63 protein-coding genes (1 of these 63 running past the window's edge) are annotated in these 57671 nt (G+C 38.8%); 55 read left to right on the forward strand and 8 right to left on the reverse strand.

Annotation, left to right across the window (positions count from 1 at the left end):
- Together C568_RS0107625 and C568_RS36075 are read left to right on the forward strand one after the other, a co-directional pair.
- Positions 1–432: Cna B-type domain-containing protein (locus C568_RS0107625; RefSeq protein WP_018781163.1), on the forward strand; the 432-nt coding region annotated here is incomplete at its 5' end.
- A 148-nt stretch (positions 433–580) separates the two neighbouring features.
- Positions 581–715 carry a hypothetical protein gene (locus tag C568_RS36075; protein WP_018781164.1) on the forward strand — a complete coding sequence of 45 codons (135 nt, stop codon included), beginning with the start codon at positions 581–583 and terminating at the stop codon, positions 713–715.
- A 139-nt stretch (positions 716–854) separates the two neighbouring features.
- Here C568_RS36075 and C568_RS0107635 read toward each other — a convergent pair whose 3' ends face one another.
- On the reverse strand, positions 855–2255 hold the full coding sequence (locus C568_RS0107635) for a M28 family metallopeptidase (RefSeq protein WP_018781165.1): 1401 nt from the start codon (positions 2253–2255) through the stop codon (positions 855–857).
- A gap of 439 nt (positions 2256–2694) precedes the next feature.
- A complete protein-coding gene (gene map, locus C568_RS0107640) occupies positions 2695–3492 on the reverse strand; it encodes a type I methionyl aminopeptidase (protein ID WP_026008493.1) in 798 nt (265 codons plus the stop codon).
- 171 nt (positions 3493–3663) lie between these two features.
- On the opposite strand from map, the gene C568_RS0107645 reads away from it, so the two are divergent.
- From C568_RS0107645 to C568_RS0107660, 4 genes are read left to right on the forward strand one after another with little or no spacing between them, the layout of a single operon-like run.
- Positions 3664–4566, forward strand: a complete 903-nt coding sequence (locus C568_RS0107645; protein WP_006096684.1) for an ABC transporter ATP-binding protein — start codon at positions 3664–3666, stop codon at positions 4564–4566.
- The gene (locus C568_RS0107650) at positions 4563–5297 is read left to right on the forward strand and encodes an ABC transporter permease (protein ID WP_018764904.1); all 735 of its coding nucleotides are present in this window, start codon (positions 4563–4565) and stop codon (positions 5295–5297) included. The genes C568_RS0107645 and C568_RS0107650 overlap by 4 nt, the downstream gene beginning before the upstream one ends.
- Position 5298: 1 nt before the next feature.
- Positions 5299–6426, forward strand: coding sequence for a sensor histidine kinase (locus C568_RS0107655; protein WP_018781166.1), 1128 nt, complete (start codon positions 5299–5301; stop codon positions 6424–6426).
- Positions 6423–7025 (forward strand): response regulator transcription factor, encoded by a 603-nt coding sequence (locus tag C568_RS0107660; RefSeq protein WP_018781167.1) that lies wholly within the window; start codon positions 6423–6425, stop codon positions 7023–7025. The genes C568_RS0107655 and C568_RS0107660 overlap by 4 nt, the downstream gene beginning before the upstream one ends.
- Positions 7026–7062: 37 nt before the next feature.
- Here the strand turns inward: C568_RS0107660 and C568_RS35245 are convergent, their stop codons facing one another.
- Complete coding sequence (locus C568_RS35245) at positions 7063–7323, reverse strand: hypothetical protein (RefSeq protein ID WP_018781168.1); 261 nt, start codon at positions 7321–7323, stop codon at positions 7063–7065.
- Positions 7324–7736: 413 nt separating this feature from the next.
- Between C568_RS35245 and C568_RS0107670 the strand changes: the two genes are divergently transcribed.
- Positions 7737–8627 (forward strand): helix-turn-helix domain-containing protein, encoded by an 891-nt coding sequence (locus C568_RS0107670; protein ID WP_018781169.1) that lies wholly within the window; start codon positions 7737–7739, stop codon positions 8625–8627.
- Between the two features lie 266 nt (positions 8628–8893).
- Positions 8894–9031, forward strand: a complete 138-nt coding sequence (locus tag C568_RS0107675) for a quorum-sensing peptide PapR (protein ID WP_018781170.1) — start codon at positions 8894–8896, stop codon at positions 9029–9031.
- A 177-nt stretch (positions 9032–9208) separates the two neighbouring features.
- On the opposite strand, the gene uvsE is transcribed toward C568_RS0107675, so the two are convergent.
- A complete protein-coding gene (gene uvsE / locus C568_RS0107680) occupies positions 9209–10162 on the reverse strand; it encodes a UV DNA damage repair endonuclease UvsE (RefSeq protein ID WP_018781171.1) in 954 nt (317 codons plus the stop codon).
- A gap of 45 nt (positions 10163–10207) precedes the next feature.
- Positions 10208–11401: a cardiolipin synthase gene (gene cls / locus C568_RS0107685; protein ID WP_018781172.1), complete on the reverse strand. Its 1194-nt coding sequence runs from the start codon at positions 11399–11401 to the stop codon at positions 10208–10210.
- 204 nt (positions 11402–11605) lie between these two features.
- On the opposite strand from cls, the gene C568_RS0107690 reads away from it, so the two are divergent.
- From C568_RS0107690 to pyrG, 8 genes are all read left to right on the forward strand, one after another.
- Positions 11606–13717 carry a (Fe-S)-binding protein gene (locus tag C568_RS0107690; protein ID WP_018781173.1) on the forward strand — a complete coding sequence of 704 codons (2112 nt, stop codon included), beginning with the start codon at positions 11606–11608 and terminating at the stop codon, positions 13715–13717.
- A 9-nt stretch (positions 13718–13726) separates the two neighbouring features.
- The gene (locus tag C568_RS0107695) at positions 13727–15010 is read left to right on the forward strand and encodes an acetyl-CoA C-acetyltransferase (protein WP_026008494.1); all 1284 of its coding nucleotides are present in this window, start codon (positions 13727–13729) and stop codon (positions 15008–15010) included.
- Positions 15011–15028: 18 nt separating this feature from the next.
- On the forward strand, positions 15029–15880 hold the full coding sequence (locus C568_RS0107700; protein ID WP_006096674.1) for a 3-hydroxybutyryl-CoA dehydrogenase: 852 nt from the start codon (positions 15029–15031) through the stop codon (positions 15878–15880).
- Between the two features lie 89 nt (positions 15881–15969).
- The gene (locus C568_RS0107705) at positions 15970–17100 is read left to right on the forward strand and encodes an acyl-CoA dehydrogenase (RefSeq protein WP_018781174.1); all 1131 of its coding nucleotides are present in this window, start codon (positions 15970–15972) and stop codon (positions 17098–17100) included.
- A 27-nt stretch (positions 17101–17127) separates the two neighbouring features.
- Positions 17128–18267: an acyl-CoA dehydrogenase AcdA gene (gene acdA / locus C568_RS0107710; protein WP_003202333.1), complete on the forward strand. Its 1140-nt coding sequence runs from the start codon at positions 17128–17130 to the stop codon at positions 18265–18267.
- 63 nt (positions 18268–18330) lie between these two features.
- Entirely contained in the window at positions 18331–18960 is a 630-nt protein-coding gene (locus C568_RS0107715) for a TetR/AcrR family transcriptional regulator (protein WP_018764915.1), read from the forward strand.
- A gap of 312 nt (positions 18961–19272) precedes the next feature.
- Positions 19273–19791: a DNA-directed RNA polymerase subunit delta gene (gene rpoE / locus C568_RS0107720; RefSeq protein ID WP_006096672.1), complete on the forward strand. Its 519-nt coding sequence runs from the start codon at positions 19273–19275 to the stop codon at positions 19789–19791.
- A 257-nt stretch (positions 19792–20048) separates the two neighbouring features.
- Complete coding sequence (pyrG, locus tag C568_RS0107725; protein ID WP_003202338.1) at positions 20049–21656, forward strand: CTP synthase; 1608 nt, start codon at positions 20049–20051, stop codon at positions 21654–21656.
- A gap of 35 nt (positions 21657–21691) precedes the next feature.
- Here pyrG and C568_RS0107730 read toward each other — a convergent pair whose 3' ends face one another.
- On the reverse strand, positions 21692–22219 hold the full coding sequence (locus C568_RS0107730) for a DUF2529 domain-containing protein (RefSeq protein ID WP_018764917.1): 528 nt from the start codon (positions 22217–22219) through the stop codon (positions 21692–21694).
- A gap of 205 nt (positions 22220–22424) precedes the next feature.
- Between C568_RS0107730 and spo0F the strand changes: the two genes are divergently transcribed.
- From spo0F to C568_RS0107800, 14 genes are all read left to right on the forward strand, one after another.
- Positions 22425–22793 carry a sporulation initiation phosphotransferase Spo0F gene (gene spo0F, locus C568_RS0107735; protein ID WP_000398590.1) on the forward strand — a complete coding sequence of 123 codons (369 nt, stop codon included), beginning with the start codon at positions 22425–22427 and terminating at the stop codon, positions 22791–22793.
- 210 nt (positions 22794–23003) lie between these two features.
- Positions 23004–23861, forward strand: a complete 858-nt coding sequence (locus tag C568_RS0107740) for a class II fructose-bisphosphate aldolase (RefSeq protein ID WP_018781175.1) — start codon at positions 23004–23006, stop codon at positions 23859–23861.
- Positions 23862–24249: 388 nt separating this feature from the next.
- Complete coding sequence (murA, locus tag C568_RS0107745) at positions 24250–25539, forward strand: UDP-N-acetylglucosamine 1-carboxyvinyltransferase (protein WP_003202346.1); 1290 nt, start codon at positions 24250–24252, stop codon at positions 25537–25539.
- A 189-nt stretch (positions 25540–25728) separates the two neighbouring features.
- A complete protein-coding gene (gene glpX / locus C568_RS0107750) occupies positions 25729–26694 on the forward strand; it encodes a class II fructose-bisphosphatase (RefSeq protein WP_003209232.1) in 966 nt (321 codons plus the stop codon).
- Positions 26695–26911: 217 nt separating this feature from the next.
- Positions 26912–28183 (forward strand): transcription termination factor Rho, encoded by a 1272-nt coding sequence (gene rho / locus C568_RS0107755; RefSeq protein ID WP_003202242.1) that lies wholly within the window; start codon positions 26912–26914, stop codon positions 28181–28183.
- A 377-nt stretch (positions 28184–28560) separates the two neighbouring features.
- Positions 28561–28806, forward strand: coding sequence for a type B 50S ribosomal protein L31 (locus tag C568_RS0107760; RefSeq protein WP_000643436.1), 246 nt, complete (start codon positions 28561–28563; stop codon positions 28804–28806).
- 109 nt (positions 28807–28915) lie between these two features.
- A complete protein-coding gene (locus tag C568_RS0107765; protein WP_003202246.1) occupies positions 28916–29500 on the forward strand; it encodes a thymidine kinase in 585 nt (194 codons plus the stop codon).
- Between the two features lie 397 nt (positions 29501–29897).
- On the forward strand, positions 29898–30965 hold the full coding sequence (gene prfA / locus C568_RS0107770; protein ID WP_026008495.1) for a peptide chain release factor 1: 1068 nt from the start codon (positions 29898–29900) through the stop codon (positions 30963–30965).
- A complete protein-coding gene (gene prmC, locus C568_RS0107775; protein ID WP_018781176.1) occupies positions 30965–31816 on the forward strand; it encodes a peptide chain release factor N(5)-glutamine methyltransferase in 852 nt (283 codons plus the stop codon). The genes prfA and prmC overlap by 1 nt, the downstream gene beginning before the upstream one ends.
- A 258-nt stretch (positions 31817–32074) precedes the next feature.
- Positions 32075–32950, forward strand: a complete 876-nt coding sequence (spoIIR, locus tag C568_RS0107780) for a stage II sporulation protein R (RefSeq protein ID WP_006096666.1) — start codon at positions 32075–32077, stop codon at positions 32948–32950.
- 50 nt (positions 32951–33000) lie between these two features.
- Positions 33001–33459: a mechanosensitive ion channel protein gene (locus C568_RS0107785; protein WP_018764922.1), complete on the forward strand. Its 459-nt coding sequence runs from the start codon at positions 33001–33003 to the stop codon at positions 33457–33459.
- Between the two features lie 107 nt (positions 33460–33566).
- Positions 33567–34610, forward strand: coding sequence for an L-threonylcarbamoyladenylate synthase (locus C568_RS0107790; RefSeq protein WP_018781177.1), 1044 nt, complete (start codon positions 33567–33569; stop codon positions 34608–34610).
- A gap of 542 nt (positions 34611–35152) precedes the next feature.
- Positions 35153–35701, forward strand: a complete 549-nt coding sequence (locus C568_RS0107795) for a manganese efflux pump MntP (RefSeq protein WP_006096663.1) — start codon at positions 35153–35155, stop codon at positions 35699–35701.
- Between the two features lie 229 nt (positions 35702–35930).
- Positions 35931–36206 (forward strand): DUF3935 domain-containing protein, encoded by a 276-nt coding sequence (locus C568_RS0107800; protein ID WP_018781178.1) that lies wholly within the window; start codon positions 35931–35933, stop codon positions 36204–36206.
- 65 nt (positions 36207–36271) lie between these two features.
- Here the strand turns inward: C568_RS0107800 and C568_RS0107805 are convergent, their stop codons facing one another.
- Entirely contained in the window at positions 36272–36883 is a 612-nt protein-coding gene (locus C568_RS0107805; RefSeq protein WP_003202262.1) for a flavin reductase family protein, read from the reverse strand.
- Positions 36884–37249: 366 nt separating this feature from the next.
- On the reverse strand, positions 37250–37636 hold the full coding sequence (locus tag C568_RS0107810) for a DoxX family protein (RefSeq protein WP_018781179.1): 387 nt from the start codon (positions 37634–37636) through the stop codon (positions 37250–37252).
- A 390-nt stretch (positions 37637–38026) separates the two neighbouring features.
- On the opposite strand from C568_RS0107810, the gene C568_RS0107815 reads away from it, so the two are divergent.
- From C568_RS0107815 to nuoI, 25 genes are all read left to right on the forward strand, one after another.
- Positions 38027–38524, forward strand: a complete 498-nt coding sequence (locus tag C568_RS0107815) for a PTS sugar transporter subunit IIA (protein WP_006096660.1) — start codon at positions 38027–38029, stop codon at positions 38522–38524.
- Between the two features lie 264 nt (positions 38525–38788).
- Positions 38789–39229 carry a low molecular weight protein arginine phosphatase gene (locus C568_RS0107820; RefSeq protein WP_018781180.1) on the forward strand — a complete coding sequence of 147 codons (441 nt, stop codon included), beginning with the start codon at positions 38789–38791 and terminating at the stop codon, positions 39227–39229.
- A gap of 138 nt (positions 39230–39367) precedes the next feature.
- Entirely contained in the window at positions 39368–39811 is a 444-nt protein-coding gene (gene rpiB / locus C568_RS0107825) for a ribose 5-phosphate isomerase B (protein ID WP_003202270.1), read from the forward strand.
- 57 nt (positions 39812–39868) lie between these two features.
- Complete coding sequence (locus C568_RS0107830; protein WP_018764926.1) at positions 39869–40441, forward strand: TIGR01440 family protein; 573 nt, start codon at positions 39869–39871, stop codon at positions 40439–40441.
- A 251-nt stretch (positions 40442–40692) separates the two neighbouring features.
- A complete protein-coding gene (gene glyA / locus C568_RS0107835; protein ID WP_018764927.1) occupies positions 40693–41934 on the forward strand; it encodes a serine hydroxymethyltransferase in 1242 nt (413 codons plus the stop codon).
- Between the two features lie 451 nt (positions 41935–42385).
- Positions 42386–43015: a uracil phosphoribosyltransferase gene (gene upp, locus C568_RS0107840; protein ID WP_003202275.1), complete on the forward strand. Its 630-nt coding sequence runs from the start codon at positions 42386–42388 to the stop codon at positions 43013–43015.
- 373 nt (positions 43016–43388) lie between these two features.
- Entirely contained in the window at positions 43389–43502 is a 114-nt protein-coding gene (locus tag C568_RS0107845) for a DUF4024 domain-containing protein (RefSeq protein WP_003202277.1), read from the forward strand.
- 26 nt (positions 43503–43528) lie between these two features.
- Positions 43529–43753 carry an AtpZ/AtpI family protein gene (locus tag C568_RS0107850; RefSeq protein WP_001171217.1) on the forward strand — a complete coding sequence of 75 codons (225 nt, stop codon included), beginning with the start codon at positions 43529–43531 and terminating at the stop codon, positions 43751–43753.
- Positions 43753–44145 carry an ATP synthase subunit I gene (locus C568_RS0107855; RefSeq protein ID WP_006096656.1) on the forward strand — a complete coding sequence of 131 codons (393 nt, stop codon included), beginning with the start codon at positions 43753–43755 and terminating at the stop codon, positions 44143–44145. Before C568_RS0107850 ends, C568_RS0107855 begins: the two co-directional genes overlap by 1 nt.
- 7 nt (positions 44146–44152) lie before the next feature.
- On the forward strand, positions 44153–44872 hold the full coding sequence (gene atpB, locus C568_RS0107860) for a F0F1 ATP synthase subunit A (RefSeq protein WP_006096655.1): 720 nt from the start codon (positions 44153–44155) through the stop codon (positions 44870–44872).
- Positions 44873–44933: 61 nt separating this feature from the next.
- The gene (atpE, locus tag C568_RS0107865) at positions 44934–45152 is read left to right on the forward strand and encodes a F0F1 ATP synthase subunit C (RefSeq protein WP_000052064.1); all 219 of its coding nucleotides are present in this window, start codon (positions 44934–44936) and stop codon (positions 45150–45152) included.
- A 126-nt stretch (positions 45153–45278) separates the two neighbouring features.
- Entirely contained in the window at positions 45279–45785 is a 507-nt protein-coding gene (atpF, locus tag C568_RS0107870) for a F0F1 ATP synthase subunit B (protein ID WP_018781181.1), read from the forward strand.
- Positions 45782–46324 carry a F0F1 ATP synthase subunit delta gene (locus C568_RS0107875; protein ID WP_018764928.1) on the forward strand — a complete coding sequence of 181 codons (543 nt, stop codon included), beginning with the start codon at positions 45782–45784 and terminating at the stop codon, positions 46322–46324. Before atpF ends, C568_RS0107875 begins: the two co-directional genes overlap by 4 nt.
- Positions 46325–46335: 11 nt before the next feature.
- The gene (atpA, locus tag C568_RS0107880) at positions 46336–47844 is read left to right on the forward strand and encodes a F0F1 ATP synthase subunit alpha (RefSeq protein WP_006096654.1); all 1509 of its coding nucleotides are present in this window, start codon (positions 46336–46338) and stop codon (positions 47842–47844) included.
- Between the two features lie 215 nt (positions 47845–48059).
- Entirely contained in the window at positions 48060–48920 is an 861-nt protein-coding gene (gene atpG / locus C568_RS0107885) for a F0F1 ATP synthase subunit gamma (RefSeq protein WP_003202288.1), read from the forward strand.
- 236 nt (positions 48921–49156) lie between these two features.
- Positions 49157–50551 carry a F0F1 ATP synthase subunit beta gene (gene atpD, locus C568_RS0107890; protein ID WP_006096653.1) on the forward strand — a complete coding sequence of 465 codons (1395 nt, stop codon included), beginning with the start codon at positions 49157–49159 and terminating at the stop codon, positions 50549–50551.
- 20 nt (positions 50552–50571) lie between these two features.
- A complete protein-coding gene (gene atpC, locus C568_RS0107895) occupies positions 50572–50973 on the forward strand; it encodes a F0F1 ATP synthase subunit epsilon (protein ID WP_006096652.1) in 402 nt (133 codons plus the stop codon).
- A 191-nt stretch (positions 50974–51164) separates the two neighbouring features.
- Positions 51165–51953, forward strand: coding sequence for a DUF975 family protein (locus C568_RS0107900; RefSeq protein WP_018781182.1), 789 nt, complete (start codon positions 51165–51167; stop codon positions 51951–51953).
- Positions 51954–52039: 86 nt separating this feature from the next.
- The gene (locus C568_RS0107905) at positions 52040–52693 is read left to right on the forward strand and encodes a DUF975 family protein (RefSeq protein WP_018781183.1); all 654 of its coding nucleotides are present in this window, start codon (positions 52040–52042) and stop codon (positions 52691–52693) included.
- Positions 52694–52963: 270 nt separating this feature from the next.
- Positions 52964–53332, forward strand: coding sequence for an NADH-quinone oxidoreductase subunit A (locus C568_RS0107910; protein ID WP_003202297.1), 369 nt, complete (start codon positions 52964–52966; stop codon positions 53330–53332).
- Positions 53323–53841 carry an NADH-quinone oxidoreductase subunit NuoB gene (gene nuoB / locus C568_RS0107915; RefSeq protein ID WP_018764931.1) on the forward strand — a complete coding sequence of 173 codons (519 nt, stop codon included), beginning with the start codon at positions 53323–53325 and terminating at the stop codon, positions 53839–53841. Before C568_RS0107910 ends, nuoB begins: the two co-directional genes overlap by 10 nt.
- Positions 53838–55178, forward strand: coding sequence for an NADH-quinone oxidoreductase subunit C (locus tag C568_RS0107920; RefSeq protein ID WP_018781184.1), 1341 nt, complete (start codon positions 53838–53840; stop codon positions 55176–55178). The genes nuoB and C568_RS0107920 overlap by 4 nt, the downstream gene beginning before the upstream one ends.
- Before the next feature lie 4 nt (positions 55179–55182).
- Complete coding sequence (gene nuoD / locus C568_RS0107925; protein WP_003209223.1) at positions 55183–56283, forward strand: NADH-quinone oxidoreductase subunit NuoD; 1101 nt, start codon at positions 55183–55185, stop codon at positions 56281–56283.
- Positions 56283–57284 carry an NADH-quinone oxidoreductase subunit NuoH gene (nuoH, locus tag C568_RS0107930; protein WP_018781185.1) on the forward strand — a complete coding sequence of 334 codons (1002 nt, stop codon included), beginning with the start codon at positions 56283–56285 and terminating at the stop codon, positions 57282–57284. Before nuoD ends, nuoH begins: the two co-directional genes overlap by 1 nt.
- Before the next feature lie 25 nt (positions 57285–57309).
- Positions 57310–57671: the 5' portion of an NADH-quinone oxidoreductase subunit NuoI gene (nuoI, locus tag C568_RS0107935; protein WP_003202066.1), read on the forward strand. Its footprint extends 58 nt past the window's final position; the window shows 362 of its 420 coding nt (coding positions 1–362); it begins with the start codon at positions 57310–57312; the stop codon falls past the right edge of the window.

The raw sequence follows: 57671 nt of genomic DNA on the forward strand, positions 1-57671 counted from the left end.
CCGGCAATGATCAAAGTAGACCTACTACAAAATGGTAAAGTGATTGCAACGCAAGAAGTAAGCGAAGCAAGCGGTTGGAAATATGCATTTACAGACTTAGCGGCATATGATGCCGAAGGAAAGGCATATAAGTATGAAGTGAAAGAACAACCGGTAGATGGATATCAATCCGAAGTACATGGTTATGACATCACGAATACAAAAATCAAAGACGAAACAGGTGTAGATCCAAAAGATCCAAAAGATCCAAAAGATCCAAAAGATCCAAACACAAATAACGATTCAAAAGTTCCACCTACTGAAGAAAATGATAAGCCGACATCAATGCTTCCTAATACAGGAGGAACATCAGCGGAAATGATTTCAATCGTTGCAGGTATGATATTATTCGTTTTAGGTGGAATTCTATTCACTCGACAACGAATAAAATAATAAAAAAGCTTTAGATTATTGATTACACTGTAATCTGAGTAGCAGACAAATTAAAAAATTACTATTGATATTACTCCCTTTAGGTAGATATTCAAAAAAACTTCACGATAAAGTGAAGGGAAGAATGCAACCTGAAGGGGGTTTTTCTATGGCGAAATTAGAAATAGTATTTTGTAAAGTTTTGTTCTTGAATGATTGCAGCAGTAGCTCCTGTCCAGCAAAAGTTAATACACCTACAAGAATCGTTTTTTTTATAATAGAAATGCCTTCTTATCAAGTATGATAATTATTGTTATATTTGATTATTGTTATATTTAGTATTATACATGATAATATCTTGAAATAAATATGCTTTTATGCATATTTATTTATTTTTTTAACAAAAAAAGCCACCACTTTGGAGTGAGTGGCTTTGGTGATAATTAAGCAGCTTTCTGCCCTGTTTGTACCACCGGTTTTTGCAGAACATCATAAACACCAGTGCCGATGACATCTAAAGCCATTTTCATACGTTCAGGTGAGATGTTTTCTAGAACGTTATCTTGCGGCGTATGGTATACCTTTTCAATATGATAGATGAGTGGATCCCAACTATCTACTCCCATCCAGATGAATAGAGCGGCAGGGATGCCAGCGTAAGCGAATGGTACATGGTCACTAGAACCAAACTTTCCTTGCAGAACAAGATCATTATTTAACTGTTTCCCAGCATTTAATGCTGCGTCTGTTACAAGATTCGTAGAACCATCTGGCGTCATTGCATATAAATTTTTTGCTTTATCATAGTTTGTAGCAACCATATCAGCATTAAAAACGCCTAGAATACGATCGCGTTCTTTTTGAGATAAGTTGTCAACGTAGTGCTCTGAACCAAGCAACCCCATTTCCTCTGAACCGAAAGCAATAAATCGGATTTCTTTGTCAGTTTCTACATTTTGAAATGCGCGAGCTAGTTCTAATACTAACCCTGTTCCAGAAGCATTATCATTTGCTCCTGGTGCCCCAGCAACGCTGTCATAATGTGAACTTACAATAACAGCTTTCTCATTTCCAGTGCTCTTTTTCGGTTTCTTTTTCGCGATAACATTTAGAGATTGTAAGTTTGATTCATGTCGTGCTTTTAAAGAAAGGATTGTACTTCCCTTTTTTGCTAATTCTTCTTTGAAGGCATTACCTTGTGCATAAGCAAGACCAAATACAGGGATGGACTGTTTTTTCGTTAATCTTGGATTGAAAGTTTGGCCATAGTTGCCGCGGCCGCCAATTAGGCTATATAAGAGAACGCCTTTTGCACCTTTTGCAACGGCATTTTCTACTTGTTTGTTGTAGTCTGCTGCTGTTGCACCTCTTTCAAATAAGACAATTTTTCCGTTTACTTCATTTGGAATTTCCTCTAATTTTGTCCCATTCGGCACAAAAATAAGAGGAGCGGTGACAGCCTCAGTAGAAATTAAAGCATTTGGGGCGGCGCCTGCTTGCCAATTTTTTGAACGTGATAAAGGAGAATCAATAAATCCTACATATTGATCAGGTACAGCAAATGGCTGATATTCTACTTCATATCCCATTGACTGTAATTTCATCCCAACATAGCGAGAAGCCCATTTTTCTGATTGTGTTCCACCAGGGCGCGGGCCAATTGTTTCTGATAAAAAACGGACGTGTTCGATTGCACGGTTAGCATTAACTTGCCCTGTAATAGGTGGAGTTTTGATCGTTTCTGGCGGGGAATCAGCTTTTGCTTGTCCAATTGGAGCTAAGCTGACAGCGAGTGTTGCAGCAAGCAAAGAGCTTACTATTTTTTGTTTCAATGTTCTCTTCATATATTCCGCTCCTATTCTTCTATTCTATCTGACTGACAAAAGAAGACGGATAACGACTCTATTCTATCTCTTGTTTTTTGTATTTTCAATCAATTCAAGTTGAGAAATAAAAGTAGAATTATTTCATATGCATATATGCATATTTTTAGAGAGGATGTATGTGCTATTATTTTAGACAAAGGTTCGCTTTCTTGTTTTGAAAGCCCCTAAATTGCATGTCTAGTGTACCCAAGCTTTAGAATATGTAGAGAAAAAGAAATCTATGGTGAGATTTCTTTTTCTCATGCTTGAACCTTTTGAACATGATAATTGTCATGTTTCCACATTTCATGATAATTATCATTAGATGTAAGGCATCCATATGAAAAGAAGAGAAATCAGTGTGATTTCTCTTTTTTTTGTATAGAAAAAGGAATGCCACTTGCATTCCTTTTATCCCTTACAGTTCAGTTAAAATAATCGGCTCACCGCGTGTTACGACGACTGTATGTTCACATTGTGCAACAAGGCTTTTATCTGGTGTTACAAATGTCCAACCGTCATCGCCGCGTTCAATAATATGGTCAGCCTTCATAGAAATGAAAGGTTCTACAGCGATAACAAGACCATCTTTAAGAAGTGCATTATCCATTGGATCGTAGTAGCTTAGAATGTGATTTGGTGCTTCGTGTAAGCTAAGACCGATGCCATGCCCTGTTAAGTTTTGGATAACGGCATAGCCATTTTTATGAGCAAAGTTAGAAACTGCACGACCGATTTGGTTTTGTTTCGAACCAGCTTTTACTTTTTTCATTGCTGCCCAAAATGCATCTACTGCTGCTTGGCAAAGTTTTTCTTTTTCTTCATCTTGCCCAAGAACAAAAGAGATACCTGTATCTGCATAATAACCGTCAAGTGCCGCAGATACATCAACATTTACTAAGTCGCCTTCTTTTAATACTTGATCTTTTGGAATACCGTGTGCAACTTCTTCATTTACACTAATACAAGTTACACCTGGGAAATCATATTCTTTTTCAGGTGCAGAAATAGCACCGTGCTCATCTAATACTTTTTTACCGATCAAATCAAGCTCTTTCGTTGTCATACCTGGCTTTGCTTGTTTTTTCATCTCTTCGCGTGCAAGCGCAACAACGCGGCCGATTTTTCGTAAACCTTCTAAATCCTTCTCATTACGGATGATCATAAAAAAAACCACTGTCCTTCCTCGAATATATATCTTACACGATTGTATCATGTTTATTTTTGTCCTGCTACTGGCGTACGGTTAGTATACTTTTTAAGGAGCCTTGATGGGTTTCATAGGAACTTCATGACAATTGTCATATTCATATCATGACGTATTTTACTGTTTTCCAGCTCTTCCAATTTATACAATGTAAATATAAGGAACAGTGGAGGTGGCAAGATGGAAAAGATTATTGAAGTAAATGGTGTTTCAAAAACATTTAAACATAAAAAGGCTGTAAATAACGTTTCATTTCATGTAGAGAAGGGGCAGATTGTTGCACTTCTTGGGCCAAACGGTGCAGGGAAAACAACAACAATCTCAATGATGCTTGGATTAAAGGATCCATCAGAAGGAAGTGTTTCTATATTTGGAAAGAGTCCCAAGCAGCGAGCAGTTCGTAATCGCCTCGGTGCAATGCTACAAGAGGTGAGTGTTATCGATAGTATATCAGTGGAGGAAGCAATTGATCTATTTCGCAGCTATTATACGAATCCAGTTGCAAAAGAAACATTACTTCAGTTATCAAATTTAGAATCGGAAAAAAGGCAGCGTTGTGAAAAATTATCAGGTGGTCAAAAAAGAAGATTAAACTTTGCACTCGCACTTGCTGGAAACCCAGATTTATTATTTTTAGATGAACCGACTGTAGGAATGGACATTACATCTAGAAAGGCTTTCTGGGAAACGATTCGAAAGCTAGCGAGTGAAGGGAAAACGATTATTTTGACAACGCATTATTTAGAAGAAGCAGATGCGTTAGCAGATCGAATTTTACTATTTGCAAACGGAGAAATCATTGCTGATGGAACTCCAGAGGAAATGAAAGCAACGATTTCTCGAAAAACCATTTCATTTTACACAAAAGAAAAAATTCCAACAGACTTGCTGAAGGGGTTACCGCATGTTACAGCAGTACAGTTTCATGAACCGCGTGTTATTCTCACAACAGATGATACGGATGCTACGTTGCAAGCAATTTATAAAGAGAATTTACCTGTTACAGATATCTCAGTTGAACGAGGAAGTCTTGATGAAGCGTTTGAACAGTTTGTCGCAAATCAGAAGGAGGGAATTGTATGAAAGCCTTATGGATGCAATGTAAAATAGAAATCTTACGTACGTTTCGCAATAAATTATTTATCTTTTTCTCATTATTAATGCCAGTTCTGTTTTATTACATTTTTACAAATGTCATTCAAGTACCGCAGAACGGAGATGCTTGGAAAGCGCACTATTTAATTTCGATGGCTACTTTCAGTATTGTAGGAACAGCACTTTTTAGTTTTGGTGTGAGACTTTCTCAAGAAAAAGGGCAGGGATGGACACATCTTTTGAAAATTACACCACTTCCAGAGGGAGCATATTTAACAGCTAAAATTATTTCTCAAACAGTGGTAAATGCTTTTTCAATACTTGTGATCTTTATTGCAGGTATGCTAATCAATAACGTGGAATTAACGATCGGGCAATGGATTGGTGCTGGATTATGGCTATTAATAGGTGTGACGCCGTTTTTAGCACTTGGAACGATTGTAGGTTCAATTAAGAAAGCAGATGCAGCTTCTGGTCTCGCAAACATCTTAAATATGAGTTTAGCAGTACTAGGCGGTTTATGGATGCCGATTGAAGTGTTTCCGAAAGTGCTAAGAACAATTGGAGAGTGGACACCAACATATCACTTCGGAAGCGGGGCATGGGATATTGTAGCGGGGAAATCTATAGGCTGGGAGAATATCGCGATTTTAGGAGGTTATTTCCTTATATTTGTTGTAATATCAATATATATAAGAAAAAGACAGGAAGCGGTATAACATGATAGAGAAGAAGTTTGAGATTTTTCCGAAACATATGGGATTCTTTCCGTATATATGGCTTGTATATTTAGCGTTTCCAATCTACACATTACTACAAGAAACTGGTTGGAAACTATTGTTAGGAAGCGGTATGCTAGTAATCTTTGTTTTGGCATACCGACAACTTTATTTTGTGCAAAAGACATTTATGATGTGGGCATGTATACAAATGATCATCGCATTTGTGTTAGGTTTTTTTTATAATCCATATCTTATTTATTTAGGCTTTTTTACTGCAAATGCAATAGCATTTGCACCTACAAAGAAATCATTCCGAATACTATTTTCTTTATTAGTACTAACCGTTATCACATTCATATTTGTATACAGAAATGATTTTTCGTTGACATCTTTTTTAGGTGCTGTACCAATGTTTATTATGATGCTTCTGATGCCTTTTGCTATGCGTAGTTTTAATCAAAAAAAGGTGTTAAGGAACCAGTTAAGTGAAGCAAACGAACAAATTAAAGATCTAGTAAAACGTGAAGAACGTCAGCGAATCGCCAGAGACCTTCACGATACTTTAGGACATACGTTATCCCTCATTACTTTAAAAAGCCAGCTTGTTGAGAAGCTGATTGTAAAAAATCCAGAGCGTGCAAGTATAGAAGCGAAGGAGATTACGCAAACATCGCGCACGGCCTTAAAGCAATTGCGTGAATTGATTTCCGATATGCGGATGATTACTGTGGAAGAAGAGCTTGAGCAAATAAAGGCTATCCTGCAAGCTGCTAATATTTCACTAGAGGTAAAGCAGAAAGCAAATTCTGGTGTATTATCACCACTTGAGCAAAATATTGTAGGTATGTGCTTGCGAGAAGCGGTAACGAACGTTGTAAAGCATAGTAAGGCGACGGAATGTATGGTTTCCTTATTTGAAACGCAAGGAGAACTGATTTTGCAGGTGAAAGATAATGGAGTGGGATTACAAGCACAAAGTCATGATGGGAATGGCATTTTAGGTATGAAAGAACGGCTTGCACTTATTGATGGAGCACTTGAACTAGATGAAACGCATCCTGGGACGATGTTAACGGTGAAGGTTCCAATTGTAATTAGAACAGGAAAAGATGAGGTGAGAGCATGATTAGAATCATCATTGCTGAGGATCAACGAATGCTTAGGGGAGCGCTCGGAGCTCTGCTTGATTTAGAAGATGACATTGAAGTGGTAGGGCAGGCGGAGAATGGTGAAGAAGCTTTAAAATTAATTGAAAAGTTGCAGCCAGATATAAGTATTATGGATATTGAAATGCCGATTCAAAGTGGTTTAGATGTTGCAGAGGAATTGCAAAAGAAAAAATTACTATGCAAAGTAATGATTTTAACAACATTCGCACGTCCAGGTTATTTTGAAAGAGCAATGAAAGCAGGAGTTCATGGATATTTATTAAAGGATAGCCCAAGTGAAGATTTAGCAGCCGCAATCCGTAATGTAATGCAAGGGAAACGAGAGATTTCCCCTGAATTAATGTTTGGACTATGGCAAGAGAAAAATCCGTTATCAGATCGTGAGAAAGAAGTACTTTTGTTAGCGAAAGAAGGAAAAACAGCAAATGAAATTGCCAAGAAACTGTATCTTTCATCTGGTACTGTACGGAATTATATTTCAGATGTGTTAACAAAATTAAATGCGAAAAACCGAATTGAAGCAATTGCGATTGCGGAAGAAAAGGGCTGGATATGAAAAAAGATGTTTACCGGTTATAGTGGTAAACATCTTTTTATTCTTTTTTTTGAACCTCTATCACTAAAATGTAAAGTCTATGACATAATATAGATTTTACTTCATTTTTCGACAAAAAATTTGTTATAGTAAGATTAGGTTGCTGTTCTAGATTTTGGACAACTTTACCACTAATTGTCTTAATTACCCCATGTTTATCTACTTGAGCAATGATGTCTTGGTCATATATTTCATCATTTTTATATGATTGGGAAAGACATACTTCGGTTTGATTTTCTTGTAGGTTGAAATTCAACATCTTTTCAGTGGTAACTTGTTTTTGTTACGCGTTAACCTCTTTTGCTTCATCTTTTAAGTATTTTTAGTAATATTTCCTATTGTTACGTTTTGTGGTTCAGTTTATTTACTAATTATCAAGCTAGGTTGAGTAACTTCAATGTTCACTTCATTGTTATTAATTTTTGGGGCACGATAATTGCTGCTACATGATAAGGGATAGAATAGAACAGAAGTAAGGAATATACTAGCAACTTTTATATTATTCATCTCTAACATTTGGAGTCTTGTATGTGTATAAGATGATTTATAAGAAAAGTGTGCTAAATGATATATATTATGCAATATTTCATGTTTAAAAGTGCCGGAAAACTATTATTGTAGTGGTATGACAACTTGAAAAGTTAGATTTCTGTAATGGGATGGTGAGCTATTATGCACGCAGAAAAGCTGGGAGCTGAAATAAAGAAAATTAGAATGTTAAGAGGTTTAACACAAAAGCAGTTGTCTGAGAATATATGTCATCAATCAGAGGTAAGCAGGATTGAGTCAGGAACGGTATATCCAAGTATGGATATACTGCAAGGGATTGCAGCAAAGCTAAGGGTTCCCATTATTCATTTTTATGAGGTTCTTCTTTATTCTGACCTCGAAAGAAAGAAAAAGTTTAAGAATCAAATTCAATTATTGTGTAAGAAGAAGCAGTATGATGAAATTCATAAAATTGTTTCAGAGGAGTTAAAGAAAGAAGAATGTCATCCTGAATTTAAGCAATTTCTTCTATGGTATTATCATTTATCTTCTTATGCTTTAAAGAAAGTCAATTTTGAATACTGCATCTCAGAGCTGAAAAATATAATCCATCGGCAATATGGTGGGGTAGATGTGTTTCAAAATTTATATATCGAAAATTCGATTGCTATTATTTATGCAGAAAATAACCATTTAGAAAAAGCTATTACATTATTTCAAGATATTTTACAACAGCTGGAGTCATTGCAGAGTGATCAAGATTTTGTTGTTAAGGTTCGATATAATTATGCGAAAGCTTTATGTTTAAATAATGAATATGCAAAGTCGCTTCAGCAAGTAGATAAAGCAATTGAAACGTCGCGACTTATTGGGAGTATGCAGCTTCTTGGGCAACTGTATTATCAAAAGGGAGAGTGCTTAGAGAAATTAATTTATCCACCAAGAGAAATTACAGTTGTTTATGAAAAGGCTTTATTCTTTTTTGATTTACTAGATTTACATTCTAACAAAGAGATATTATTAGCAAAAATGGGATTAGCTGATCGTAATGAACAGACAATATTCTCTAGCTAATTAAATTGATTCCGCTATTCGTGGACAGTAATTCCCCCACTTCAAGATTAAAAGAGAAAAGAGGAAGATAGGTGGACGATAACTGCCCGTAAAAGCCCAGTCGGTGAGGGCTAACAATCAGTGCGGAATGAAGAGTACTCCCACTGATGGAAGTTTCATTCTGTATTTTTAAATAATGAAACCATAAGAGAATATGCATAATTGCATTTTTAAAAGAAATTATTTCATGATATATTTAGAGAAAATAGAGCATAGGGTGATGAGTGATGAAAAAAATTCTTGCATGCGGTTTAATGGCAATGGCAATGCTAGCTGGTATTGCATTCGGAGTGAGTCAAGATCACGCATTAACAAATCAACAGGAACAAGTACAATTAGCTTCAGATATACCATTTGAACATTAAGATAAAAAAGAACCCAAGTGAGGGTTCTTTATTTTTGTTAGGGATAAAAGTGTTAGATAATTCAAAGCTCTTGAATGTAGTCAAAGGTTTAGGTATGTAAGAATGATTATTATTCCTTGCTCTTAACACCTTCGGCAATTACACCAAAGAGAAGAGAATCGTGAAACAGCGTTACAATTACCATTGTAACGCTGCACCGCTTATTCGTCTCACTCCTCTTATAGAAGCAAGTTCATCTACGAACTGAAAAAGTGCTAAATCTTTTTGTTTACTCTCAATCATAATATCGAAATCTTGATTTAGTTCTCTCGTGATGTGTAAAAAGGGTTTTATAAATGTAGCATCAATATAATTAGCGTGTGACCTGAATTCCTTCTCTGATTTTGGTGAAGAAATATGAACCTTAGGAATGGTATTTGTATGATCCCACGTTTTGAAAATAGCTGGTAGCAGTGCTTCTAACGGTTCATCACAAAGATTTGCCATGTGATGATGATAATCAAATATAAAAGGGATTCTTTCTAGCTTACAAACGGCTAATGTTTCAGAAGCTGTATATGTTTTATCATCATTTTCAAGTGTCATTTGCTGCTTGATATGAGGGGGGAGCTTTTTTAAGTTTTCATGAAAGCGTAGTAAAGCTTTCTCTTTGTTGCCGTATGCACCTCCAATATGGATATTAATGTAGGAAGAGTCTGCTAATCCCATTGCATCTAATACGTTATAGTGATATGTCATATCTAAAACCGCATTATCTGTAATATGAGGTTTTTCACTTGTAAATAATGTGAATTGATTTGGATGAAAGCTGACTCGTAAGTTATGCTCTCGAATTAATTTCCCCATCTTACGCCAAAAGGGTGTAAATATATCGATATAATCAAAATCAACTTCAGGATGGGTTGCGAGCGGGACGATAGAAGATGATAATCGGTATAATGGAATTTCATGTGCGATATTGTAATGCAGGATACGTAATGTATGCATAAGGTTTTGCATTGTAATATTATATAATTTTTCTTCTCGTTCCTGTTTCCCAAGCTTTTTCCACGTTGTAAACGTCATTGTTTTTGCAGGAGAACAGTCCCACAAAGCGACTGCATGTGAGACATACCCAAAGCGCATAATCATCTGTCCTACCCCCGTTATTTATTATTTAATTATAAAAGTTTCATTTCATAAGAAAAACGCTAGTAACGTCCCAATCCATTCTTTACTTTTATCAACAAGGGAGAGGGAGGAAACCTCTTTCCATGTAAGCAATGTAGATCCCTCTATATCTTTGCTAATGTGCACCTTAATTTCTTGTATAAAAGCCCGATCATATAGGAGACAATTTATTTCATGATTGATGTATATACTTCTCATATCAAAATTAGCTGTTCCGATATCACAAATATGATTATCTACCATAATAATTTTCGCGTGAAAAAATCCTTGTTGAAATTCATAAATATGACACCCTGCTCTCATCAATTTCCGGCAGTATGGTAATTTAGCTTCGCGAACGAGTGGGTGATCTGCTTTTTTAGGAACGAGAATCGTAATGCGAACACCTCGTTTTTTTGCTTGTAATAATGCATTCATTACTATTTTTCCCGGAATGAAATAGGGTGTCCCAATATATAATTCCTCTTTTGCACTTTCAATAAGTGATACAAATGTTTCCTGTAAATAGGCACCGTCTGTTGGGATAAAGCGGTGTAGCATAGGACCTGGAAACTGTTTAGGAAAAAATGATGCTTCTTCTAATAAATCTTCATTTGTATCATCGCGCCAATCGTGCAAAAATTGTTTTTGTAAATCTTGTACGCCTTCGCCGGTCAGGCGTAAATGATAATCACGCCAAAGGCCCAATTCAGGATCATGCCCCAAATATTCTTCTCCGATGTTGAAACCTCCAATATAGCCAATTTCCCCATCGATAATCGTAATTTTTCTATGATTTCTTTGGTTTGCAGAAAAAAAGAGAAAAGGGATCTTGATTTTATGGCAATATGAAAAAGATACACCATGTTGCCTGAGTGAGCGAATGGCTTCATCTGATAAACGATGGCTTCCTATACGATCGAGAAGGAGGCGTACTTCTATACCTTGTTTGGCTTTTTCAGTGAGAAGCTGTAAAAAGGTTTGACTAATTTCATCATTTTTGACAATGAAAAATAAAATATGTATATGATGCTTTGCCCTCTTTATATCCAGAAATAAATCATTGTATAAATTTGTTCCCCATGTATACAATTTAAAGTTGCTACGTCGTAAGGGAAAGGGGCGGGACTTTATTTTTTTTAAATGATGTTTTCTTCCAAGTAAAAAGTCGAGTGAGACCCATATGACTAAGCATATTAGTAATAGAGATAAAAAGACCATTATCAAATTACCTCCTGAGAATTCATTCTTATAGTTTCACCTAAATAAACAGCTTTATGAAAAAATGTTGTGTTGTATAACAAAAAACTGTTGACTGAATGCTCACTCATTATATAATGGGGATAGGGGATATAATTCAGAAAATTATTTATTTTCGAAGATTCTAAAAGAAAGAGGGCTTACAAAGAGAGGGGTATCATAAAAATGAATAGTTTACTGATCATTAATTGGCTGGCTGCCATTGCTGTTATTGCTTATGCTGGATATTTGTTTGTATATTTGATACGAACAAGGATGGCCTACATACAATTAGGAAAAAAAGTAGAATTTGATCGCCGCTTTAAAGAGAGGTGGGATATTCTTAAGGTTAACGTTTTCGGTCAAAAAAAATTGCTGAAAGATAAGAAAAGCGGTATCATGCACGTTATGTTTTTTTACGGATTTATTCTTGTCCAATTTGGAGCAATTGACTTCGTTTGGAAAGGATTAGCACCAGGATCACATCTTCCATTTGGACCACTATACCCTGCATTTACATTCTTCCAGGAAATTATCACACTTATGATTTTAATCGCAGTTTTTTGGGCTTTTCATAGAAGATACGTTGAAAAACTTGTTCGTTTAAAACGTAATTTTAAATCAGGCCTTGTTCTTATTTTTATCGGAGGCTTAATGCTTTCTGTACTACTTGGTAACGGAATGGGCATTATATGGCACGGCGAAGAGCTTTCGTGGAGCGAACCAATCGCTTCTGGAATCGCTTACGTTTTCTCAGGAATAAATGAAACCGCAGCTATTTCTGTGTTCTATTTCTCTTGGTGGGTGCATCTACTTATTTTGTTAACGTTTTTAGTTTATGTACCACAATCAAAACACGCACATTTAATTGCCGGACCTGCTAATGTATTCTTTACTCGCCTTTCTAATCCAGGGAAACTTGAAAAAATTGATTTTGAAGATGAGACACAAGAAACATTCGGCGTTGGGAAAATTGAGGATTTCAAACAGACGCAGCTTATTGATTTATACGCTTGTGTAGAGTGCGGGCGCTGTACAAATATGTGCCCGGCAACAGGAACGGGCAAAATGTTGTCACCAATGGATTTAATTTTAAAACTTCGCGATCACTTAACGGATAAGGGGGCAGCGGTAACATCACGGGCTCCATGGGTTCCGGCGGTTGCGTTTAACAATACACAAGGAAATCAGTTAGCGATGATGGCAGCGGGGCAAGGGCAACAAGAATCGGCTGCTACAGCACTTGCTTATGATCCAAGTTTAATCGGAGACGTCATTACAGAAGAAGAGATTTGGGCATGTACAACGTGCCGTAACTGTGAAGATCAATGCCCAGTTATGAATGAACACGTTGACAAAGTTATTGATTTACGTCGTTATCTCGTTTTAACAGAAGGAAAAATGGATCCAGAAGCGCAGCGTGCGATGACAAATATTGAGCGCCAAGGGAATCCGTGGGGGCTGAACCGTAAAGAGCGTGAAACGTGGCGCCAAGGCGATGATGAAGTAACCGTTCCAACTGTGAAAGAGAAAACAAAGGCTGGCGAAGAGTTCGAATATTTATTCTGGGTAGGATCAATGGGATCTTATGATAACCGCAGTCAGAAAATTGCGATATCATTTGCGAAGCTGATGAATAAAGCGGGCATTTCCTTTGCGATTCTTGGTAATAAAGAAAAGAACTCGGGAGATACGCCGCGCCGCCTTGGAAACGAATTTGTATTCCAAGAGATGGCCACAAAGAACATTGAAGAATTTGAAAAAGCAGGCGTGAAGAAAATCGTTACGATTGATCCGCATGCCTATAACACATTTAAAAATGAGTATCCAGACTTTGGCCTACAAGCAGAAGTCTATCACCATACAGAATTATTAGCACAGTGGGTGAAAGAAGGACGATTAGAGCCGGTTCACCGTATTGAAGAGACGATTACGTATCATGACTCCTGTTATTTAGGAAGATACAACGAAGTATATGAAGCACCGCGCAGTATTTTAAAAGCAATTCCAGGTGTGAAAGTTGTTGAAATGGAGCGTAATCGTGAAACAGGCATGTGCTGCGGTGCAGGCGGCGGACTTATGTGGATGGAAGAAACAACAGGTTCGCGCATTAACGTTGCACGTACAGAACAAGCACTTGCTGTGAAACCGTCAATCATTGGTACGGGATGCCCGTACTGCCTAACGATGATTAGTGACGGTACGAAAGCAAAAGAAGTAGAAGAGCAAGTTCAGACACTTGATGTAACAGAGATTTTAGAACGCTCTGTAATTGGGGCTAAAAAAGAAGTTATGTAATACGTAAGAATCCATACAACTTTAGAAAGAGGTGCAAGATTTGCACCTCTTCTCAGCGTAGGAGTATCGAGCGGGCGCTCAGCGCCGAAAAAAGAAATGGGGGAAATAAACGTGGTAAGAACAGTTATTTTAAGTGCTGCAAGAACGCCGGTTGGAAAGTTTGGGGGATCTTTAAAGGATGTAAAAGCAACGGAACTTGGAGGAATTGCGATTAAAGCTGCGCTTGAGCGAGCGGATGTTGCTGCAAATGATGTTGAAGAAGTTATATTCGGAGCGGTGATTCAAGGAGGACAGGGGCAAATTCCTTCGCGCCAAGCGGCGAGAGAAGCTGGACTTCCCTGGGAAACTCGTACAGAAACAGTGAATAAAGTTTGTGCATCTGGTCTTCGTGCTGTAACAATGGCTGATCAAATTATTCGTACTGGAGATCAAACGCTTATTGTAGCAGGCGGAATGGAATCAATGAGCAATAGTCCTTATATTTTACAAGGTGCACGATGGGGATACCGGATGGGACATAATCAAGTTGCCGATCTAAATGTAGTAGATGGCTTAACGTGTTCATTTTCTGGCGTACATATGGGTGTGTATGGCGGAGAAGTCGCGAAGGAGGACGGAATCTCTCGCGAAGTGCAAGATGAATGGGCATATCGCAGTCATCAGCGTGCAGTTTCTGCGCAGAAGGAAGGTCGATTTGAAGAGGAAATCGTACCAGTATCTGTACCGCAGCGAAAAGGTGAGCCGATTGTTGTTACAAAAGATGAAGCGCCGCGCGAAGATACAACAGTTGAAAAGCTAGCAAAGCTAAAGCCTGTATTTGATAAAACAGCGGCAGTAACGGCTGGAAATGCACCAGGGTTAAATGATGGCGGCGCGGCGCTTGTATTAATGAGCGAGGACAGAGCGCAGCAAGAAGGAAGAAAACCGTTAGCGACGATTTTAGCACATACAGCAATTGCGGTAGAAGCGAAAGATTTCCCAAGAACACCAGGGTATGCGATTAATGAGCTTTTGAAGAAAACAGGTAAGACAGTGGATGAGATTGACTTATTTGAGATTAACGAAGCCTTTGCAGCAGTTGCAATTGCGAGTGCAAATATTGCAGGAATTGATCCGGAAAAAATTAACGTAAACGGTGGCGCGGTTGCGATGGGACATCCAATTGGAGCAAGCGGGGCACGGATTATTGTAACGCTTATTCATGCATTGAAGCAACGCGGCGGCGGCATTGGAATTGCATCGATTTGCAGCGGCGGTGGCCAAGGCGACGCGATTATGATTGAAGTTCATTAATAAAAAGGGGGAGAAAAAATGAGTGTGCAAAAAATTGTTGTAATCGGTGCGGGGCAAATGGGTTCAGGTATTGCACAAGTATGTGCGATGGCAGGATATGACGTATATATGCAGGATTTGAAACAAGAGCAATTAGATCGGGGATTATCCATTATTACAAAAAACTTAGCACGCCAAGTAGAAAAAGGACGCATGGATGAAGAGTCAAAGGAAGCAACTTTAAATCGTCTTACAGCGACGCTTGAATTAAATTGTGTAAAAGAAGCAGATCTTGTTATTGAGGCAGCCGTTGAGAAAATGGATATTAAAAAGAAAATTTTCGCGAATTTAGATGAAATTGCACCAGAACATGCGATTTTGGCGACAAATACATCGTCTTTACCAATTACAGAAATTGCAGCGGTAACGAAAAGACCAGAGAAAGTAATTGGGATGCACTTTATGAATCCAGTTCCGGTTATGAAGCTTGTTGAAATCATTCGGGGTCTTGCAACAGATGATGCAGTATACGAAACAATCGAAGACATTACAAAGAAAATCGGAAAAGTACCAGTTGAAGTAAATGATTTCCCTGGATTTGTTTCCAACCGTATTTTATTACCGATGATTAATGAAGCGATTTATACGCTATATGAAGGCGTCGCAACAAAAGAAGCAATTGATGAAGTGATGAAGCTCGGTATGAATCATCCAATGGGGCCGTTAACATTAGCAGATTTTATTGGTCTAGATACGTGTTTATACATTATGGAGGTTCTGCATGAAGGACTAGGAGATAGTAAGTATCGCCCATGTCCGTTATTACGTAAATATGTAAATGCTGGTTGGTTAGGTCGAAAAACAGGTCGTGGTTTCTACGTATACGAATAGAAAGCAAGGGTAGGTCTCCCTCTTTTTTACAAAGTAGTGGTCTTACCAGGTGGTTGAAAAAAGATATATCGCAAATGGGGGCGGGGCATATGAATTTTCGTTTTACAGAAGAGCAGCAGATGATGAGGAAAATGGTTCGAGATTTTGCACAAAAGGAAATCGCTCCCTTTGTTCCAGAGATGGAACAAGGGGTGTTTCCTAGAGAGATTTTGAAGAAAATGGGTGAACTTGGACTTATGGGGATTCCAGCACCAGCGAAATATGGCGGTGCGGAAATGGATTTCATTTCTTACATTTTAGCTATTGAGGAATTATCAAAGGTGAGCGCGACAATTGGTGTTATTTTGGCGGTACACACATCGGTTGGAACAAACCCAATTTTATATTTTGGAACAGAAGAACAAAAGCAAAAATATGTTTCTAAACTAGCGACGGGTGAATACTTAGGTGCATTTGCTTTAACTGAGCCAAATGCGGGATCAGATGCAGGTAGCTTAAAATCAAGAGCCGTAAAGCAAGGTGATCACTATGTCATTAACGGTTCGAAAGTATTTATTACAAACGGTGGCGAGGCGGATACATATATCGTGTTTGCTTCTACGAATCCAGATGCAGGGAAGAGCGGAATTTCTGCGTTTATTGTAGAGAAAGATACACCAGGCTTAATCGTTGGAAAAGACGAACATAAGATGGGACTGCTTGGTTCTCGTACAGTGCAATTAACATTTGAAGATATGAAAGTACCAGTAGAAAACCTGCTTGGTGAAGAAGGACAAGGTTTTAAAGTAGCGATGGCGAATTTAGATGTTGGTCGCATTGGTATTGGAGCACAGGCACTTGGCATCGCCGAGGCAGCGCTAGCATGTGCAGTGGATTATGCGAAGGAGCGTCAGCAATTTGGAAAGCCAATTGCCGCGCAGCAAGGACTGGGCTTTAAACTGGCGGATATGGCTACGAGCATAGAAGCTGCGAGGTTACTTGTATATAGAGCGGCATCGCTTAGGGCACAGGGACTTCCTTGCGGGAAGGAAGCATCTATCGCAAAGCTGTTTGCTTCGAAAACAGCGGTCGATGTCGCAATTGAAGCGGTACAAGTATTTGGCGGTTACGGCTATACGAAAGATTATCCAGTTGAGCGATTTTTCCGTGATGCAAAAATTTGTGAGATTTATGAAGGAACGAGTGAAATACAGCGGCTTGTTATTAGCCGAGCATTATAAAGAGAAGAGAGAGTGAGGGGAAGGAACATGGATTTTAAATTATCAGAAGAGCATGAAATGATACGAAAAATGGTTCGAGATTTTGCGAGAAATGAAGTGGCGCCGACAGCAGCGGAGCGAGATGAAGAAGAACGATTTGACCGCGCTTTATTTGACCAAATGGCGGACCTTGGTTTAACAGGAATTCCATGGCCTGAAGAATACGGCGGGATTGGAAGCGATTACTTAGCGTATGTGATTGCTGTAGAAGAGTTATCTCGTGTTTGCGCTTCGACAGGTGTCACGTTATCTGCTCATACTTCGCTTGCTGGTTGGCCCATTTTTAAATTTGGAACAGAGGAACAAAAACAAAAGTTTTTACGCCCGATGGCAGAAGGGAAGAAAATTGGTGCATATGGTTTAACAGAGCCAGGTTCTGGTTCAGATGCAGGCGGAATGAGAACGACAGCGAAGCGAGATGGGGATCACTACATTTTAAATGGTTCTAAGATTTTTATTACAAATGGCGGCATTGCTGATATTTATGTTGTCTTTGCATTGACTGATCCAGAATCAAAGCAGCGCGGCACAAGTGCATTCATTGTAGAAAGCGATGCGCTAGGATTTTCAGTTGGTAAGAAAGAGAGCAAGCTTGGGATTCGCTCTTCACCAACAACAGAAATCATGTTTGAAGACTGCCGTATTCCTGCTGAAAATTTACTTGGCGAAGAAGGACAAGGGTTCAAAATTGCAATGCAGACGCTAGACGGTGGTCGTAACGGTATTGCGGCGCAAGCTGTTGGTATTGCGCAAGGAGCTTTAGATGCTTCTGTGGAGTATGCAAGAGAACGGCATCAGTTTGGAAAGCCAATTGCTGCGCAGCAAGGAATTGGTTTTAAATTAGCAGATATGGCGACAAGTGTAGAGGCAGCACGCCTATTAACATACCAAGCTGCTTGGCTAGAATCAGAAGGACTTCCGTACGGAAAAGAATCAGCGATGTCGAAGGTGTTTGCTGGGGATACAGCGATGAAAGTAACGACGGAAGCAGTACAAGTATTTGGTGGTTACGGTTATACGAAAGATTACCCGGTAGAACGGTTCATGCGTGATGCAAAGATTACGCAAATTTATGAGGGAACACAAGAGATTCAAAGGCTTGTAATTTCTCGCATGTTAACGAAATAAGAGAAAAAGCGTAGGTATTTTCCTACGCTTTTTCCTTCCAAATGGTAGAGAGAGGTGAAGAGGATGGTTAAGCACAATGTGCATGCGTCTGTAAAGGATGAGAAATTGGTTGCACTAAGGCGCGAGCAGATGATTAAAGGAGCGGTGCAGCTCTTTAAGCAAAAGGGATTTCCTCGTACAACAACGAGGGAAATTGCAAAAGCGGCCGGGTTTAGTATTGGGACACTTTACGAATATATCCGTACGAAAGATGATGTGTTGTATTTAGTATGTGATAGTATTTATGAACATGTAAAAGAACGATTAGAAGAAGTGGTCTGCACGGAAAAAGGAAGCGTTGAAAGTTTAAGGGTAGCCATTACGAATTATTTTAAAGTAATGGATGAGTTGCAAGAAGAAGTATTAATTATGTATCAAGAAGTTCGTTTTTTACCGAAAGAGTCTCTTCCATATGTACTAGAAAAAGAGTTTCAAATGGTGGGAATGTTTGAAAATATTTTAGAACAGTGTACGAAAAATGGCACATTTACATTAACGAAAAAGGAAATTCAACTGCTGGCTCATAATATTTTCATTCAAGGACAAATGTGGGGATTTAGACGCTGGGCCCTGCAAAAACTTTATACGTTAGAGGAATATACAGAAATGCAGATTAGGTATGTATTACATGGCGCGCATATGCTTCCGAAATAAAACGATATTAGGCGGGAGAGAGCATCTAGCCATGCATAGAAGCGGCCAGTGCCTTTTTTAGCTCCATGCCGAGTGAGACCAGAAGGAGAAAATGAGAGGAAATCCCCACTGATTAAAGTTTCACTTTATATAGTCCCTACAGGTTAATCTTGTAAATACTGGTCTGTAATCACTTTTATCGATTGCTCGTGAAAGTTTCCCGTTTTTTTTGTAGCATATTTGTTGGAGTTTTGTTTATAATGAATAGTATGGATTTTTTTAAACAGGCCGTTATATATAGGATTATATTTTAAGAAAGGAAGTGCCGCATAAGTGGATTTTAAGAAATATTCACCAGAAGAGCTAAAAGAATTATCCATGATTGAAGTTGTACATAGTGTTTTAGAGGATAAAAGACAGGCAACGTCATTCCATGATTTAGTTCAGGAAATCGCTCAAGTGCTGGGACTATCTCAAGAACAAGTTGCTGCGAAGATCGCACAATTCTATACAGATTTAAATATTGATGGACGTTTCATCAATTTAGGAGAAAACCGTTGGGGGATACGCAGTTGGTACCCATACGAGCAAATTGATGAAGAAATTTTACCTCAGCCAAAGCCTAAGAAAAAACGTAAGGTTGAAGAGGAAGAAGATTTTGATGACTACATTGAAGAAGACGAAGACGACTTCGACGGTGATGACGAAGAAGATGATGATGTAGAAGATTTGGACAAGGTTCTTGACGAAGACGATGATCTTGATGATTTAGATGAAGATGATGAAGAGGAAGAATTCGCTGACGAAGAACTTGAGTATGATGAAACAGAAGAAGAAGAGGAAGAAGTGTAGTTCTTGACTTTTTATTATCGTCCATGTAGAATCATTTTTGGGCTCTTTAAAACAGGACGATAATACTTTTAAAGTGTAAATATAAAAGAAAATTGCTCCCTACTTATTACTTTTCGTGATGAGGGGAGCAATTTTCTTTTTTGTTTTTTGTTTAGAAAATAAAAAGAGTCTAACAATAAGATAGATAAGGTGTTATCTACATACGTTGCGCTTTGCAACGGTGATTATATAACAACAAAGTAGAAGGGAGTACTTTTATGACTAAGTATATTTTCGTAACAGGCGGTGTAGTATCTTCTTTAGGGAAAGGGATTACAGCAGCATCTCTTGGAAGACTTTTAAAAAATCGTGGTTTAAACGTAACAATCCAAAAGTTTGACCCATACATTAACGTAGACCCAGGGACAATGAGCCCATACCAACACGGTGAGGTATTCGTAACAGATGATGGCGCAGAAACAGACTTAGACCTTGGTCACTATGAGCGTTTCATTGACATTAACTTAAACAAATACAGCAACGTAACAACAGGTAAAATTTACTCTTCTGTTCTTCAAAAAGAGCGTCGTGGTGAATATTTAGGAGGAACAGTTCAAGTTATTCCTCACATTACAAATGAAATTAAAGAACGTGTATATCGTTCAGGCCGCGAAACAAATGCGGACGTTGTTATTACAGAAATCGGGGGAACTGTTGGTGACATCGAGTCTCTACCATTCCTAGAAGCAATTCGCCAAATTAAGAGTGATATTGGTCGTGACAACGTAATGTATATTCACTGTACATTAATCCCGTACTTAAAAGCAGCGGGTGAAATGAAAACAAAACCAACGCAACATAGCGTTAAAGAACTTCGTAGCTTAGGTATTCAGCCAAATATTATCGTTGTTCGTACAGAATTGCCTGTTTCTCAAGATATGAAAGACAAACTTGCTTTATTCTGTGACATCGATACAAAAGCAGTTATCGAAGCGCGTGATGCAGATACGTTATATGCAGTTCCATTATCGCTTCAAGAGCAAAATATGGACCAAATCGTTTGCGATCACTTAAAACTAGACAATCCAGCTGCAGATATGACAGAGTGGACTGCATTAGTTGAAAAAGTACGTAACCTATCTAAGAAAACAAAAATCGCTCTTGTTGGTAAATATGTAGAACTTCAAGATGCATACATTTCTGTTGTAGAAGCACTTCGCCATGCAGGATATTCATTTGATACAGATGTAGAAGTGAAATGGGTAAATGCTGAGCACGTAACAGCAGAAAACGTAAAAGAATTAGTTGGCGACACAGACGGTATCCTTGTACCAGGTGGCTTCGGCGATCGCGGTGTAGAAGGGAAAGTCGCTGCAATTCAATATGCACGTGAAAATAAAGTTCCATTCTTAGGAATTTGCTTAGGAATGCAACTTGCATCAATCGAATTTGCACGTAACGTATTAGGATTAGAAGGGGCTAACTCTTCTGAAATTAATCCTGACACGCCTTATGCAATTATTGACTTATTACCAGAACAAAAAGATGTAGAAGACTTAGGTGGCACACTTCGTCTTGGTCTATACCCATGTAAGCTTACTCCAGAAACAAATGCTTACAATGCGTATAATGAACCAGTTGTATACGAGCGTCATCGTCATCGTTATGAGTTCAACAACGAATTCCGTAAAGACATGGAAGGCGCTGGATTTATCTTCTCTGGTACAAGCCCAGATGGTCGTTTAGTAGAGATCATTGAATTACAAGATCACCCTTGGTTCGTGGCAGCACAGTTCCACCCAGAACTTGTATCTCGTCCAAACCGTCCACAACCATTGTTCCATGATTTCGTAAAAGCTTCTATTACGAATAAAGAAAGCAAGTAATAAAAAAGGCGTCCAAATTTGGACGCCTTTTTCTTTTACTCATATTCGTTTATCATTTCATCAATTGTAAATTTTAATCCGTGATAAGCAAATAGGGATAAGATTAAACTTGGGAACCCATAACGGTTGCCTTCATCATCCGGGATTAAACCTTTTAGCAATTTTGTATCAATATGTACATCTGTGAATTGTTCTAGTGAGACTTCGCCATTTTGGATGGCTGAAATACCAACAATGGAGTGTCCTTCTTCTTGTAGCTGCTTCGCTAATGAAATAATATTTTCATCTGTTGAAAAACGACTGATAAGAAGTACGCGGTCTGCGGATGTCACTTCTGCTTTTGTACCATTTTCGATTAAGCGCTTTGCATGTTTTAGCGGCTCTGCGCCGTGTAATGCTTCCGAAACAACGCCGTCCATTTCGTTTGTACCGTGTAAATAAACGATGCCATCACCAACTAACGCTTGCGCAAGTAGACGGGCACTATCTTCTATATTCATCTCTTCTTTTTGAGAAATCTTTGTGAAATAGCCGCTTAGCTGAGTAGAAAAAATTTTTAACATTGTATTGCTCCTTTCGATTGTATTAAGGCGGCTTTCATTATAGCTTATTTTTTTAGAAAGGCGAAGTAATAGAGGTAGCATAACAAAATAGTAGGCGGTAAAATAAGAAAGAAATGGGAAGGAATTTGGTAAAGAATAGCGAAAATAAATCGAATAAGATATAAGAAGCTTTTAATCTTGTATTTACACAGAAAGGTTGGGGACTATGGAAGGGAAAATTTTAATCGTTGATGATCAATACGGCATTCGTGTGTTATTGCATGAAGTGTTCCAAAAAGAAGGTTATCAAACGTTCCAAGCAGCAAATGGATTTCAAGCTTTAGATATTGTGAAAAAGGATAATCCAGATTTAGTTATTCTAGATATGAAAATTCCAGGTATGGATGGTATAGAGATTTTAAAACATGTGAAAGAAATTAACGAAGATATTAAAGTTATTTTAATGACTGCTTATGGGGAGTTGGATATGATCCAAGAAGCGAAAGATTTAGGAGCTTTAATGCACTTTGCTAAGCCGTTTGATATTGATGAAATTCGCCAAGCAGTACGAAATGAAATCGCTGTAGAGGCTTAAAAATGAATTTTTTATAAAAAATATGAAAAAAAGCGTTTACATGGACTGATGAGCAGGTGAATACAGTTGAGTTTTTGAGTACAAGTTGTTATCCTATTGAGTGTAGAAAAAAGTCCGGTATGTAGATATACATATTTTACCTTATTCTGGTCATACTACCAGCGATAAGAACTTATCGGATACAAAAAACGTTTTTTAGGAGGATTCATCATGCCTTTAGTTTCCATGAAAGAAATGCTAAACAAAGCACTAGAAGGAAAATACGCAGTTGGTCAATTCAACATGAACAACTTAGAGTGGACTCAAGCTATCTTAGCTGCTGCGGAAGAAGAAAAATCTCCTGTAATCTTAGGTGTATCTGAGGGTGCAGCTCGTCATATGACTGGTTTCAAAACAGTTGTAGCTATGGTTAAAGCTTTAATCGAAGAAATGAACATCACTGTTCCTGTAGCGATTCACCTTGACCATGGTTCAAGCTTCGAAAAATGTAAAGAAGCAATCGATGCAGGTTTCACATCTGTAATGATCGACGCTTCTCACCACCCATTCGAAGAAAACGTTGAAACTACTAAAAAAGTAGTAGAATACGCACACGCTCGTAACGTATCTGTAGAAGCTGAGCTTGGTACAGTTGGCGGACAAGAAGACGATGTAATCGCTGAAGGCGTTATCTATGCTAATCCTGAAGAGTGTAAACACCTTGTTGAAGCAACAGGTATCGATTGCCTAGCTCCAGCTCTAGGTTCTGTACACGGCCCTTACAAAGGTGAGCCTAACTTAGGATTTAAAGAAATGGAACAAGTTCGCGACTTCACTGGTGTACCTTTAGTACTTCACGGTGGTACTGGTATCCCAACTGCTGATATCGTAAAAGCTATTTCTTTAGGTACTTCAAAAATCAACGTAAACACTGAGAACCAAATTGAGTTTACAAAAGCTGTTCGTGAAGTATTAAACAAAGATCAAGAAGTTTACGATCCTCGTAAATTTATCGGACCTGGCCGCGAAGCTATCAAAGCAACTGTTATTGGTAAAATTCGTGAATTCGGTTCTAACGGTAAAGCGTAAGAATAAAATTCCGTTTTGGAAACCGTCTAGTCTTTTAGACGGTTTCCTTTCGTTGTATAATGAAAGCGTGAACAAGTCTTAAGATTAAATGAATTGCCAATTTATTCACATGAACTGTAAGGAAATGTGAAAATGGAAAATGGTGTGAATGATTCTATTAATAAACGTTATCATGTATCTAAGATGAATTGACGAGTATAGCTTGACGGGCAGTTAGTCTTCATCTACTCGCCTAAAGCCTACCTATTTTAAGGTGAGGGCTTACCGCTTGTTAAGTTGAGGAAAGGGAAAAGTCAAAAATGATTGGCTCTTTTGTTTTTCTTGATAGTATGCTGAACAAATGAGATTCTTAAGGAAAATAAATACATTCATAAGAAGGGAGCTCAACATGGAAAAGTTGCTGATTGAAGGTGGAAGACCTTTAAACGGATCAATTCGCGTGAGCGGTGCAAAGAACAGTGCTGTCGCTCTAATTCCAGCGACCATTTTAGCTGATACTCCAGTGACCATCGGTGGTGTACCTAATATTTCAGATGTGAAGATGTTAGGAGACCTATTAGAGGAAATTGGAGGAGTTGTAACGTACAATCAGGAGGAAGAGATGACGGTTGATCCTTCCAAAATGGTTGCTATGCCCTTGCCGAACGGGAAGGTAAAAAAATTACGTGCTTCTTATTACTTGATGGGCGCTATGCTTGGCCGCTTTAACAAAGCTGTAATTGGGCTTCCTGGTGGATGTCACTTAGGGCCAAGACCAATTGATCAGCACATTAAAGGATTTGAAGCATTAGGTGCACATGTGACAAATGAGCAAGGTGCAATCTATTTAAGAGCGGATGAATTACGAGGAGCTCGTATTTATTTAGATGTTGTTAGTGTAGGAGCAACGATTAACATTATGCTAGCAGCTGTGCGTGCAAAAGGTAGAACGGTGATTGAGAACGCTGCGAAAGAACCAGAAATTATTGATGTAGCAACATTACTAACAAGTATGGGGGCACGAATTAAAGGTGCTGGTACAGATGTGATTCGTATTGATGGTGTGAATTCTCTGCACGGTTGTCACCATTCTATTATTCCAGACCGAATTGAAGCGGGTACGTACATGATTTTAGGAGCGGCGTCTGGTGGAGAAATAACAGTTGATAATGTAATCCCGCAACATTTAGAGTCAATCACTGCAAAATTACGAGAAGCTGGTGTACAAGTTGAGACGAACGATGATCAAATTAAGGTAAATGGGGATCGTAAGTTAAAGATTGTTGATATAAAAACACTTGTGTATCCAGGATTTCCGACAGATTTACAACAACCTTTTACAACTCTTTTAACAAAGGCGCATGGAACGGGAGTTGTAACGGATACGATTTACGGTGCTCGTTTTAAACATATTGATGAATTGCGCCGGATGAATGCACAAATTAAGGTAGAAGGCCGTTCTGCTATTGTGACAGGACCTGTTGCTTTGCAAGGAGCAAAGGTAAAAGCGAGCGATTTACGAGCGGGTGCTGCACTTGTAATTGCAGGATTAATGGCTGAAGGGATTACAGAAGTGACAGGGCTTGAACATATTGACCGAGGTTATGAAAATATAGTAGACAAGCTTAAAGGTCTTGGTGCGAACATTTGGCGAGAACAAATGACGCGGCAAGAGATTGAAGAAATGAAAAATGCATAATTTGCAATGATTGTTGGCAATGTATTCTTGATATGGAGTTTTGCTTATTATTGCAAGATGAAGATGAAGTGGTGGTGCTTCCGTTAATGGGGGATGAAGAATTACTGCTGACGGAAGCTACACTTTATAGAAGGAACCGGTTCACAAAATGCGGCATAAATATTAAGACTTAAAAGGAGAGGGATTATTGTGGAAAGAAGTTTATCTATGGAGTTAGTACGTGTAACAGAGGCTGCAGCATTATCATCAGCGCGTTGGATGGGACGCGGAAAAAAAGATGAAGCAGACGGTGCAGCAACATCAGCAATGCGCGATGTGTTCGATACAATTCCGATGAAAGGTACAGTTGTAATTGGTGAAGGGGAAATGGATGAAGCGCCAATGCTATACATCGGGGAAAAATTAGGTACAGGATACGGACCGCGCGTCGATGTTGCAGTTGATCCATTAGAAGGAACGAATATCGTAGCAGCTGGAGGCTGGAATGCACTTGCTGTTATTGCGATTGCGGATCACGGTAATTTGTTACATGCTCCTGACATGTACATGGATAAAATTGCAGTTGGACCAGAAGCAGTTGGTGCAGTTGATATTGACGCACCTATTATTGATAACTTACGCGCTGTTGCAAAAGCGAAAAATAAAGATATTGAAGATGTTGTAGCAACAGTTCTAAACCGCCCGCGTCACCAAGCGATTATTGAAGAAATTCGCAAAGCTGGCGCTCGTATTAAATTGATTAATGATGGCGATGTAGCTGGAGCAATTAATACAGCATTTGATCGTACAGGTGTTGATATTTTATTCGGTTCTGGTGGTGCACCTGAAGGCGTTCTTGCAGCAGTTGCATTAAAATGTTTGGGCGGGGAAATTCACGGGAAGCTTCTTCCTCAAAATGAAGCAGAATTAGCTCGTTGTAAAAAAATGGGTATTGAAGATATAAATCGTATCCTTCGTATGGAAGACTTAGTGAAAGGTGACGACGCAATCTTTGCAGCAACAGGCGTAACAGATGGTGAATTACTACGTGGTGTTCAATTTAAAGGCAGTGTTGGTACAACAGAATCCCTTGTTATGCGTGCAAAATCCGGAACAGTTCGTTTCGTTGACGGACGCCATAGCTTAAATAAAAAACCAAATTTAGTAATTAAATAAAGAGAAAACAGAAGCAATATAAAAAGCGGAGACAAATTTTCTTGTCTTCGCTTCTTGTATTTGTGTTACAACGTATTGATTAAAACTGGATAAAAGGGTTACAATAGTGAATATTACCCTACTTGAACTTATTGCCTTTCATTATTATGTATTTGCCTTCCGTATATTTTCCCTTTACCCATGTGAAAAGAGAATAATGTCAAAGTGTGGTGTCTGAATGAATTTGTCAATTGCAGCATTAGAAAACATGAAATTAAAAGAGTTATACGAGCATGCGAAAGAATTTAAGATTTCGTATTACAGCAAATTAACAAAGAAAGAGTTAATTTTTGCTATATTAAAAGCTCGTGCAGAAAAAGAAGGTTTCTTCTTCATGGAAGGTGTACTCGAAATTATTCAATCAGAAGGATTTGGGTTCCTACGTCCAATCAACTATTCTCCAAGCTCAGAAGATATTTATATTTCAGCTTCGCAAATTCGTCGTTTTGATTTGCGTAATGGAGATAAGGTTTCTGGTAAAGTACGCCCGCCGAAAGAAAACGAACGCTATTTTGGATTGCTGCAAGTCGAAGCAGTAAATGGTGATGATCCAGAATCAGCAAAAGAGCGTGTGCATTTCCCTGCATTAACACCGTTATATCCAAATCGTCAAATGAAATTGGAGACGGAGCCGAAGAAACTATCAACACGCATCATGGATTTAATTGCACCAGTTGGATTTGGACAACGTGGTTTAATTGTCGCGCCTCCAAAGGCTGGTAAAACGATACTATTAAAAGAAATTGCTCATAGTGTCACAACAAATCATCCAGAAGCAGAATTAATCGTACTTTTAATTGACGAACGTCCAGAGGAAGTAACGGATATTGAACGTTCTGTTAAAGGTGATGTTGTAAGTTCTACGTTCGATGAAGTACCGGAAAACCACATTAAGGTGGCTGAGCTTGTATTAGAACGTGCGATGCGTCTTGTAGAACATAAAAAAGACGTTATCATTTTAATGGATAGTATTACCCGTTTAGCACGTGCTTACAACCTTGTTATTCCACCAAGTGGACGTACATTATCGGGTGGTATTGACCCAGCTGCGTTCCATAGACCAAAACGATTTTTCGGGGCAGCTCGTAACATTGAAGAGGGCGGTAGCTTAACGATTTTAGCAACAGCACTTGTTGATACAGGGTCTCGTATGGATGATGTTATTTACGAGGAGTTTAAAGGAACAGGTAATATGGAACTTCATTTGGATCGCTCGTTAGCTGAGCGTCGTATCTTCCCAGCGATTGATATTCGCCGTTCTGGTACGCGTAAAGAAGATCTATTAATTCCGAAAGAACATTTAGACAAGCTATGGGGCATTCGTAAAACAATGCGTGATACACCAGACTTTGTTGAAAGTTTCTTACGCAAGATGCGTCAAATGAAAACAAATGAAGAATTTTTACAAAACATTGTTGCAGATTCCAAAAGATATGTAACAACGAAGTAAAGGGAAACGGTGATGACTCGCTTATTTTTATGCTAAGCGAGTTTTTTCATGTCTTTTTGTGGAGAAGTTTAGCTAGTTAGAGTTAAATGAGCCGTCTCCGCTTTTAGGTATATCCAGTTTCAGCGGCAGGAATGGTCGGTGGCTTCGCGTCTTCCTACGAGGCAAAAGGCGCCTCTACGTCAGAAGCTCCATCCCCCTCTCATTCTGAACGAGCCGCTTTCGCTTTTAATTTATAAAAGACAAAAACAGGTAGTTGCAAAATGAAGTTAGCCTTGTTATAATTTCATCATATGTGTTTCATCATTATAGTTGTATTCGCAGCTAAAGATGAAAAACTCTGTTTCGAAAATGATTCAGGGCGGAAGGAGATGAAAAGAATGAAAGCAGGAATTCATCCGGATTACAAGAAAGTTGTATTCATGGACACAAACACAGGCTTCAAATTCTTAAGCGGATCTACTAAAGGATCTAGCGAAACGGTTGAGTGGGAAGATGGAAACACTTATCCATTACTAAAAGTTGAGATCAGTTCTGATTCTCACCCATTCTACACTGGACGTCAGAAGTTTGCTACTGCAGACGGACGTGTTGACCGCTTCAATAAGAAATACGGTCTTAAGTAATAAAAAACATAAAACAGGCAAGTGTATCTATTCGCTTGTCTGTTTTTTTTGCGAAAATATTAAACCTTTACCCTACTTTGGATAAAAAAGTAGATGAAAGGAGAGCTCCATGTACTTAATAAATCAAAACGGTTGGGTTGAAGTGATTTGCGGAAGTATGTTTTCTGGAAAATCAGAAGAGCTCATCCGCCGCGTGCGCCGTACACAGTTTGCAAAGCAACATGCGATTGTATTTAAACCATGTATTGATAATCGTTATAGTGAAGAAGATGTTGTATCACATAATGGATTAAAGGTAAAAGCAGTTCCTGTTTCAGCTTCAAAAGATATATTTAATCATATAACAGAAGAAATGGACGTTATTGCAATTGATGAGGTGCAATTCTTTGATGGGGACATTGTGGAAGTGGTGCAAATATTGGCAAATCGTGACTATCGTGTCATTGTAGCCGGTTTAGACCAAGATTTCCGTGGTCTACCATTTGGACAAGTTCCTCAGCTGATGGCGATTGCTGAACATGTAACAAAATTGCAAGCAGTTTGTTCTGTATGCGGATCTCCAGCAAGCCGTACACAACGTTTAATTGATGGAGAACCAGCTGCATTCGATGATCCAATTATTTTAGTTGGGGCTTCAGAGTCATATGAGCCGCGTTGTCGTCATTGTCATGCAGTACCTACAAAACAAAAATAAGTAAAACTCGCTACAATAGGGCGGGTTTTTTTCGAAAATAGATGAAGAGTGGGGCGGGCTGCCTGCACCTTTAAAATAATATCTAGTTTCGGTGGCAAGCTCTTCGCGTCTAAGAACCTTCCGCACAAAAGGCAAAGAGCGCCTTGTGTGCGAAAGAACCTTAGCCGGTCAGAGCTGAACGAGCCACCTACGCTTTTAAATAATATCTAGCTCCGGCGGCAAGAATGGTCGGTGGCTTCGCTTCTTCCTGCGAGGCAAAAGGTACCTCTATGTCAGAAGCTCCATCCCCCTCCCATTCTGAGCGAGCCGCCTGCACTTTTAAAATAATAATTTGCGTTTTTTTGATTAAGTACCATATACTATTTGTATTAAAGACTAGGATGTTGAGGTGAATGATGTGTTAGATCGTTTGCAAGCTGTAGAAAATCGTTATGAGAAGTTAAACGAGCTGTTAAGTGATCCAGAGGTTATTAGTGATTCGAATAAACTTCGTGAATATTCAAAGGAACAATCTGATATGCAAGAAACGGTAGAGGTGTACCGTGAGTATAAAGATGTTCGTGCGCAATTACGAGATGCGAAGGCAATGTTAGAAGAAAAGTTAGATGCTGACATGCGTGAAATGGTAAAGGAAGAAGTTTCTGAGTTAGAGGGACAAGAGAAAGAATTATCAGAGCGTCTGAAAATTTTACTTGTTCCAAAGGACCCGAATGATGATAAAAACGTTATTGTGGAGGTTCGTGGTGCTGCTGGTGGCGATGAGGCTGCTTTATTTGCTGGTGATTTATACCGTATGTATAGCCGTTATGCTGAGGTACAAGGTTGGAAAACTGAAATTATCGAAGCGAGTTATACAGAGTTAGGTGGATATAAAGAGATTATCTTTATGATCAACGGTAAAGGCGCTTTCGCAAAGTTGAAGTTTGAAAATGGTGCACACCGTGTGCAACGTGTTCCTGAAACAGAATCTGGAGGACGTATCCATACTTCTACAGCAACTGTAGCTGTATTACCGGAAGCAGAAGAAGTAGAAATCGATATTCATGAAAAAGATGTTCGTGTTGATACATTTGCTTCTAGTGGTCCTGGTGGACAAAGTGTTAATACAACGATGTCAGCGGTACGTTTAACGCATTTACCGACTGGTGTAGTTGTATCTTGTCAGGATGAAAAATCGCAAATTAAGAACAAAGAAAAAGCAATGAAAGTATTACGTGCACGTGTTTATGATAAATTTAGACAAGAAGCGCAAGCTGAGTACGATCAAAACCGTAAACAAGCTGTTGGTACGGGAGACCGTTCAGAGCGTATTCGTACGTATAACTTCCCGCAAAACCGTGTTACAGACCATCGAATCGGTTTAACGATTCAGAAGCTAGATCAAATCTTACAAGGTAAGTTAGATGATTTCATCAATGCCTTAGTGATGGAAGATCAGGCGCAAAAGATGGAGGCAGCTGAGTAATGCGTGTCTATGAAGCCCTGAAATGGGCTTCTTCTTTTTTACAAGAAAATGGGCGAGATGAAAATGCGGGAGAAATTGTCCTTTGTCATGTATTAAAGACGAATCGAACAGGCTTAATGATGAACATGCGTGAAGAAATGTCTGAGGAACAACAGAAGACGTTTACGAACTTTATCCACAAACATGTAGGTGGGATTCCTGTTCAATATATGATGGGATATGAAATGTTTTATGGTCGTTCGTTTTTCGTAAATGAAGAAGTATTAATACCAAGACCAGAAACAGAAGAGCTTATAGTAGGTGTATTAGATAGAATCCAGCGTATGTTTGGTAAGCAGGAACTGCATATAGCTGATATTGGTACGGGAAGTGGAGCAATTTCAATTACGCTCGCTTTAGAAAATCAAAATCTTCGTATGTATACAGTAGATATCGCACAGGAATCTATTGAAGTTGCGAAAGAAAATGCAAAAGCATTAGGTGCAAATGTAACGTTCTATCATGGTGATTTATTATCACCGTTTTATGAAACGGGGCAAAAATTAGATGTTGTTGTTTCAAATCCCCCGTATATTCCAGAAGAAGACTGGAGAGATCTTTCTCCGGTTGTAAAAGAGCATGAACCGAAGCGTGCGCTTGTTGGTGGGGAAGATGGGCTTGATTTTTATCGCCGTTTTATGGAAGAGTTGCCAAACGTCTTGCAAAGAAAAGCAATTGTTGCTTTTGAAGTAGGCATAGGGCAAGGTGAAGATGTTAAAAGGTTATTGCAGCAGACATTTCCGCATGCCCATGTAGAAGTTGTATTTGATATTAACGGAAAAGATCGTATGGTATTTGCGGAAATGGAGTAAGGATAGAACCTTACTCCATTTTTCTATATAATCCATTTTGCCTTTTCAACATATAAGTCGCGGCTATGAAAAATAAAAGGTGACCTGCCCGCATCTGTGCATGGCTAGATGCTCTCTTCCACCCAAAAAGAAAGGTTTTAAATCGTTTTTTTCAATTTGTATTTACTACACTCGAAAGTTTTTATATAGATTTAGAATTTAATAGTTTAGAAAGAGGTAAGAGTGTCTACACTGTTTACAGAAGGGACGGTGTAGGAGATGAAAAAACAAGCGATTGCCTATTTTCTTTTATTATTAATTGGTGCACAGTTACTTGTGCAGTTTGGATATATGAAAGTTGATGCGAAGGGAAAAACTGTTATTCCGAAAGAAGCTGTTCGATTACGTATTTTAGCAAATAGTGATTCGAAGGAAGATCAGGCGCTAAAACGTAAAGTGCGCGATGAAGTAAAGACGCAAATTGATGGTTGGGTAGCAGATTTGAAATCGTTTGAAGACGCACGTCGCGTTATTCAGAGTCACATCCCAGAAATTGAAAAAACGGTTGCTAATACGTTAAAACGCGAAGGAAGTAAAGAATCATTTCAAGTTACATTTAGCAAAAACATTAAATTTCCTACAAAAGTATATGGGAATTTTATTTATCCAGCAGGGGAATATGAAGCAGTACTCATTTCAATTGGAAAAGGCGAAGGGGCAAATTGGTGGTGCGTGTTATTCCCGCCAATGTGTTTTCTAGATTTCTCTAGTGGATCGGCTGTAAAAAAAGAGGAGCATGTTGTAAAAGCAGAATCAATGGATGAGGAAGAACAGCCAGTAAAAATACAGGAAGAAAAAGAAGAGGTATCGGAAAAACAAAATCAAGATGTTCTGTCGAAACAAAAAAAGGGACAAGAAACATCGAAAAAAGAGGTTATTTCAAAAGTACAAACTCCTGTGAAAGAAACAAATGAAAAGATTGCACAAGAAAAAAGCGTAAAACAGGGAGAAAAACAGCCTGTGGAAAAAATAGAAAAACCTCTGGAGAAGAAACAAAAACAAACAATTGAAACAGTAGAAATAGAAGAGCAAGAGGAAAAACCGAAAGTGAAATTATTTATTGTAGAAGCATTCACATCGTTATTTTCTAAATAAGTACTAGTTTGGAATCCTTCCTCATATATAGAAATGAGGAGGGATTTGTTGTGAAAAAGACTTATTTTGCTACAAACGCTGATGTTGAGAGATTACATTCTTTTTTCGGACAAGCTAATAAAAAAGATGATAAAATAAATGAGTTATACGAGCAATTTATGATATTGGAAGATGACGGAGAGATACAAGCTGTAATTGGTTATGAACAAAAAGGAGAAAATGCACTCATTCGTTCTTGTTTGTTCACACCTATTGTGGATAACAAGACTTTCTTATATTTTTTTGAAATGTTTTTGCAGTATATGAAAGAGAAAAGTATGGGGCAAGTATATTTACTCACAAATCATCCACAATCTGTGACGATCTTTCAGTTTTTTAACTTTATAACTGTGGAAAAACATAAAGTTCCAGAGGATATTCAGCAGTTAGAACATTTTTGTGAAAATATAAAACAGCAGAATGTAATAATACTAAATTGTCAGCTATTCACAAAGTTATCCACTGATTAATTGGGTTTATCCACATTTTGTGGATAAACCTTGTTTGTCTTTTGGATAAATCTCATAGTAAACTAAATATAACAAGTATTTCATGGGAAAAAAGGACGTGGGAAAAAATGCATACAAATATGTGGACTGTGGATAATGTTGTGGAAATAAAAAAAGATTATCCACAATTACAAAAAGCAGCAAAATTACTAAGGGAAAATGAAGCGATTGCTTTTCCGACAGAGACGGTATACGGGCTAGGAGCAAATGCGATGAATGATGAAGCAATTGCGAAAATTTTTGAAGCGAAAGGCAGACCGAGTGATAATCCACTGATTGTCCATATTGGTTCTAAATCGCAGTTAAAAGGAATTGTTAGAGGAATACCAGAGGTTGCAGAAGTCTTAATGAAGCACTTTTGGCCGGGACCATTAACAATTATTTTACCGAAAAAAGAGGGGATTTCTGAAAAGGTTACGGCTGGTTTAGATACAGTTGGAGTTAGAATGCCGGATCATCCAGTGGCGCTAGCTCTTATTGAAGAAGCGAATGTACCTGTTGCAGCACCCAGTGCCAATCGTTCTGGGCGTCCGAGTCCAACACTAGCATCTCACGTATATGAAGATTTAAATGGAAAGATTGCTGGTATTGTTGATGGTGGTGCGACTGGCGTTGGGGTTGAATCAACGGTAATTGATTGTACAAGTGAAGTACCGACGATTTTACGTCCAGGTGGAATTACGAAGGAGCAGCTAGAAGAAGTGATCGGAACTGTTTCGTTAGATCCTGCGCTAAAAGATGAGAAAGAAAAACCGAAGGCACCAGGGATGAAATATACACATTATGCACCGAAAGCACCACTTAGTATTGTTGAAGGGTCTCGTGATTTTATTCAACAGCTTGTAGATCAGAAGAAAGACGAAGGGTATACGGTAGGTGTATTAACGACAGAAGAATATCAACATGAATATAAAGCGGATGTTGTATTGTCTTGCGGAGTGCGAAGTGATTTAGCAAGCGTTGCAACTAAATTATACGATGTGCTGAGAACATTCGATGCCAGCAAAGTAGATGTGATTTTTAGTGAGTCATTTCCGAATGAAGGAATTGGAAATGCGATCATGAACCGTTTAACGAAAGCGGCAGGGCATCATATTATTATTGAAGAGTAGGCGAGTTGAAAAATTAAAACCTATTTTTTAGGGTGGAAGAGAGGATCCGCTCATGCATAGAAGCGGTCAGTGCTTTTTTTGGCCCCATGCCGAGTGAAACCAGAAGGAGAGAACGAGCGCGGGTTACCTTTTGTTTTCATAGCCCGTAATGTGAGTGTTGGATAATGAAAATGGGAGTATGCGGTGAAAGTTTTAGTTTGTGTAAATACAAATTGAAAAACGAGGTATTCCATTTTTTAAGTTGGAAGAGAGGATCCGCTCATGCATAGAAGCGGTCAGTACCTTTTTGGCCCCATGCCGAGTGAAACCAGAAGGAGAGAACGAGCGCGGGGTCACCTTTTGTTTTTCATGGCCCTAATGTGAATGTTGAATAATTGAAATGGATGTATCCTGTAAAAGCCCGATTAGTGGGGCTAATAATCAGTGGGGGATGAAGAAAATTCCCACTGATTAAAGTTTCACTTTATACAGAAAAATTTCGTAGATTCTATTTCTCCTCGGATGAGCATATTGTGAAGTAGCAAGTCCGAGGAGGGACATGGATGACGGTTGAACAACTAGTACCTTTGATTATAATGGCATTTGCCTTAGGGATGGATGCATTTTCTGTAAGCCTCGGCATGGGTATGATAACGCTCAGAATGCGACAAATCATTTATATCGGTATGACAATAGGGCTGTTTCATATTGTTATGCCGTTTCTCGGTATGATACTAGGTCGTTTTTTATCAGAGAAATTTGGGCATATTGCGACTGTTGCTGGGGCTATTCTGTTAATTGGATTAGGATTTTATATTGTGTATTCTTCCATTTTAGAAAGTGAAGAAACAAGGTCTGCTCCGGTGGGAATTAGCTTATTGGTATTTGCATTTAGTGTAAGTATAGATAGCTTTTCAGTTGGGCTCAGCCTCGGGATTTACGGAGCGCAAATGGTTGTAACAATATTGATGTTTGGATTGGTCAGTATGATATTAGCATGGGGTGGTTTACTTATTGGAAGACATGCAAAGCATATGCTCGGTACATATGGTGAAGTACTCGGCGGTATTATTCTTGTTGGGTTTGGATTATGTCTTCTTTTTCCAATATAATCTTGCTATCATATAAGAAAATGGTACATTTAGTTTTTGACATTTTTATCAAGATAGTTATGTAGGTTTATTGTTTGCGGGGCTATTTTATAAATAGTAGTACTTTGCTGGATGAAATGAAATTGGGAATGATAACGGAAGCCTCTTTCCTGTACAACCTTACTGTTTCTATTATTGCTTGTCGTACTAAAAATAACTCTAACTCTTATACATAGAAGGGATGGTACAAGTGACAAGAGTAAAACAAATTTTGGGTATTATTATTAGCTTTTTCGTATTTTGGTTTAGTATGCTCGGTGTACAAATGTTTGCTGAGTTTTTAGATATAAGTTCTTTAAAATTTATTGAGGGAAAAACAGAGACGGCTCGTATGTTTTATTCGCCGTATCCATTTTTTATCGTTTTTCTTATTACATTGCTCTCTTTATATTTCTTTGTTGTAAAGCTTGGAAAACCGAAGAAGGAAAATGCGCCTACGCTAGAAGAAAAGCGTGAAGAAATATAAAAAAAATCCCCTGCTTATAATGGCGGGGGATTTTTTGTTGTGGAATGAACGAGCTGTCGCTACTTTTAAATTGGCCTTACAAGCTCAAATTGTTCTCCTAATTTTGCGTAGTTGTGTCCTGCTAGGCGGCTTACTGGTTTTAGTCCTTCTGCATGAATTCGTCCGTTTTCATATAAATGTTCTGCGACGTGGAACCGGACAACGCGGCCGATAAGAAGGTCACATGCTGGGGAGTCTTCTGTTCCACCTAGTGGGATGGCGCGTTCTAATACGCACTCCATTCGAATATTCGCTTCTTTTACGCCTGGTACGGAGATGACATCACTTTCGATCGGGGTTAGTTTCGCTAATTCAATTTCACTTTGATTTGGAGGGAGGTTTGCAGCGGTTTCGTTGATGGCCTCCACATAGGATTCGTCGGAAATATGTACAACAAATTCACCTTTTTCAATGGCGTTTCGAGAAGTATCTTTTCTTTCTCCTCCTTTACGTTGTACGGAAACAGAAATGAGCGGCGGATTAGCAGCAACGATATTAAAATAGCTATATGGAGCCCCGTTTAAAACACCATCTTTTGTTACAGAAGTTACGAATGCTACAGGGCGCGGAATGATACTCCCTGTTAATAATTTGTAATTATCTTTTTCTGTTTGTTCGTTTGGATTAATCGAAAGCATATTTGTAATCTCCCTTCCTCGATATGAATACTTCTTTGTTTGTTTACAAGATAATGGAGGGAAACTCCTGCTAAAAAAATATTTTTTTGACGGTTTTTGTAAATGAGAAAAAAGAATAGGAGTAGATTCCAGCTTGGAATCTACTCCTATCATTAATAAATATATAAATACATTTTGATTTTTCAACATATAAGTCGCGGCTATGAAGAATAAAAGAGGATCTGCACTCATTTTCTCGCTTTGTTTTCACTTGGCATGGGGCTGGAAAAGGATCTGACCGCTTCTATGCATGGCCGGATGCTCTCTCCCACCTAAAAAAAGTTTTTTTCAATTTGCACTTATATATCTTGAAATTGAGATAACTGATTAAAGTAAAACGTAAGCGCCAGGTCCAGTTAACGCAACGCCAACTGCAATAGCGATTAAGATCATGTTATATTCAAACCCGTTTTGTGTTACCCAGTAGCCATTTTTTCCGTGTACAGTAAAGATTGCAACTAGCATTGTACCAACGATAAATAATGAGCCAACCCAAGTGAAGATACCTGCAGCGAATAAGAAACCACCTAATAGCTCAGTTGCGCCAGCCATAAATGCCATGAATACGCCAGGGCGTAAGCCGATTGATTCCATCCAGCCGCCTGTTCCTTTCAGACCGTGACCACCAAACCAGCCAAATAATTTTTGAGTACCGTGACCCATGAATGTAATTCCGATAACAAGACGAATAAGAAGAAGACCGATGTTCATCATTTATAAAACCTCCAAAAAGTTATTTACCTACCTTATGTAAGTTATAATAAATTAGTTACTTACTTTAGTCAAGTGACTTTCTTATGAAATTTGAAGAAAATTTTACAAATCAATAATAAAAAATAAATATGTTGTAAAGACCTCTAGACAAGTGGAGGAGAAAAAGAGAAAATACAAGTAAGAAGTTAATTCTCATCATTGTTATTCAGACAATCTGAATTGACTGGAATTTTGCAAAGCGATACAATAAGGGTCTATTGGTAATAACGTAATTCTTTTCGAAAGCGTTTTTACAATATAATATTTGAAGTATGAAGTCTTACGTGTATCTCAATCTTTACTAGGGATTGCCCTATACATTTTCAACCTAATTATAAGGAGGACTATCCTATGTTTAAAAAATTATTTGGCCTTGGTTCAAAAACAAATGTAGAAACACTCGTAGCTCCATTAACTGGAGAAGTGAAAAATATTGAAGAAGTACCAGATCCAGTATTCGCTGGTCGTATGATGGGCGACGGTGTTGCAATCGTTCCCACTGAAGGTGTAGTTGTAGCACCAGTAGATGGCGAAATCGTACAATTATTCCACACAAAACATGCTGTTGGAATTAAAGCGAAAAACGGTACAGAAATTTTAATCCATGTTGGTTTAGAAACTGTAAAAATGGAAGGCGAAGGTTTCGAAGCCCACGTATCTGAAGGACAAGCTGTGAAAGCTGGCGATAAATTAATTTCTTTCGATTTAGAATTAATTCGCGAAAAAGCAAAAAGCACAATTACTCCAATTGTTATTACAAATACAGATGCAGCTGAATCTATTAATACAACTGTAGGTGTTTCAGCTACAAAAGGTTCAACAGAAGTAATGAAAGTTACAATGAAATAATGATTTTTTGTAAGGAATCCATTTTATATGAAATGGATTCCTTATTTTATTTAGTCATAAGTTTTTTTCGTGGGATGTTTTAGTGATGTATGGTACTATATTGAAGGTACTTGGAACTAGGGTTTCACATATATGTGGATAAGGCGTATTTCTCTTAGAAAAAATAAAAGGGAAATGCGCCTTTTGTATGTTCACATTTCTTTTGTTCCATTGTAATGTACGTTATGATGAATGTAGGACATTCACCATAAGGAGTGGATTTGGATGAAGCGAGTGTTGTTTGTTTGCACTGGAAATACATGTCGTAGCCCAATGGCAGAAGCGTTGCTTCGTCACTATGGGGAAGGGAAATTTGAGGCGAAGTCTGCTGGTGTTTTTGCCAGTTTTGGAAGTGATGCATCTTTACATGCAAAAGATGCATTAGCAGAAAAGGGGATTAAAGTAGCGCATGCTTCGCAGCAAATAACGAATGAATTACTTGAGTGGGCTGATATGGTACTCACGATGACGGAAAGCCATAAACAACTTGCGGTTGAATATCATCCGAGTGCTAGGGAGAAAGTGCATACATTCTATGAATTTGTAGAGGGTACAAGTAAAGATATTTCAGACCCGTTTGGCGGTTCTCTTTCTATTTATCAATCAACATTAGTAGAGATGGAAAAACTTGTACAAACTTTATTGGAAAAATATTCAGAAGGTTAATGTTTCGTGTATAATACGATATTGGAGATGATCTTGCTTGGAATGAGCAAGTGAGTATCAAACTTTTGCAATCATTCATCAGTGGGGATAAGTAATCCTACCTGATAGAAGTTTCACTAAAATTTTGGAGGGGTCAAAATGAAAGTAGTAGTAGCATCTGATCACGGTGGAATGAATATCCGTAAAGAAATCGTAAGTTTATTAGAAGAATTGAATATTGAATATGTTGATTTAGGATGTGAATGTGAAGCAGGTTCTGTTGATTATCCTGATTTTGCATTTCCAGCGGCAGAAATGGTTGCAAATGGTGAAGTAGACCGTGGTATTTTAATTTGTGGAACAGGTATTGGTATGTCAATTGCAGCAAATAAAGTACACGGTATTCGCTGTGCGTTAGTACATGATACATTTAGTGCAAGAGCAACAAGAGAACATAATGATACGAATATGTTAGCGATGGGTGAGCGTGTAATTGGTGCGGGTTTAGCGCGTGATATCGCAAAAATTTGGCTAACAACTGATTATGAAGGCGGACGTCACGAAAATCGCGTAGGGAAAATTAAAACATACGAAGCGAAGTAATCTTCTATTAGGACATACTATAATTTGTTGAACCAATCTGTGGAAGGAAGAGGCGTCATGACGGAAATAGTAAAAATGAAAGAGCAGCTACAAATATCGCTTTCTGATTTTCAAGAGCAAGCTTCTTTACAAAGCGGGCAAATTTTTGTAGTGGGCTGTAGCACGAGCGAGGTGCTCGGAGAGAGAATTGGGACATCAGGAACGATGGAAGTGGCGGAAGCGATTTTTTTTGAGCTAAAACAATTTCAAGAGCAAGCTGGTATAGAGTTGGCATTCCAATGTTGTGAGCATTTAAATCGTGCTTTAGTAGTAGAGAGAGAAGTAGCAATGAAGTATCAATTTGAAATTGTAACTGTTACGCCTGTTAGATCAGCCGGTGGTGCATTAGCAACATATGCCTATCACAATCTAAAGGATCCTGTAGTCGTGGAATTTATAAAAGCAGATGCGGGCATGGATATCGGTGATACATTTATTGGTATGCATCTAAAACATGTTGCGGTTCCAATTCGTACACGTGTAAAAGAGATTGGAAGTGCACACGTAACGATGGCTAAAACACGTGCGAAACTTATTGGTGGGGCACGTGCTGTATATGCGGCAGTAGAAGAAACAGTTACCTGTAGCTAAAAATAAAGAAGAAACAGAAATACTGTATCCTTTATATAACATGTAAAGAGGTATGTAGTCTGACTTCGTAAAGGATAAAAGAAAAGACCGAACTCGGTCTTTTTTTCTTTTATGATATAGAAAGTCATGTTAGAATGTAGTTGAAAACATGAAGGTTCTAAAGAATTACAACTTGAATTTTCGTTTTTTCTCAATAAATAAGAAAAAACTATCGGGAATCAGTGTAATTCGTTCAGAAAAGGGGGATTTTGGTGGATCATTTAAAACGTCAAGATGAAAAGGTATTTGCTGCAATTGAAGCAGAACTAGGAAGACAGCGTTCAAAAATTGAATTAATTGCCTCAGAAAACTTCGTAAGTGAAGCTGTAATGGAAGCACAAGGTTCTGTTTTAACAAACAAGTATGCAGAAGGATATCCTGGTAAACGTTACTATGGCGGTTGTGAGCATGTAGACGTAGTAGAGGATATTGCACGTGATCGCGTAAAAGAAATCTTTGGCGCAGAGCATGTGAACGTTCAACCACACTCTGGTGCACAAGCGAACATGGCTGTATACTTCACGATTTTAGAGCAAGGCGATACAGTACTTGGTATGAATTTATCCCACGGTGGTCACTTAACACACGGAAGCCCTGTTAACTTCAGTGGGGTACAATATAATTTCGTAGAATATGGCGTTGATGCTGAATCACACCGCATCAATTATGATGATGTGTTAGCAAAAGCAAAAGAACATAAGCCAAAATTAATCGTTGCAGGTGCAAGTGCGTACCCTCGTGTTATCGATTTCAAGAGATTCCGTGAAATCGCAGACGAAGTTGGTGCATACTTAATGGTAGATATGGCACATATCGCAGGTTTAGTTGCAGCAGGTTTACATCCAAACCCAGTACCACATGCACATTTCGTTACAACAACAACACATAAAACATTACGTGGCCCACGTGGCGGTATGATTTTATGTGAAGAAAAATTTGCAAAGCAAATTGATAAATCAATCTTCCCTGGTATTCAAGGTGGACCACTAATGCACGTAATTGCTGCGAAAGCTGTTGCATTTGGTGAGACACTTCAAGAAGACTTTAAAACATATGCACAAAATATCATTAATAATGCACAGCGCTTAGCAGAAGGTCTTCAAAAGGAAGGACTTACACTTGTTTCTGGTGGAACGGACAACCATCTTATCTTAATCGATGTTCGTAACCTAGATATTACAGGTAAAGTTGCAGAGCATGTATTAGATGAAGTTGGTATTACTGTAAACAAGAACACAATCCCATTTGAAACAGCAAGCCCATTTGTAACAAGCGGCGTACGTATTGGTACAGCGGCGGTAACATCTCGTGGCTTCGGATTAGAAGAAATGGATGAAATTGCAGCAATTATTGCTCATACGTTAAAAAATCATGAGGATGAAGTTGCATTAGAAGAAGCACGTAAGCGTGTAGAAGCATTAACAGATAAGTTCCCAATGTATACAGATCTATAATAGATTAGATGAAGACTGCTGAAGCATATATTGTTTCAGCAGTCTTTTTTTCATTTGAAACACAAGTTCTTAATAGATAGTTTTTCAGAATACCTTCTATAAGTGATAGTTTCTACCGTAGAAGATATGAAATTGTAGTTTTCTCTGTCTGCGAGTGGCAGGATAAATGGGTTTTAAGATAGTAAAATTTGGATATTTCCACATAGGAGAGCGGGTTAGCTAAGTGAGAACATAGATAACTTCCGAAGTATGTATACAAACAATGAATAATTTTTGGATATATAATGAAGGATACGACTTCCATAATTGGTAAAGATATTAGGTAGGTTCATAATAGATTTGAAACTTTTCCAAATTTGCCCTTGAATATTAGTAGCGTTTTCTTTACAATCGTAAATAGTGTAAAACGGCGTGTACGCACGCATGAATATCATCTGAAGGAGAGATTCACATGGGAAAACTGTATGTATTTGATCACCCGTTAATTCAACATAAGATTACATATATTCGCGATAAAAATACAGGTACAAAAGAATTTCGTGAATTAGTGGATGAAGTAGCAAGCTTAATGGCATTTGAAATTACACGCGATCTTCCACTTGAAGAAATCGAAATTGAAACACCTGTAAGCAAAGCGAAAACAAAAGTGATCGCTGGTAAAAAGCTTGGTCTAATTCCGATTTTACGTGCAGGCTTAGGAATGGTAGACGGAATTCTGAAATTAATCCCAGCAGCAAAAGTAGGACACGTTGGTTTATACCGTGACCCAAAAACATTGCAACCGGTAGAATACTATGTGAAACTTCCAACGGATGTAGAAGAACGTGACTTTATCGTACTTGATCCGATGTTAGCAACAGGTGGTTCTGCAGCTGAAGCAATTAACTCTCTGAAAAAGCGCGGTGCGAAGCAAATTAAATTAATGTGTATCGTAGCTGCACCAGAAGGAGTAAAAGTAGTACAAGAAGAACATCCTGATGTTGATATTTATGTGGCGGCATTAGATGAAAAATTAAATGACCATGGTTATGTTGTTCCAGGTCTTGGCGATGCTGGTGACCGTTTATTTGGAACGAAGTAAGACAACAGACGAGAGGGAATTCCCCACTCGTCTTTTTTGTATAAATATTGAGGGTAGGGGAGGAGTATGGTGTTTTTTGTATATGCAACATAACTTGCATATTTTTCACATATAATATAGAAGTCAAACGTCTAATAAGCCCTATATTATAGAAGAAAAACGTTATATCGTAAAAATATAATAGTGACAAACTTGTGAACTTTTTCTTCTATTATAAGGAGAAAACTTGAAGAAATCAGATATCTTTGACCAGTATTTAGAAGGGGAACGTTTTCATTTTTGGCAAGAAATTACTAATACTCAAATTTTTTGATTTTTTACGATTTCTCGTTGACAGTGCTAATACCCTATTGTATGCTAACTACGGGGATGGATGGTAGGGCTTTCAGTGACAAATTTGCATCTATTCCGTGACGAAAAAGTAAACTTTTTATTTTGTATAGAATTTATGCAAGAAAATGAGTTATTATTAACACATCGTGAATGAGGGTTACATATTGGAGGGATGAATCCTTGCAAAAAAACGATCGCAACCCGGTAAAAGCTTATGCTTTAATGTCAGGTATTCTTGCTCAATTAGTTGGTTCCATTCTTGTTGGAATTTTTGGTGGGCAATGGATTGATAGTAAGGTTGGAACGTTTCCGTTGTTTCTTATTATAGGCTTATTGCTAGGATTAGGAACAGGGATTTACGCAATGATTCGACTCATTCGACATTACTATTCGGGAGAGCAATGATGATAGACGTACATGGACTTGTCCACAGACAAAAGAAATATATGTACTACTTGCTTGCGCTTCTAGTGCTAGGATGGGGATTTACCTCTTACAAGGATGTATTTCTTGGACTGATTATCGGAACGATTTTCAGTTTTCTTAGTTTGCGCATCATTGCACGTAGAACAGACAAGCTATTAGATCGCGTTACAAATGGAGAAAACGTGAAATTTAAAGCAACGGCTGTTAGTACATATTCGAGATTTGCCACGATTGGGTTATTAATTTTATTTGCCGCGAAATATCAGCATTTAATTGCGATGTGGAGCTTAGGTGTAGGATTGCTGACAGGATATCTTGTCATGATCATAGATTTTCTTTATTTAGAGTATAAGAGCAGGGAAGAGAGGTGAATTACTAGTGGAACACGGTAAATTAGTTGAATTTCTAGGTTTAACGTTCGATTTGTCCTCAGTCATGATGGTTACTGTGGCAGCAGTTATTGTTTTCTTAATCGCTGTTATTGGAACTCGCACATTAGCTCTTCGTCCAACAGGAATGCAAAACTTTCTTGAGTGGATTTTAGACTTTGCGAAAGGGATTATTAACAGTACGATGGACTGGAAAACAGGTGGACGCTTTTTAACACTCGGCGTTACACTTATGATGTTTATTTTCGTATCAAACATGCTCGGCCTACCATTCATGTATTCAACAACTGAGGCTGGTGAACACATTGCATGGTGGAGATCGCCAACGTCTGACCCAGCAGTTACATTAACATTAGCCGTGATGGTAGTTACCCTCACCCATTATTATGGAATTAAGATGAAGGGTACAAAAGAATACTTAAAAGGATTTTTCCAACCTATGAAGTTCTTATTTCCTTTAAAGGTTATTGAGGAATTTGCTAACACATTAACGTTAGGTCTTCGTCTATTCGGTAACATCTATGCTGGTGAGATTTTATTAGGATTACTTGCTAAATTAGGCGGAAGTACAGTACTTGGAGCATTAGGTGCTATTGTGCCGATGTTAGCATGGATGGGATTCAGTGTATTCGTTGGTTCAATCCAAGCGTTTATCTTTACAATGTTAACGATGGTTTATATGGCTCATAAAGTAAGTCATGACCATTAATATACTTTAATAAGTAAGTAAAAAAATCTATTTTTTTATAATACAAAGGAGGACAAATTAAATGAGTTTAGGTGTAATCGCAGCTGCAATTGCAATTGGTTTATCAGCATTAGGTGCAGGTATTGGTAACGGTCTTATCGTATCACGTACAATCGAAGGTGTTGCTCGTCAACCAGAATTAAAAGGCGCACTTCAAACAATTATGTTCATCGGGGTTGCATTAGTTGAGGCACTTCCAATCATCGGTGTAGTTATTGCATTCATCGTAATGAACAAATAAGGGAGACTCCCCTTACATAGATGGCGAAGAGTGTTTTTGGACTTTCTTCGCCATTGCTTTATGAACGAAATGGTTGTCTTTTTTTTCATATAGTCAATTTAGATATCACGAAGGGAGTGAATCCTTGTGCCAACTTTAATTTTAGGAGCTGCCATTCCATTTGGAACGATTGCTTATACATTGTTAGTTTTCCTAATTTTATTAATCATGCTACGTAAATTTGCTTGGGGTCCTTTGATGGGAATTATGAAGGAACGTGAAGAGCATGTTGCTAGTGAAATCGATGCTGCAGAACAAAACAATGCAGAGGCGAAGAAATTAGTAGAAGAACAACGTGAAATGTTAAAACAATCACGTATTGAAGCACAAGAGTTAATCGAAAGAGCGAAAAAGCAAGCAGAAGATCAAAAAGATGTTATTGTTGCTGCTGCAAAAGAAGAAGCAGAATCTATTAAAGCATCTGCTGTACAAGAAATTCAACGCGAAAAAGAGCATGCGATTGCTGCTCTGCAAGAACAAGTCGCTTCTTTATCTGTTCAAATTGCTTCTAAAGTAATTGAGAAAGAATTAAAAGAAGAAGACCAAGTGAAGTTAATTCGCGATTATATTAAAGAAGTAGGAGAAGCGCGATGAGCAATGAGATTGTAGCAAAACGTTATGCTGTCGCTCTTTTTCAAATTGCAAAAGAAAAACACGTATTAGAAATGTTTGAGGAAGAATTACGCCTTGTACAAAACGTTTTTGTAAAAAACGGAGAACTACATAGCTTTTTAACACAACCAAACATTTCAAAGGAGCAGAAAAAAACGTTTCTTTCTAACGTGTTTGCTTCTGTTTCTGAATCAATTTTAAATACGTTATATATTTTAGTTGATAACAAACGTATTGAAATTCTACCTGAAATTGCAAATGAATATGTTGCTCTTGCTAATGAAGAACGTAACGTAGCTGATGCAACTGTATATTCAGTTCGTCTTCTATCAGAAGATGAAAAGCTTAACATTGCAGAATCATTTGCAAAAAGAACAGGAAAAGATGCAATCCGTATAAAAAATGTTGTAGATGAAGATTTACTAGGCGGCATTAAAGTACGCATTGGAAATCGCATTTATGATGGTAGTTTACAAGGAAAATTAGCACGTATTCAGCGTGAACTTATGAAGAATAGATAGGGGTGAAGCACATGAGCATCAGAGCTGAAGAAATTAGCGCACTGATAAAGCAACAAATTGAGAACTATCAGTCTGAAATCGAAGTTAGTGATGTTGGTACAGTTATCCAAGTTGGTGACGGTATCGCGCGTGCTCATGGTCTAGATAACGTTATGGCTGGTGAACTTGTAGAGTTCTCTAACGGCGTTATGGGACTAGCACAAAACTTAGAGGAAAATAACGTAGGTATCATTATTTTAGGACCTTACACAGAAATCCGTGAAGGTGACGAAGTTCGTCGTACTGGTCGCATCATGCAAGTGCCAGTAGGAAAAGAACTAATCGGTCGTGTTGTAAACCCATTAGGTCAACCAGTAGATGGTTTAGGCCCAATCAATACAACAAGCACTCGTCCAATCGAAAGTCCAGCACCAGGTGTAATGGATCGTAAATCTGTTCATGAGCCACTTCAAACAGGTATTAAAGCGATCGATGCTCTTGTACCAATCGGTCGTGGTCAACGTGAGTTAATCATCGGTGACCGTCAAACTGGTAAAACAGCAGTTGCACTTGATACAATCTTAAATCAAAAAGATGAAGATATGATTTGTATCTACGTTGCAATTGGACAAAAAGAATCTACAGTACGTAACGTAGTAGAAACACTACGTAAGCACGGTGCGTTAGAATACACAATCGTTGTAACTGCATCAGCTTCTCAACCAGCTCCATTATTATACTTAGCTGCTTATGCTGGTGTAACAATGGGTGAAGAGTTCATGTACAATGGTAAACACGTATTAGTAGTATATGATGACTTATCAAAACAAGCAGCTGCTTACCGTGAGCTTTCATTACTATTACGTCGTCCTCCAGGTCGTGAAGCATATCCAGGGGATGTATTCTACTTACATTCTCGCTTACTAGAGCGTGCGGCAAAATTAAGTGATGCAAGAGGCGGCGGTTCTTTAACAGCTCTACCTTTCATCGAAACACAAGCAGGGGACGTATCAGCTTACATTCCAACAAACGTAATCTCTATTACAGATGGACAAATCTTCTTACAATCTGATTTATTCTTCTCTGGCGTACGTCCAGCGATTGATGCAGGTACTTCAGTATCTCGTGTTGGTGGATCTGCTCAGATTAAAGCGATGAGTAAAGTATCAGGTACACTTCGTCTTGACCTTGCGTCTTATCGTGAGTTAGAAGCGTTCGCTCAGTTCGGTTCTGACCTTGATAAAGCAACACAAGCGAAATTAAACCGTGGTGCTCGCACAGTTGAAGTATTAAAACAAGGATTACACAAGCCGTTACGAGTAGAGAAACAAGTTATTATTCTTTACGCTTTAACACGTGGATTCTTAGATGATATTCCAGTAGCGGATATCACTCGTTTTGAAGAAGAATTCCATGCTTGGTTAGATTCAAATGCAGCTGAGCTATTAAGTGAAATTCGCACAACAAAGAAACTTGCGGATGACGACAAATTTGCAGCAGCAATCAACGGATTCAAAAAAGTATTCGTAGCTTCTGAATAATAAAAAGCGGAAGCGGCTTTTGCCGCTGAAACTAGATTATATAAACAGGCAATTCTTACAGGAATTGCTGACGGTTATGTAGAGGAAAAGAGTAGGTGCACCTATTCTTTTCCTTCAATCATGAGCAAGAATATCTTGCAATGTAGATTAGAAAGATGAACGAAAAGGATTCTTACTAATCGTGCCAACTTCCGGAAAAAAGGTGGTGAAAACCTGTGGCATCTTTACGCGATATAAAAGCGAAAATTAACTCGACTAAGAAAACGAGTCAAATTACGAAAGCGATGGAGATGGTATCTGCATCGAAGTTAAGTCGTGCAGAGCAAAATGCTAAATCTTTCGTTCCGTATATGGAAAAGATTCAAGAAGTAGTAGCGAGTATTGCGCAAGGTAGCAAAGGGATCAATCATCCAATGCTAACAGCGCGTCCTGTAAAGCGTACAGGATACATCGTTATTACATCTGATCGCGGACTAGCAGGTGGTTATAACAGTAACGTATTACGTACAGTAAGTAACGTAATTCGTGAACGTCATAATATGGATTCAAACCAATATTCAATTATTGTGCTTGGACGACTAGGACGTGATTATTTAAAACGTCGCGGCTTTAACATTATTGATGAAGTAGTTGGATTATCTGACCACCCATCATTTACAGATGTTAAAGACCTTGCTTCTCGAGCAATCGCGATGTTCGCAGATGGTGCTTATGATGAACTGTACATTTACTACAATCATTTTGTAAGTAAAATTTCACAAGAAGTAACGGAAAATAAAATTTTACCGCTTACGGAAGTGACATCTGACAAACCGACGACAGCTTATGAATTTGAACCTTCTGAAGAAGATATCTTAAAAGTGTTATTGCCACAATACGCAGAAAGCTTAGTGTACGGTGCATTACTAGACGGTAAAGCAAGTGAACACGCAGCGCGTATGACAGCAATGAAAAGTGCTACAGACAACGCGATGGAAGTTATCGATTCACTTACACTTTCATTCAACCGTGCTCGTCAAGCAGCGATTACGCAAGAGATTACGGAAATCGTTGGTGGCGCAGCAGCGTTAGAATAGTAATATAAGGCGGAAGCGGTTCGTTCAGAATGGGAGGGGGATGGAGCTTTTGACGTAGAGGCGCTCTTTGCCTCGCAGGAAAAAGCGAAGTCACCGAGCATTCTAACCGCTGGAGCTAGATTAATAAAAAGCGGAAGCGGCTCTTTTGGAAGAGTCGCCCAAGCTATACTAATAAAAAATGAAAGCCGACTCTCATAGAAAGCTGGCTAATTTAAAGAAAGCTAGGAGGGAACCCGATGAATAAAGGGCGCGTTACGCAAATCATGGGTCCGGTTGTAGACGTTAAGTTTGACGGCGGAAAGCTACCTGAAATCTACAATGCCCTTAGAATTAAACAAGACGCAGTTAACTTAACTTTAGAAGTTGCACTTCACTTAGGTGATGATACAGTTCGTACAGTTGCGATGTCTTCCACAGACGGACTTGTTCGTGGTACTGCAGTAGAAGATACTGGCAAAGCGATTTCTGTTCCAGTTGGTGATGCAACACTTGGTCGTGTATTTAACGTATTAGGTGATGCAATTGACTTAGATGGTGAGGTTCCAGCAGATGTACGCCGTGATCCAATTCACCGTCAAGCACCTGCATTCGAAGAGTTATCTACAAAAGTAGAAATTCTTGAAACTGGTATTAAAGTAGTAGACTTACTTGCTCCTTACATTAAAGGTGGTAAAATCGGTCTATTCGGTGGTGCCGGTGTAGGTAAAACAGTATTAATTCAGGAATTAATTAACAACATCGCACAAGAGCACGGTGGTATCTCTGTATTCGCTGGTGTAGGTGAGCGTACTCGTGAAGGTAACGACTTATACCATGAAATGAGCGATTCTGGCGTAATCAAGAAAACTGCGATGGTATTCGGACAAATGAACGAGCCACCTGGTGCACGTCAACGTGTTGCATTAACAGGTTTAACAATGGCTGAACATTTCCGTGATGAGCAAGGACAAGACGTACTATTGTTCATCGATAACATCTTCCGTTTCACGCAAGCGGGTTCTGAAGTATCTGCCCTTCTTGGTCGTATGCCATCTGCGGTAGGTTATCAGCCAACACTTGCAACAGAAATGGGTCAATTACAAGAACGTATTACATCTACAAATAAAGGGTCTATCACGTCTATCCAAGCGGTATATGTACCAGCCGATGACTATACTGACCCAGCACCAGCTACAACGTTCGCTCACTTAGATGCAACAACAAACTTAGAGCGTCGTTTAACACAAATGGGTATTTACCCAGCGGTAGATCCATTAGCATCTACATCTCGTGCACTTTCTCCAGAAATCGTAGGAGAAGAGCATTATGAAGTAGCTCGTCAAGTACAGCAAACTCTTCAACGTTATAAAGAGCTTCAAGATATCATCGCTATCTTAGGTATGGATGAGATCTCTGAAGAAGATAAGTTAGTTGTACAACGTGCTCGTCGCATTCAGTTCTTCTTATCACAAAACTTCCACGTAGCGGAGCAATTTACAGGTCAAAAAGGTTCTTACGTACCTGTAAAAGAAACAGTTCGTGGTTTTAAAGAAATTCTAGAAGGAAAATATGATGACCTTCCAGAAGATGCATTCCGTCTTGTTGGTAGTATTGAAGAAGTTATTGAAAACGCGAAGAAAATGATGGCGTAAGGCCTTAGGAGGGACGAATTATGAAGACATTTCCAGTCAGTATTGTAACTCCTGATGGACCGGTTTACGAAAAAGAAGTAGAAATGGTAAGCGTGAAGGCAGAAAGTGGGGAAATGGGGATCTTATCAGGTCACATTCCAACTGTTGCACCGCTGAAAATTAGTGCGGTTCGTTTGAAAAATGGCGGTCACACTGATTATGTAGCAGTAAGCGGTGGCTTTATCGAAGTTCGTCCAGATAAAGTAACAGTATTAGCACCATCTGCTGAAGAAGCAAACCATATCGATATTCATCGTGCAAACGAAGCGAAGCGCCGTGCTGAGCAACGTATGCAAGATAAACAAGTACATGTTGACTTCAAGCGTGCAGAACTGGCGCTGCAGCGTGCAGTAAACCGTTTGAACGTTTCTGATATGAAATAAAAAAATCCGTAAAGGTTCATTCCTTTACGGATTTTTTTTATAACTTATGGGTAACAACGCTTTCTTTTTTAGACTTTGTTATATCAAAATCTAATTATATAATGAAAAAAAAATCCCCCAAAATGGTATAATTATTCTGAATATATCTAGGGAAACGCTTTACAACTGTGATTAGAAAAGGAGATGAGAAAGTGATTGGTGAAATGAAACGAGAAGCTTTACAGTCATTAAGGGGAAAATGGGGGCTTGGCGTAGGTTCAACACTGTTATATGGTATTTTAAGTTATATTCTATCACTGTTTGCAACTCTTATTGTTATTATTCCTTTTGTTCTCTTATTTATGTTACTTGGTGATTCTATCGATTTATTTGAAGGGGAAACGGTGAAAATCGGCTTTACGGTTACTTTCGTTATTTTGTATGGACTTATGATGTTTATGAGTCTTATGTCATATGGTATTACAGCGTATGGTTACACGAATGTGTTTTTAAATATTAGCAGGAGAAAAGGTGCCACAATAGATGCTTTATTTGAAGGTTTTCGCGGCTTTAGAAGAATGATGAATGCTGCAAAGGCAATGATTTTAATCTTTTTATATTCTGGAATATGGATTCCTTTCGTGCTATTAATTATTGTTGGTTTGTTAGGAGATGAGACAGGAAGTGCTGGGGAAGGATCAGCAATCGCATTTTTTGTTTTATTATTTGTTTCATTTATTGTCATTATTATTGCATCCTTTTCATATGTGATGACTTATTATGTTATGATAGACAATCCAGAGTATGGCGTTTTACAAGCTATGAAAGAAAGTAAAAAAATGATGAAAGGGCATAAAATGGATTTATTCCTTTTATGGCTCAGTTTCATTGGTTGGGGAATATTAGCGGTGATTCCTTTCGGGATTGGGTTACTTTGGTTCTGTCCATATATTAATACAACGACTGCTCATTTTTATCAGTATGTATCAGAGAAAGCATAGTCTCTGTACTTAGGAATATTATAAAATATATTAAAAAAGCGGTATGCTGGTATATAAATGTTGAATATTAGATTAGGGGGCTATGCATGATAAGTCAATTAAAACGATATGCACTTGATGCGTTAAAAGGAAGATGGGGATTAGCGGTAGGGGCAACTTTATTGATTGGGATCCTTATCGCTATTGTTGAATTCACAATAACAGGCATCTTCTCAATATCTTGGGGCTGGGAAGAGGCGCAAGATTCTATCACAGTAAGTATTGTTACGATGCTTATTATTGGACCGTTAACGCTTGGTGCGTATGCTCTTGTTTTACATGCAATTCGTGGGACAGACATTCGGATTGGGCATTTATTTAAATGGTTCGGTGAGGGGGAAAAGTTTGGTAAGGCATTCTTCACATATTTGTTGATGTATGTATACATTACTCTATGGACATTACTTCTTATTATTCCAGGGATTATTAAATCATTTTCTTATTCTATGACGTATTTCATTTTAAATGATAATCCGGAGTATACAGCGAATCAAGCAATTACAGAAAGTCGTCATATGATGGATGGACATAAAATGGATTATTTCCTATTATGTCTAAGTTTCATTGGCTGGTTTATATTAAGTGTCTTAACTTTGGGAATTGGTTTCCTATGGTTAGTCCCATATTTTTACACGACATCTGCCGCGTTTTATGAGGAAATTTCAAAGAAATATTATAAAAAAGAAGATACTGTTTTTTAAGAAACGACTAGCATGAAATTAATCATTCGTGCTAGTTTTTTGTGAGAGTGAAATTAATTATAATTGCTGTAAACCAAGCAACATAGAGGGAAGTCATCCTCTAGTTACTTGGTTTTTCTTTTTCCCAATATATCGACATGGGAATTTGAAGTTTGTTATAATGATAAATAATCGCATTATTTAGAAAAATTTAAAAATAATAAATAATGCAGGTGAGACATATTGTTTACTAAGTGAACTTGTTCTTAATTTAGGGGGGAGGGCTTCAGGGTGGCAAATGTATATGAAAATAGTTATATGATTGTTGGCATCTTTTTACTATTGGGCATATTACTGCCGGTAGTGGCTCTTACATTAGGCAAGCTGCTGCGCCCACATAAACCAAGTGCAGCAAAGGCAACGACGTACGAAAGCGGAATTGAACCCTATCATGATGCAAATGTTCGTTTTCATGCTCGTTATTATATTTTTGCATTATTGTTTGTCATTTTTGATGTGGAAACTGTATTTTTATATCCGTGGGCTGTCGCATATGACAAGCTTGGTTTGTTCGCGCTTATTGAAATGTTGATCTTTGTCATTATGTTGCTCATTGGTTTGGCCTATGCTTGGAAAAAGAAGGTGTTACAATGGTTATAAATTTTGAAGATTTACATCCAGGGGAACGAGCGGAATTAGAGAGAAATATCTTTTTTACAACACTTGAACAGATAAAAGGATGGGCGCGTAGTAATTCTTTATGGCCGATGACATTTGGACTTGCATGCTGCGCGATTGAAATGATGGGGGTTGGCTCATCGCATTATGATCTAGACCGGTTTGGGTCGTTTTTCCGGACATCGCCGAGGCAATCAGATGTCATGATTGTTTCAGGAACAGTAACAAAGAAAATGGCACCAATTGTACGTCGTTTATACGATCAAATGCCAGAACCGAAATGGGTTATTGCAATGGGTTCTTGTGCAACAGCTGGTGGCCCGTATGTGAACTCGTATGCTGTTGTGAAAGGGGTGGACCAAATCGTACCGGTAGATGTGTACATTCCAGGATGTCCCCCGAACCCAGCTGCTTTAATTTATGGGATTAATAAATTAAAAGAGAAGATTCGTTACGAAGCAAAGACGGGAAAGCAGGTGACGAATAGATGAGCGATCCGAATAAAGAGATAGAGGACATGAAAAAAGAGGCGGCAAGACATGCGAAAGAAGAAGCACGGAAACGACTTGCTGCTAGGCATGAGGCGGAACTGTCTAAGGATGAGGTACAAGGAGAAGAAAAAGAGAAAGCGCTACCAAAAGAGGCGGAGATAAATATAGAGGAAGCAAAACGCCTTGCCGCAGAGGCAGCAAAAGCAAAGGCGGCAGCGTTAGCGAAGCAGAAAGCAACAGAAGGCGAAGCGATATCGGAAGAGGAAAGGGCAAAAGCGAAGGCGAAAGCCGCGGCAGCGCTGGCAAAGCAGAAAGCAACAGAAGGCGAGGCAATATTGGAAGAGGAAAAAGCAAAAGCGAAGGCGAAAGCCGCGGCGGCAGCAAAGGCAAAAGCGGCAGCGCTAGCAAAGCAGAAAGGAGCAAAAGGCGAAGCGATATCGGAAGAGGAAAAAGCAAAAGCGAAGGCGAAAGCCGCGGCAGCAGCAAAGGCAAAAGCGGCAGCGCTAGCAAAGCAGAAAGGAGCAGAAGGCGAGGCAATATCGGAAGAGGAAAAAGCAAAAGCGAAGGCGAAAGCCGCGGCAGCAGCAAAGGCAAAAGCGGCAGCGCTAGCAAAGCAGAAAGGAGCAGAAGGCGAAGCGATATCGGAAGAGGAAAGGGCAAAAGCGAAGGCGAAAGCCGTGGCAGCAGCAAAAGCAAAGGCAGCCGCGTTGGCAAAACAAAAAGCAACAGAAGGCGGAGCGCCATCTAACGATGAAAAGGCAAAGGCAATTGCAGTGGCGAAAGCAAAGGCGGCAGCTGCTGCCAAGGCAAAAGGTGCTGCGGGTAAGAAGGAAGAAGAGCCGGGGCAGGAAGAACCATCACCGAATCAGCCATATTTAGATGCTTATGTAAAGATTATTAAGGAGAAGACAGGCGAACATTCATTAGTAGATTACTATATTAATAAACTTTCAAAAGATGTACCAACGCTTGTTGTTGAGCCGAAGAATTACTATGAAGTGATGGAATTATTAAAGTGTCATGAAGGACTTGCCTTTGATTATATGTCGGAGTTACATGCGACGGATTTCGTTACACATATGGAAGTGTATGTCCATTTGTTTTCATATGGAAAGCGTCAATCTGTAGCAGTGAAGGTGAAGGTAGATAGGGAGGTGCCGCGGGTAGCGTCGATTGCGCCGCTATGGCACGGGGCGAACTGGCCAGAGCGAGAAGCGTATGATTTGCTTGGTGTTGTCTTTGAAGGTCATCCCAATTTAACGCGTATTTTAATGCCAGATGATTGGGCGGGTTATCCGCTTCGAAAAGATTATGAGCCTTTGGATGTGGAGGTGTAGCATTATGATCCGTACAGAAGAAATGCTTTTAAATGTAGGACCGCAGCACCCGAGTACGCACGGTGTATTTAGGCTTGTTATTAAAATTGATGGGGAAATTATTAAGGAGGCTACACCTGTCATTGGGTATTTACACCGTGGAACAGAGAAAATCGCAGAGAGCTTGCAGTATACACAAATTATTCCTTATACAGATCGAATGGACTATTTATCAGCGATGACGAATAACTATGTGATTTGTCACGCTGTTGAGACAATGATGGGCCTTGAAATTCCAGAGCGTGCAGAATATTTGCGAGTACTTGCAATGGAGCTTGGCCGCGTTGCGAGTCACCTCGTTTGGTGGGGAACAAACCTTCTTGATATTGGAGCGGTTAGTCCGTTTCTATATGCATTCCGGGAGAGGGAGATGATTATTAATCTCTTAAATGAACTCTGTGGTGCGCGGCTAACGTTTAATTACATGCGAGTGGGCGGTGTAAAATGGGATGCTCCAGATGGCTGGATCCGAAAGGTCCGTGAGTTTGTTCCATATATGAGGGAGCAATTGAAAGGCTATCACGACCTTGTGAGCGGAAACGAAATTTTCTTGAATCGTGTGAAGGGCGTTGGAATATATAGCGCGGAAGATGCGCTTTCTTATTCGCTTAGCGGGGCAAATTTACGCTGCACAGGTGTGAAGTGGGATCTTCGCAAGGATGAACCGTACTCTATTTATGATCGCTTTGATTTTGATATTCCGGTAGGAAACGTGGGGGATGCTTGGGATCGTTACGTTTGTCGGATGGAGGAGATTGAGGAGTCTCTCAAAATTATTGAGCAGGCGGCTGAGCAATTCCCATCAGAAGGGCCAGTGTTGGCGAAAGTGCCGAAAATTATTAAGGCACCAAAGGGCGAGGTATTTGTCCGGATCGAGTCGCCGCGCGGAGAAATTGGCTGTTATATTGCTAGTGAAGGAAAGAAAGAGCCGTATCGCTTAAAGTTCCGCAGGCCATCTTTCTACAACCTTCAAATTTTACCGAAGCTTTTGAAGGGCGAAAATATCGCGAACTTAATTACGATTTTAGGTGGCGTTGATATTGTGCTTGGGGAGGTTGATGGGTGATGATAGAGCGGCTCTTAGAGTCATCGGCAAGCTGGACAAATTTTTTCATCTTTTTTGGGTTAGCGGTGCTTCTTTTACTTGCTGTCCTTGGATTTGTTACATATGGGATTTTAGCAGAGCGAAAAGTGATGGGATTTATGCAAGGGCGGATTGGTCCGAACCAGGTCGGCGGCAGATTCGGTTTACTGCAAACAGTTGCTGACGTTTTAAAGCTTTTATTAAAAGAAGATAGCATTCCGAAAGCCGCAGATAAGCCGCTGTTTATATTGGCACCTGTTATTGCATTTGCACCAGCTTTTATGGTGCTTGCAGTCATTCCATTTACGGATAAATTTCAGTTTGCAGATATTGGAGTCGGGCTTCTTTACTATATTGCTGTATCAGGGATTACAACGATTGGTGTTGTGACCGGGGGATGGGCATCAAACAATAAATATTCACTTTTAGGCGGGATGCGTGCGGCAGCGCAAATGATTTCCTATGAAATTCCGCTTGTAATGAGCGTCATTGGTGTTGTCTTATTAGCTGGCAGTCTGAATTTAAATGAAATTGTAGCGGCGCAGGAGAAGGTTTGGTACATTTTCGCACAGCCAATCGGTTTTGTAATTTTCTTAATCGCAGCGGTTGCAGAGTTGAACCGGACGCCGTTTGACTTACCAGAGGCGGAATCGGAACTTGTTTCTGGATATCATACAGAGTATTCGGGGTTTCGCTGGGCATTCTTTATGCTTTCTGAATATGTATACTTCTTTGGAATGGCTTCGCTCATTACGGTGCTCTTCCTAGGAGGATGGAATCCAGTTATGTTCCTTGGTTTTATTCCTGGAGCTGTATGGTTTGCTTTAAAGTTTAGCGCGGTGGTCTTTCTCTTAATTTGGTTCCGCGTTACGTTTCCACGTATCAGGGGCGATCAATTAATGGAGTTTGGCTGGAAGGTATTATTGCCAATCGCACTTGCGAACATTTTCTTAACGGCATTGATTAAGGAGTTGTTCTTCTAATCCATGAGGGGGGTGCCACTAAGATATGAAAGGACTATTTAAAGGATTAAAGTATACGCTTAGCAACTTAAGTAAGAAAAAAGTAACGTACGATTATCCCAATCAACCATTGCCACTACCAGATCGCTTTCGAGGGATTCAAAAATTTTATCCAGAAAAGTGTATTGTTTGTAACCAATGTGCCAACATCTGCCCAACTGACTGTATTCAACTAACAGGGAAGAAGCATCCGGATCCGGCGAAAAAAGGAAAAATTATTGATACGTACGATATTAACTTTGAAATTTGTATTCTGTGCGATTTATGTACAGAGGTTTGTCCAACAGAGGCAATCGTTATGACAAACAATTTTGAGCTAGCGGAGTATACGCGTGATGATTTGTTTAA

The sequence above is a fragment of the Bacillus sp. 95MFCvi2.1 genome (genome assembly GCF_000374965.1).
GTDB lineage: Bacteria > Bacillota > Bacilli > Bacillales > Bacillaceae_G > Bacillus_A > Bacillus_A pseudomycoides.

Bases quoted from the DNA above. Each gene is read 5' to 3' on its own strand.
- C568_RS36075 (WP_018781164.1), top strand. From the start codon at position 581: ATGGCGAAATTAGAAATAGTATTTTGTAAAGTTTTGTTCTTGAATGAT.
- C568_RS0107635 (WP_018781165.1), bottom strand. From the start codon at position 2,255: ATGAAGAGAACATTGAAACAAAAAATAGTAAGCTCTTTGCTTGCTGCA.
- map (WP_026008493.1), bottom strand. From the start codon at position 3,492: ATGATACAATCGTGTAAGATATATATTCGAGGAAGGACAGTGGTTTTT.
- C568_RS0107645 (WP_006096684.1), top strand. From the start codon at position 3,664: ATGGAAAAGATTATTGAAGTAAATGGTGTTTCAAAAACATTTAAACAT.
- C568_RS0107650 (WP_018764904.1), top strand. From the start codon at position 4,563: ATGAAAGCCTTATGGATGCAATGTAAAATAGAAATCTTACGTACGTTT.
- C568_RS0107655 (WP_018781166.1), top strand. From the start codon at position 5,299: ATGATAGAGAAGAAGTTTGAGATTTTTCCGAAACATATGGGATTCTTT.
- C568_RS0107660 (WP_018781167.1), top strand. From the start codon at position 6,423: ATGATTAGAATCATCATTGCTGAGGATCAACGAATGCTTAGGGGAGCG.
- C568_RS35245 (WP_018781168.1), bottom strand. From the start codon at position 7,323: ATGTTGAATTTCAACCTACAAGAAAATCAAACCGAAGTATGTCTTTCC.
- C568_RS0107670 (WP_018781169.1), top strand. From the start codon at position 7,737: ATGCACGCAGAAAAGCTGGGAGCTGAAATAAAGAAAATTAGAATGTTA.
- C568_RS0107675 (WP_018781170.1), top strand. From the start codon at position 8,894: ATGAAAAAAATTCTTGCATGCGGTTTAATGGCAATGGCAATGCTAGCT.
- uvsE (WP_018781171.1), bottom strand. From the start codon at position 10,162: ATGATTATGCGCTTTGGGTATGTCTCACATGCAGTCGCTTTGTGGGAC.
- cls (WP_018781172.1), bottom strand. From the start codon at position 11,401: ATGGTCTTTTTATCTCTATTACTAATATGCTTAGTCATATGGGTCTCA.
- C568_RS0107690 (WP_018781173.1), top strand. From the start codon at position 11,606: ATGAATAGTTTACTGATCATTAATTGGCTGGCTGCCATTGCTGTTATT.
- C568_RS0107700 (WP_006096674.1), top strand. From the start codon at position 15,029: ATGAGTGTGCAAAAAATTGTTGTAATCGGTGCGGGGCAAATGGGTTCA.
- C568_RS0107705 (WP_018781174.1), top strand. From the start codon at position 15,970: ATGAATTTTCGTTTTACAGAAGAGCAGCAGATGATGAGGAAAATGGTT.
- acdA (WP_003202333.1), top strand. From the start codon at position 17,128: ATGGATTTTAAATTATCAGAAGAGCATGAAATGATACGAAAAATGGTT.
- C568_RS0107715 (WP_018764915.1), top strand. From the start codon at position 18,331: ATGGTTAAGCACAATGTGCATGCGTCTGTAAAGGATGAGAAATTGGTT.
- pyrG (WP_003202338.1), top strand. From the start codon at position 20,049: ATGACTAAGTATATTTTCGTAACAGGCGGTGTAGTATCTTCTTTAGGG.
- C568_RS0107730 (WP_018764917.1), bottom strand. From the start codon at position 22,219: ATGTTAAAAATTTTTTCTACTCAGCTAAGCGGCTATTTCACAAAGATT.
- spo0F (WP_000398590.1), top strand. From the start codon at position 22,425: ATGGAAGGGAAAATTTTAATCGTTGATGATCAATACGGCATTCGTGTG.
- C568_RS0107740 (WP_018781175.1), top strand. From the start codon at position 23,004: ATGCCTTTAGTTTCCATGAAAGAAATGCTAAACAAAGCACTAGAAGGA.
- murA (WP_003202346.1), top strand. From the start codon at position 24,250: ATGGAAAAGTTGCTGATTGAAGGTGGAAGACCTTTAAACGGATCAATT.
- rho (WP_003202242.1), top strand. From the start codon at position 26,912: ATGAATTTGTCAATTGCAGCATTAGAAAACATGAAATTAAAAGAGTTA.
- C568_RS0107760 (WP_000643436.1), top strand. From the start codon at position 28,561: ATGAAAGCAGGAATTCATCCGGATTACAAGAAAGTTGTATTCATGGAC.
- C568_RS0107765 (WP_003202246.1), top strand. From the start codon at position 28,916: ATGTACTTAATAAATCAAAACGGTTGGGTTGAAGTGATTTGCGGAAGT.
- prmC (WP_018781176.1), top strand. From the start codon at position 30,965: ATGCGTGTCTATGAAGCCCTGAAATGGGCTTCTTCTTTTTTACAAGAA.
- spoIIR (WP_006096666.1), top strand. From the start codon at position 32,075: ATGAAAAAACAAGCGATTGCCTATTTTCTTTTATTATTAATTGGTGCA.
- C568_RS0107790 (WP_018781177.1), top strand. From the start codon at position 33,567: ATGCATACAAATATGTGGACTGTGGATAATGTTGTGGAAATAAAAAAA.
- C568_RS0107795 (WP_006096663.1), top strand. From the start codon at position 35,153: ATGACGGTTGAACAACTAGTACCTTTGATTATAATGGCATTTGCCTTA.
- C568_RS0107805 (WP_003202262.1), bottom strand. From the start codon at position 36,883: ATGCTTTCGATTAATCCAAACGAACAAACAGAAAAAGATAATTACAAA.
- C568_RS0107810 (WP_018781179.1), bottom strand. From the start codon at position 37,636: ATGATGAACATCGGTCTTCTTCTTATTCGTCTTGTTATCGGAATTACA.
- C568_RS0107815 (WP_006096660.1), top strand. From the start codon at position 38,027: ATGTTTAAAAAATTATTTGGCCTTGGTTCAAAAACAAATGTAGAAACA.
- C568_RS0107820 (WP_018781180.1), top strand. From the start codon at position 38,789: ATGAAGCGAGTGTTGTTTGTTTGCACTGGAAATACATGTCGTAGCCCA.
- rpiB (WP_003202270.1), top strand. From the start codon at position 39,368: ATGAAAGTAGTAGTAGCATCTGATCACGGTGGAATGAATATCCGTAAA.
- C568_RS0107830 (WP_018764926.1), top strand. From the start codon at position 39,869: ATGACGGAAATAGTAAAAATGAAAGAGCAGCTACAAATATCGCTTTCT.
- upp (WP_003202275.1), top strand. From the start codon at position 42,386: ATGGGAAAACTGTATGTATTTGATCACCCGTTAATTCAACATAAGATT.
- C568_RS0107845 (WP_003202277.1), top strand. From the start codon at position 43,389: ATGGTAGGGCTTTCAGTGACAAATTTGCATCTATTCCGTGACGAAAAA.
- C568_RS0107855 (WP_006096656.1), top strand. From the start codon at position 43,753: ATGATAGACGTACATGGACTTGTCCACAGACAAAAGAAATATATGTAC.
- atpE (WP_000052064.1), top strand. From the start codon at position 44,934: ATGAGTTTAGGTGTAATCGCAGCTGCAATTGCAATTGGTTTATCAGCA.
- C568_RS0107875 (WP_018764928.1), top strand. From the start codon at position 45,782: ATGAGCAATGAGATTGTAGCAAAACGTTATGCTGTCGCTCTTTTTCAA.
- atpA (WP_006096654.1), top strand. From the start codon at position 46,336: ATGAGCATCAGAGCTGAAGAAATTAGCGCACTGATAAAGCAACAAATT.
- atpD (WP_006096653.1), top strand. From the start codon at position 49,157: ATGAATAAAGGGCGCGTTACGCAAATCATGGGTCCGGTTGTAGACGTT.
- atpC (WP_006096652.1), top strand. From the start codon at position 50,572: ATGAAGACATTTCCAGTCAGTATTGTAACTCCTGATGGACCGGTTTAC.
- C568_RS0107905 (WP_018781183.1), top strand. From the start codon at position 52,040: ATGATAAGTCAATTAAAACGATATGCACTTGATGCGTTAAAAGGAAGA.
- nuoB (WP_018764931.1), top strand. From the start codon at position 53,323: ATGGTTATAAATTTTGAAGATTTACATCCAGGGGAACGAGCGGAATTA.
- C568_RS0107920 (WP_018781184.1), top strand. From the start codon at position 53,838: ATGAGCGATCCGAATAAAGAGATAGAGGACATGAAAAAAGAGGCGGCA.
- nuoD (WP_003209223.1), top strand. From the start codon at position 55,183: ATGATCCGTACAGAAGAAATGCTTTTAAATGTAGGACCGCAGCACCCG.
- nuoH (WP_018781185.1), top strand. From the start codon at position 56,283: ATGATAGAGCGGCTCTTAGAGTCATCGGCAAGCTGGACAAATTTTTTC.